The sequence below is a fragment of the Helicobacter sp. T3_23-1059 genome, from assembly GCF_053654515.1.
The window spans coordinates 1-57,671 of sequence record NZ_JBSIUV010000002.1 but is presented as its reverse complement, the minus strand read 5'-3'; the positions used below and the strand labels follow the sequence as shown (position 1 = coordinate 57,671).

General features: G+C 39.6%; 53 protein-coding genes. 25 read left to right on the top strand and 28 right to left on the bottom strand.

Annotation, left to right across the window (positions count from 1 at the left end; all coding sequences use genetic code 11):
* Window positions 1–666: 666 nt before the first annotated feature.
* Window positions 667–1,467 (bottom strand): outer membrane beta-barrel protein, encoded by an 801-nt coding sequence (locus ACWIX0_RS00960; RefSeq protein ID WP_454171151.1) that lies wholly within the window; start codon window positions 1,465–1,467, stop codon window positions 667–669.
* Window positions 1,468–1,678: 211 nt separating this feature from the next.
* Window positions 1,679–2,893 (bottom strand): aspartate aminotransferase family protein, encoded by a 1,215-nt coding sequence (locus ACWIX0_RS00955; RefSeq protein ID WP_454171241.1) that lies wholly within the window; start codon window positions 2,891–2,893, stop codon window positions 1,679–1,681.
* Between the two features lie 725 nt (window positions 2,894–3,618).
* On the opposite strand from ACWIX0_RS00955, the gene ACWIX0_RS00950 reads away from it, so the two are divergent.
* On the top strand, window positions 3,619–4,098 hold the full coding sequence (locus ACWIX0_RS00950) for a hypothetical protein (protein ID WP_454171149.1): 480 nt from the start codon (window positions 3,619–3,621) through the stop codon (window positions 4,096–4,098).
* Window positions 4,049–4,486: a DUF268 domain-containing protein gene (locus ACWIX0_RS00945; RefSeq protein ID WP_454171147.1), complete on the top strand. Its 438-nt coding sequence runs from the start codon at window positions 4,049–4,051 to the stop codon at window positions 4,484–4,486. The genes ACWIX0_RS00950 and ACWIX0_RS00945 overlap by 50 nt, the downstream gene beginning before the upstream one ends.
* Before the next feature lie 326 nt (window positions 4,487–4,812).
* On the opposite strand, the gene rplT is transcribed toward ACWIX0_RS00945, so the two are convergent.
* The 8 genes from rplT to ACWIX0_RS00905 form a co-directional block, all read right to left on the bottom strand.
* A complete protein-coding gene (gene rplT, locus ACWIX0_RS00940; RefSeq protein ID WP_454151599.1) occupies window positions 4,813–5,166 on the bottom strand; it encodes a 50S ribosomal protein L20 in 354 nt (117 codons plus the stop codon).
* A gap of 355 nt (window positions 5,167–5,521) precedes the next feature.
* Complete coding sequence (gene rpmI / locus ACWIX0_RS00935) at window positions 5,522–5,716, bottom strand: 50S ribosomal protein L35 (protein ID WP_023926866.1); 195 nt, start codon at window positions 5,714–5,716, stop codon at window positions 5,522–5,524.
* Window positions 5,717–5,737: 21 nt separating this feature from the next.
* Entirely contained in the window at window positions 5,738–6,112 is a 375-nt protein-coding gene (locus ACWIX0_RS00930; protein WP_454171146.1) for a hypothetical protein, read from the bottom strand.
* Complete coding sequence (locus tag ACWIX0_RS00925) at window positions 6,112–6,273, bottom strand: hypothetical protein (protein WP_454171144.1); 162 nt, start codon at window positions 6,271–6,273, stop codon at window positions 6,112–6,114. Before ACWIX0_RS00925 ends, ACWIX0_RS00930 begins: the two co-directional genes overlap by 1 nt.
* A gap of 54 nt (window positions 6,274–6,327) precedes the next feature.
* Window positions 6,328–6,846 carry a translation initiation factor IF-3 gene (infC, locus tag ACWIX0_RS00920; protein WP_454151602.1) on the bottom strand — a complete coding sequence of 173 codons (519 nt, stop codon included), beginning with the start codon at window positions 6,844–6,846 and terminating at the stop codon, window positions 6,328–6,330.
* Window positions 6,839–8,716 (bottom strand): threonine--tRNA ligase, encoded by a 1,878-nt coding sequence (gene thrS / locus ACWIX0_RS00915; RefSeq protein ID WP_454171143.1) that lies wholly within the window; start codon window positions 8,714–8,716, stop codon window positions 6,839–6,841. The genes infC and thrS overlap by 8 nt, the downstream gene beginning before the upstream one ends.
* Window positions 8,717–8,790: 74 nt before the next feature.
* Window positions 8,791–10,104: a sigma-54-dependent transcriptional regulator gene (locus ACWIX0_RS00910; protein WP_454171239.1), complete on the bottom strand. Its 1,314-nt coding sequence runs from the start codon at window positions 10,102–10,104 to the stop codon at window positions 8,791–8,793.
* Window positions 10,105–10,130: 26 nt separating this feature from the next.
* Window positions 10,131–11,072 carry a hypothetical protein gene (locus ACWIX0_RS00905; protein ID WP_454171141.1) on the bottom strand — a complete coding sequence of 314 codons (942 nt, stop codon included), beginning with the start codon at window positions 11,070–11,072 and terminating at the stop codon, window positions 10,131–10,133.
* Window positions 11,073–11,254: 182 nt separating this feature from the next.
* Here ACWIX0_RS00905 and ACWIX0_RS00900 point away from each other — a divergent pair, with 182 nt between their 5' ends.
* Entirely contained in the window at window positions 11,255–13,003 is a 1,749-nt protein-coding gene (locus tag ACWIX0_RS00900; RefSeq protein ID WP_454171139.1) for an ATPase, T2SS/T4P/T4SS family, read from the top strand.
* Window positions 13,004–13,071: 68 nt separating this feature from the next.
* Here ACWIX0_RS00900 and ACWIX0_RS00895 read toward each other — a convergent pair whose 3' ends face one another.
* Entirely contained in the window at window positions 13,072–14,214 is a 1,143-nt protein-coding gene (locus tag ACWIX0_RS00895; RefSeq protein WP_454171137.1) for a glycosyltransferase family 9 protein, read from the bottom strand.
* A 229-nt stretch (window positions 14,215–14,443) separates the two neighbouring features.
* Between ACWIX0_RS00895 and ACWIX0_RS00890 the strand changes: the two genes are divergently transcribed.
* Both ACWIX0_RS00890 and ACWIX0_RS00885 read left to right on the top strand, forming a co-directional pair.
* Window positions 14,444–15,871 (top strand): hypothetical protein, encoded by a 1,428-nt coding sequence (locus ACWIX0_RS00890; RefSeq protein WP_454171135.1) that lies wholly within the window; start codon window positions 14,444–14,446, stop codon window positions 15,869–15,871.
* Window positions 15,872–16,644: 773 nt separating this feature from the next.
* Window positions 16,645–16,875, top strand: coding sequence for a hypothetical protein (locus ACWIX0_RS00885; protein ID WP_454171133.1), 231 nt, complete (start codon window positions 16,645–16,647; stop codon window positions 16,873–16,875).
* Window positions 16,876–17,042: 167 nt separating this feature from the next.
* Here the strand turns inward: ACWIX0_RS00885 and ACWIX0_RS00880 are convergent, their stop codons facing one another.
* From ACWIX0_RS00880 to ACWIX0_RS00870, 3 genes are all read right to left on the bottom strand, one after another.
* Window positions 17,043–17,729, bottom strand: coding sequence for a 16S rRNA (uracil(1498)-N(3))-methyltransferase (locus ACWIX0_RS00880; RefSeq protein ID WP_454171131.1), 687 nt, complete (start codon window positions 17,727–17,729; stop codon window positions 17,043–17,045).
* Between the two features lie 68 nt (window positions 17,730–17,797).
* Window positions 17,798–18,628: a 3-deoxy-8-phosphooctulonate synthase gene (gene kdsA / locus ACWIX0_RS00875; RefSeq protein WP_454171129.1), complete on the bottom strand. Its 831-nt coding sequence runs from the start codon at window positions 18,626–18,628 to the stop codon at window positions 17,798–17,800.
* A gap of 56 nt (window positions 18,629–18,684) precedes the next feature.
* Complete coding sequence (locus ACWIX0_RS00870; RefSeq protein WP_454171127.1) at window positions 18,685–19,341, bottom strand: carbonic anhydrase; 657 nt, start codon at window positions 19,339–19,341, stop codon at window positions 18,685–18,687.
* 293 nt (window positions 19,342–19,634) lie between these two features.
* Here ACWIX0_RS00870 and ACWIX0_RS00865 point away from each other — a divergent pair, with 293 nt between their 5' ends.
* Window positions 19,635–20,498 (top strand): DUF5718 family protein, encoded by an 864-nt coding sequence (locus ACWIX0_RS00865; RefSeq protein ID WP_454171125.1) that lies wholly within the window; start codon window positions 19,635–19,637, stop codon window positions 20,496–20,498.
* Window positions 20,499–20,650: 152 nt separating this feature from the next.
* Here the strand turns inward: ACWIX0_RS00865 and ACWIX0_RS00860 are convergent, their stop codons facing one another.
* Window positions 20,651–20,986: an NINE protein gene (locus ACWIX0_RS00860; RefSeq protein WP_454171124.1), complete on the bottom strand. Its 336-nt coding sequence runs from the start codon at window positions 20,984–20,986 to the stop codon at window positions 20,651–20,653.
* Between the two features lie 329 nt (window positions 20,987–21,315).
* Here ACWIX0_RS00860 and ACWIX0_RS00855 point away from each other — a divergent pair, with 329 nt between their 5' ends.
* Complete coding sequence (locus ACWIX0_RS00855; RefSeq protein ID WP_454171122.1) at window positions 21,316–21,774, top strand: hypothetical protein; 459 nt, start codon at window positions 21,316–21,318, stop codon at window positions 21,772–21,774.
* Between the two features lie 112 nt (window positions 21,775–21,886).
* On the opposite strand, the gene ACWIX0_RS00850 is transcribed toward ACWIX0_RS00855, so the two are convergent.
* Window positions 21,887–22,171, bottom strand: coding sequence for a metal-sensing transcriptional repressor (locus ACWIX0_RS00850; RefSeq protein WP_454171120.1), 285 nt, complete (start codon window positions 22,169–22,171; stop codon window positions 21,887–21,889).
* A gap of 182 nt (window positions 22,172–22,353) precedes the next feature.
* Here ACWIX0_RS00850 and ACWIX0_RS00845 point away from each other — a divergent pair, with 182 nt between their 5' ends.
* From ACWIX0_RS00845 to ACWIX0_RS00830, 4 genes are all read left to right on the top strand, one after another.
* Window positions 22,354–24,657 (top strand): heavy metal translocating P-type ATPase, encoded by a 2,304-nt coding sequence (locus ACWIX0_RS00845; RefSeq protein ID WP_454171118.1) that lies wholly within the window; start codon window positions 22,354–22,356, stop codon window positions 24,655–24,657.
* A 228-nt stretch (window positions 24,658–24,885) separates the two neighbouring features.
* The gene (locus tag ACWIX0_RS00840) at window positions 24,886–26,046 is read left to right on the top strand and encodes an ankyrin repeat domain-containing protein (RefSeq protein WP_454171116.1); all 1,161 of its coding nucleotides are present in this window, start codon (window positions 24,886–24,888) and stop codon (window positions 26,044–26,046) included.
* A gap of 164 nt (window positions 26,047–26,210) precedes the next feature.
* Entirely contained in the window at window positions 26,211–26,393 is a 183-nt protein-coding gene (locus ACWIX0_RS00835) for a hypothetical protein (RefSeq protein WP_454171115.1), read from the top strand.
* Window positions 26,380–26,910, top strand: coding sequence for an ankyrin repeat domain-containing protein (locus tag ACWIX0_RS00830; protein ID WP_454171114.1), 531 nt, complete (start codon window positions 26,380–26,382; stop codon window positions 26,908–26,910). The genes ACWIX0_RS00835 and ACWIX0_RS00830 overlap by 14 nt, the downstream gene beginning before the upstream one ends.
* 106 nt (window positions 26,911–27,016) lie before the next feature.
* Here ACWIX0_RS00830 and ACWIX0_RS00825 read toward each other — a convergent pair whose 3' ends face one another.
* From ACWIX0_RS00825 to ACWIX0_RS00815, 3 genes are all read right to left on the bottom strand, one after another.
* Window positions 27,017–27,868 (bottom strand): transporter substrate-binding domain-containing protein, encoded by an 852-nt coding sequence (locus ACWIX0_RS00825; RefSeq protein WP_454171112.1) that lies wholly within the window; start codon window positions 27,866–27,868, stop codon window positions 27,017–27,019.
* Window positions 27,869–28,101: 233 nt separating this feature from the next.
* On the bottom strand, window positions 28,102–28,548 hold the full coding sequence (locus ACWIX0_RS00820; RefSeq protein WP_454171110.1) for a copper resistance protein CopD: 447 nt from the start codon (window positions 28,546–28,548) through the stop codon (window positions 28,102–28,104).
* Window positions 28,549–28,609: 61 nt separating this feature from the next.
* Window positions 28,610–28,732, bottom strand: a complete 123-nt coding sequence (locus tag ACWIX0_RS00815; RefSeq protein ID WP_454171108.1) for a hypothetical protein — start codon at window positions 28,730–28,732, stop codon at window positions 28,610–28,612.
* A 94-nt stretch (window positions 28,733–28,826) separates the two neighbouring features.
* Here ACWIX0_RS00815 and hemL point away from each other — a divergent pair, with 94 nt between their 5' ends.
* A complete protein-coding gene (gene hemL / locus ACWIX0_RS00810; protein WP_454171106.1) occupies window positions 28,827–30,242 on the top strand; it encodes a glutamate-1-semialdehyde 2,1-aminomutase in 1,416 nt (471 codons plus the stop codon).
* Between the two features lie 3 nt (window positions 30,243–30,245).
* Window positions 30,246–30,647, top strand: a complete 402-nt coding sequence (locus ACWIX0_RS00805) for an AtpZ/AtpI family protein (RefSeq protein WP_454171105.1) — start codon at window positions 30,246–30,248, stop codon at window positions 30,645–30,647.
* Window positions 30,648–30,796: 149 nt separating this feature from the next.
* Here ACWIX0_RS00805 and ACWIX0_RS00800 read toward each other — a convergent pair whose 3' ends face one another.
* Window positions 30,797–30,934 carry a hypothetical protein gene (locus ACWIX0_RS00800; RefSeq protein WP_454171103.1) on the bottom strand — a complete coding sequence of 46 codons (138 nt, stop codon included), beginning with the start codon at window positions 30,932–30,934 and terminating at the stop codon, window positions 30,797–30,799.
* Window positions 30,935–31,236: 302 nt separating this feature from the next.
* On the opposite strand from ACWIX0_RS00800, the gene ACWIX0_RS00795 reads away from it, so the two are divergent.
* The 5 genes from ACWIX0_RS00795 (at window position 31,237) to ACWIX0_RS00775 (ending at window position 37,860) form a co-directional block, all read left to right on the top strand.
* A complete protein-coding gene (locus ACWIX0_RS00795) occupies window positions 31,237–32,292 on the top strand; it encodes an MraY family glycosyltransferase (protein WP_454171101.1) in 1,056 nt (351 codons plus the stop codon).
* A 283-nt stretch (window positions 32,293–32,575) separates the two neighbouring features.
* Complete coding sequence (locus tag ACWIX0_RS00790) at window positions 32,576–34,060, top strand: TolC family protein (protein WP_454171100.1); 1,485 nt, start codon at window positions 32,576–32,578, stop codon at window positions 34,058–34,060.
* 107 nt (window positions 34,061–34,167) lie between these two features.
* Entirely contained in the window at window positions 34,168–35,157 is a 990-nt protein-coding gene (locus ACWIX0_RS00785) for an HlyD family secretion protein (RefSeq protein ID WP_454171098.1), read from the top strand.
* 37 nt (window positions 35,158–35,194) lie between these two features.
* Window positions 35,195–36,616 carry an ABC transporter permease gene (locus tag ACWIX0_RS00780; RefSeq protein WP_454171096.1) on the top strand — a complete coding sequence of 474 codons (1,422 nt, stop codon included), beginning with the start codon at window positions 35,195–35,197 and terminating at the stop codon, window positions 36,614–36,616.
* Entirely contained in the window at window positions 36,613–37,860 is a 1,248-nt protein-coding gene (locus tag ACWIX0_RS00775; protein ID WP_454171095.1) for an ABC transporter permease, read from the top strand. The genes ACWIX0_RS00780 and ACWIX0_RS00775 overlap by 4 nt, the downstream gene beginning before the upstream one ends.
* Window positions 37,861–37,870: 10 nt before the next feature.
* Here ACWIX0_RS00775 and ACWIX0_RS00770 read toward each other — a convergent pair whose 3' ends face one another.
* The 4 genes from ACWIX0_RS00770 to ACWIX0_RS00755 form a co-directional block, all read right to left on the bottom strand.
* The gene (locus tag ACWIX0_RS00770) at window positions 37,871–39,604 is read right to left on the bottom strand and encodes a hypothetical protein (RefSeq protein WP_454171094.1); all 1,734 of its coding nucleotides are present in this window, start codon (window positions 39,602–39,604) and stop codon (window positions 37,871–37,873) included.
* A 246-nt stretch (window positions 39,605–39,850) separates the two neighbouring features.
* The gene (locus ACWIX0_RS00765; RefSeq protein ID WP_454171092.1) at window positions 39,851–40,087 is read right to left on the bottom strand and encodes a hypothetical protein; all 237 of its coding nucleotides are present in this window, start codon (window positions 40,085–40,087) and stop codon (window positions 39,851–39,853) included.
* Between the two features lie 383 nt (window positions 40,088–40,470).
* A complete protein-coding gene (locus tag ACWIX0_RS00760) occupies window positions 40,471–42,093 on the bottom strand; it encodes a hypothetical protein (protein ID WP_454171090.1) in 1,623 nt (540 codons plus the stop codon).
* A 328-nt stretch (window positions 42,094–42,421) separates the two neighbouring features.
* On the bottom strand, window positions 42,422–42,556 hold the full coding sequence (locus tag ACWIX0_RS00755) for a hypothetical protein (protein WP_454171089.1): 135 nt from the start codon (window positions 42,554–42,556) through the stop codon (window positions 42,422–42,424).
* 11 nt (window positions 42,557–42,567) lie between these two features.
* Here ACWIX0_RS00755 and ACWIX0_RS00750 point away from each other — a divergent pair, with 11 nt between their 5' ends.
* On the top strand, window positions 42,568–42,729 hold the full coding sequence (locus ACWIX0_RS00750) for a hypothetical protein (protein WP_454171087.1): 162 nt from the start codon (window positions 42,568–42,570) through the stop codon (window positions 42,727–42,729).
* 87 nt (window positions 42,730–42,816) lie between these two features.
* Here ACWIX0_RS00750 and ACWIX0_RS00745 read toward each other — a convergent pair whose 3' ends face one another.
* Window positions 42,817–43,089, bottom strand: a complete 273-nt coding sequence (locus ACWIX0_RS00745) for a hypothetical protein (protein WP_454171085.1) — start codon at window positions 43,087–43,089, stop codon at window positions 42,817–42,819.
* 235 nt (window positions 43,090–43,324) lie between these two features.
* Between ACWIX0_RS00745 and ACWIX0_RS00740 the strand changes: the two genes are divergently transcribed.
* On the top strand, window positions 43,325–44,050 hold the full coding sequence (locus tag ACWIX0_RS00740; RefSeq protein WP_454171084.1) for a hypothetical protein: 726 nt from the start codon (window positions 43,325–43,327) through the stop codon (window positions 44,048–44,050).
* A gap of 22 nt (window positions 44,051–44,072) precedes the next feature.
* On the opposite strand, the gene ACWIX0_RS00735 is transcribed toward ACWIX0_RS00740, so the two are convergent.
* Both ACWIX0_RS00735 and ACWIX0_RS00730 read right to left on the bottom strand, forming a co-directional pair.
* On the bottom strand, window positions 44,073–46,796 hold the full coding sequence (locus tag ACWIX0_RS00735) for a heavy metal translocating P-type ATPase (protein WP_454171082.1): 2,724 nt from the start codon (window positions 46,794–46,796) through the stop codon (window positions 44,073–44,075).
* A 43-nt stretch (window positions 46,797–46,839) separates the two neighbouring features.
* The gene (locus ACWIX0_RS00730) at window positions 46,840–47,676 is read right to left on the bottom strand and encodes a phosphatase PAP2 family protein (protein ID WP_454171080.1); all 837 of its coding nucleotides are present in this window, start codon (window positions 47,674–47,676) and stop codon (window positions 46,840–46,842) included.
* Window positions 47,677–47,996: 320 nt separating this feature from the next.
* Here ACWIX0_RS00730 and ACWIX0_RS00725 point away from each other — a divergent pair, with 320 nt between their 5' ends.
* From ACWIX0_RS00725 to ACWIX0_RS00715, 3 genes are all read left to right on the top strand, one after another.
* Window positions 47,997–49,184: an efflux RND transporter periplasmic adaptor subunit gene (locus tag ACWIX0_RS00725; protein ID WP_454171078.1), complete on the top strand. Its 1,188-nt coding sequence runs from the start codon at window positions 47,997–47,999 to the stop codon at window positions 49,182–49,184.
* A gap of 74 nt (window positions 49,185–49,258) precedes the next feature.
* Window positions 49,259–52,450, top strand: a complete 3,192-nt coding sequence (locus tag ACWIX0_RS00720; protein ID WP_454171076.1) for an efflux RND transporter permease subunit — start codon at window positions 49,259–49,261, stop codon at window positions 52,448–52,450.
* Window positions 52,451–52,649: 199 nt separating this feature from the next.
* Window positions 52,650–54,155, top strand: coding sequence for a coproporphyrinogen III oxidase family protein (locus tag ACWIX0_RS00715; protein ID WP_454171075.1), 1,506 nt, complete (start codon window positions 52,650–52,652; stop codon window positions 54,153–54,155).
* 63 nt (window positions 54,156–54,218) lie between these two features.
* On the opposite strand, the gene ACWIX0_RS00710 is transcribed toward ACWIX0_RS00715, so the two are convergent.
* Window positions 54,219–54,443, bottom strand: a complete 225-nt coding sequence (locus ACWIX0_RS00710) for a hypothetical protein (RefSeq protein ID WP_454171073.1) — start codon at window positions 54,441–54,443, stop codon at window positions 54,219–54,221.
* A gap of 171 nt (window positions 54,444–54,614) precedes the next feature.
* Between ACWIX0_RS00710 and thrC the strand changes: the two genes are divergently transcribed.
* Complete coding sequence (gene thrC / locus ACWIX0_RS00705; protein WP_454171071.1) at window positions 54,615–56,156, top strand: threonine synthase; 1,542 nt, start codon at window positions 54,615–54,617, stop codon at window positions 56,154–56,156.
* Between the two features lie 147 nt (window positions 56,157–56,303).
* Window positions 56,304–57,344 (top strand): recombinase RecA, encoded by a 1,041-nt coding sequence (gene recA / locus ACWIX0_RS00700; protein ID WP_454171069.1) that lies wholly within the window; start codon window positions 56,304–56,306, stop codon window positions 57,342–57,344.
* The last annotated feature ends 327 nt before the right edge of the window (window positions 57,345–57,671 follow it).

Genomic DNA, 57,671 nt, shown 5'->3' with positions numbered 1-57,671 from the left:
TTTGTCTTGTTTGGCTGTTTTTTGTCGTGTGATTTTGCGTTGTGATTTGTGTGGATTTTGCTATTTTGGCGGTTTTTTGGAAGTTTGTTTTTGTGTATTTGCAAGAGGTTTTTAAAAAGTTATAAAAAAGTCGCTAAGTGATGTCTAGTCTGCGTGCTAGGAGAGAGCTAGCACCAAACTAGAATCAAACATCTAAAAAGCAAAAACCACACCATTTTTGGTTTATGTTAAAAAATTGCAAAATCCTACAATTTCGTGCTAAGTGGGGAGGTGGGGGCAAGAGGTTTGCAAATCCGCACATGAGAGGGAAATAATGTCATTTAATCCACCTCGTGCTAATTTCTTTGTCATATTTAGCGTAGCAAAATATCTCTATTTGCATTTTTAGATTTTTGAGATACTTCGGCTTCTTGCAAAAACTTAGTATGACAATGTTTTTTTGTTTTTATGGATTACCACGCATTGTATTTAAATCTAAAATACAACGGCTCGCAATGACTTTACCCACTTAAATTTGCCATACTAAAATCTAAAAATCCAAAAGTATCAAAAAATCTACCAAATAAACGCAATTTTGTAAAACGCGATTTTGTAAAATCATCATTTCACAAAGTCTCAAATACCAAAATCTTTTTGTCTAAAAAACCTAACCTAAAAACATAAAATCTAAAACATAAAAGTATATCTGCCAAACACATTATAATCGTGTCTATATTCTATCTTTATGCTTGTGTTTAGCCCTGCTTGAGTGATATTTTCATTTAGCAACACCATAGGCATAAATGGCAATCTAGCCCCTAGCTCGATGCCGTGTCGCCTAGCGATATGGACGCGCAAGCCCGCATTTAGCGCGACATCAAGCCCACTCTGTCTTACTTTAAACCCCATATTATTAGCTTTTATATCTTGCTTTATATTTTCAATCTCTTTGCTAAGCCAAGTGTTTCCACCCACGCCACCACCTACAAAAATCCCAAAATTTACTTTTTCTTTTGCGATAAAATTTACAAGCAAATCCAAATTTGCACCATAAGTTATCAAAGTCGCATATTCTTTTTGCCCATCGCTTAGAAATTCAGGCACATACACATCAATTCCCCCAAATATGCGAAATCCAAAATATGGATTAAAAAAATGCTTATACCCCATCAAAAATCCTACACTAAAACTATCGGTTTTTATCGTTGTGCGCTCGCTTGCATTGATAGTAGCACCCATAAATGAAAGTCCGCCACCGCTAGTAACTTGTCTAAACTCACCATAGCCATAATTAGCCCCGATAAATGCGCCACTACTTTCAGCAAGGCATACAGAGCCACAAGAAGCTAAAAACGCGACACTAAAAGCACAAATTTTTGTAGTAAGATTTTTGATTAAGTTAAATTGAGCCAAGATTTTATAAGCAAAAAGAAAAACAAACTCACTATATTTTAAAAACCAAAACAATGTAATTTTAAGATTATTCATAGTCGTTGCCTCGCTTTTTATTATTTTTTTGTTTGATTTTGTCGTTTAAACATCATCAAACAAAGATAAAAATTTTAGGCATTGTATCGAAAATATTTATCTAATCTACAAATTATGTATAAATATTCGTTAGATTAAAATATCGTGGATTTTGGTTGTGGATTTTACAAAAATCTTTTATCAATACCGACACTGCATTTGCAATAACCGCTTAAGCAAAATCATCAAACACAGATTCTAGGATTTTTTGCATTTGCTTTATATGCTTGGGCTTAATGATTAGCGGTGGGGCAAAGCGCAGAGTATTTTTGCCTGCGGGCAAGATGATAAGCCCTTTTTTGAGAGCGGATTCTATGATTTGGGTTATCTTTAGGCTACTTTCTAGCTCTAGCCCTGCTAGTAGCCCCATAGAGCGCACCTCTTTGATAACGCTATACTTGCTTTTCATTGATTCTAGGGCATTTTTTAGCAATGGAGCATTAGCATTTACTCTCTCTAAAATCTTTTGTTTTTCAAATATGTCAAACACCTTGCTAACCGCCGCACACGCAAATGGATTCCCTCCATAAGTGCTTCCGTGTTCGCCTTTTTCTAGCGAATGTTGGGCTACTTTTTGATTTAGCACAAATGCCCCCACAGGCACGCCACAGCCCAAAGCCTTTGCAGTAGTGAGAATATCTGGCATTATTCCGTATTGTTGATAGGCAAACATACTGCCACTTCGTGCCATACCACATTGGATTTCATCTAGGATAAGTAGTATGTCTTGAGTTTTGCAAATATGGTGCAAATCGCGCAAAAACTTCCTTTTCGCAGGCAAAATCCCGCTCTCTCCTTGCACAGGCTCTAAGATTATCGCACAGATTTTAGAATCTTTTGCGTTGCTTGACTTGGCGTATTTGGCGATAAGATTTTCCACACTTTTTATGTCGTTAAATTCTGCAAATTCTACCCAATCTAGCAAAGGTTTAAATGGCTTTTGGTAAGTTTCATTGCCCGTGATGGATAGCGCGCCTAAAGTGCGTCCGTGAAAAGAGTCCTTAAAAGCGATGATTTTTGGGTGGGTTATGCCTTTGTTGTAGGCGTATTTTTTTGCTACTTTTAGTGCGCCCTCGATAGCTTCTGCCCCGCTATTTGTAAAAAATACTTTTGATAAATGCGATGCTTTTGCTAGCTTGTTTGCGGCTTTTATCGCAAGGGTGTTGTAGTATAAATTTGAGATATGTAGCAGTTTGCTAGCTTGCTTTTTTAGGGCATTTGTGAAGTCTTTGTGTGCGTATCCTAACGCATTTACTGCGATTCCCGCACCAAAATCTAAATATTTTTTGCCTAGCGTATCATATAGATATACGCCCCTCCCGCGCTCAAAGACAACCTCTTGCCTAGCATAAATAGGCAAAATCGCACTTGTTTTTGCAGTTTTGATTGCGCTATTTATATCATTTTGTCGTTTTGATTTTGTCATTTTGATTTCCTTTGGTCTGATGTGGCTAAACCCAACTTAAGCGACTTATTTTTATCATTTTTATACCACGATTGGTATAAATCTTGCCATTTGATTTTGGCATTATATCTAAAATGAAGTTGCTTTTAAGTTTTTAAGTAAGGTAAGATTTTTGGCTTCTTTCAAATTGGTTACTCTATACTTCACATATTGTATTCCTTGCATTTGTTTTAGTTGCAAAACGAATTGATAATTTTAATCTCATTGATATGATTTTTTCGCTTTTTTCAAAAACATCATTTTTAAATATCTTGAATAGTAATGAATCTTATATTGATATTATTTACAAATTGCAAATACAACTAAAGTAAAAAAATACACCGCTTAAGCCACCTCAAAATAATTATTAAAAACCAATCGTAACCCAAATCATAAAAACTGATTGTAAAATCAAGACAATTAAGATGATTTTTGTATATGTTTTATATTTGTGTGGAGAACTTTTTGGGCGAGATTTCGTGTTGTCTAAAAGTAGTTATATTAGATTCAACAAATGCCAGATTAAAAAACTAATAAATCAAACAAGAGAACAAAATCTTGGATATAATTCCAAAATCAAAGCGCAAAAACCCTATCAATTTCCATTAAAATTGATAGAGAAAATCCGCTTAATGTGGATTAAGACTAAGACAATGAGAGGAGAAATAATGACAACTGCACAAAAAATCAAACGCGAGATAAAGCGAATCTTGCGACAAATTGGGATTATAAAAACGCCACACAATGTAAGAATGATGAGTGATAGCGAGATTCAAGCCGATATGGCTGAGTATAAACGCCTGAATAACGATACGCGCTTTGTGATGGAAAAGGAAAATCTCTACATTTGCAAAGGCGACAAATACACGGAAAATGGCGGAGTTATCGATAACTCTTACTTTATCCAAGATATTTGGGGTGCGCGAAAAGTGCTAGAAAATCACCCTGCGGTGCATTATGATGTGGGTTCTAGCGTATGGGGATTTATTGCGCATTTACTAGCGCAAAAGCAAAAAATCGTGCTTATTGACATTCGCAAAATGTCAAATGATTTTAACACCACATTTCTAAACGGGGGGGGGGAATCGTCCCTGTGGCGTGGAATATATCCAAGCAGATGCGACAAATTTAGAATATATCAAAGATGAGAGTGTAGAATCTATCTCCGCGCTTTGTAGCGTGGAGCATTTTGGGCTTGGGCGATTTGGTGATAAAATCCAGCCAGATGCGTGGGAGTGCGCTTTGAAGGCATTTCAGCGCGTTTTGAAAAAGGGCGGGAGGTTATATTTTAGTGTCCCTGTGGGGCAAATTAGCAAGGTTTGTTTTAACGCCCACCGCGTATTTCGCCCAGAGATCATCATCGATACGCTTGATAAGATGGACATCGCGGAGTTTAGCTATATCGATGGTTTTGGGACGATTATGTGTATGGAGCGCAAAAATGGTGCGTTGCAGGTGTATAAAGACAAGTTAGATTCTATCCCTGAATACAAAAATAACGGCGTGGTAGGAATTTTTGAGTTTGTGAAAAGGTAGTGGGTTTTATAAATAAATGTAATAGTTTTCAAAGATATGACAACGAGAAGTATGCGATTTAAGATTTTTACATAATAACGCTACATCTTCTAACTCGTAATCTTTACTATGAATGATTTCTAAGTATATTTTGATTTGTTCGGTTATGTTGTTTGTATTGTATAGATTATAGAAGTCAAGCAAGTTAATCAGCTTCACTCTTGCCCTTTTGTATTGAATAGTCAATACTATTTATTGCTGTGATGATAAAGCTAACCATAATTTCGTTAGCTTTATCACCGTTATGCGCAATACACGATAAACAATGCTGTCCTATTGCTATCGCGCTATTTCATTGCGCCTTTTGCGCTTTGCACGAGTTTATTAAAGCTCTCAATGTCATTTAACGCCATATCGGCGAGAATCTTCCTATCCATCTCGATATTTGCGAGCTTTAGCCCGTGCATAAACTTAGAATAGCTTATATCCTGCATTCTGCACGCGGCATTGATACGGATAATCCAAAGACTTCTAAAATCGCGCTTTTTTTGCTTCCTGTCGCGAAACGCATAGCACAAACTTCGCTCTAGTTGCTCTTTTGCCTTGCGGAAATGCTTCCTACGCCCGCTATAAAAGCCTTTTGCCTGTTTTAGGACTTTTTTGTGTCGCCTACGGCGCACTATGCCTGTTTTTACTCTCATTGTTTCTCCTTTACCTTTTTTAGGTGCAACTCTTATTTCACGCTTGTGCTTTTGGGCGTATTTGTGAGATTATTTCGGTTATTTCGCCTGCGATGAATGACATATTCTATCTTGGCTCATAGCCTCATAAAGCCCATAAACACGCCTCAAAATCCCTGCGCTTATTTTTATTGTTTTAGAGTTAATCTTTCCCTTTTTGCGTATTTGTAAAAATCTATTTTACGCATTTTTAAGGGGGACTTTGACTGAAACTTCTCTTTTTTACTCGCATTTTTTGTGCATTTTAAAATGTGCAAGCCTTATAAACGCTCCACATTAAGCGATTTATCCACATTGTGAAATCTATGCCACAACGCTACGCTTGGCAAAGTAGATTTTTCACAGAATCAATATTCGCGCTATGCACAAAATGGGGCGATTTTAGTCGCGCTTTGCGCTTGGGCGATTTTTTTGTCAATATATGACTGCGAAACGCACTGCCGCGTTTGATAAGATTTTTTTTGCATTTAAATCTTTTTGCCGCCCCGCGATTTGTTTTCATCTTTGGCATTTGCTACCTCCTTTCATAAGATTAGATATTGCTATGTTGCACAGCGTATTTATGTATGTTGTTATTTTGTGTGATAATATCCATATTTTCGTCAATAATCCCTTGATATATTGCATTATTTTCATCGACTACTTTTTTATTTAAATAGCCCTGCATATAGTATTTGTAATACAAATCAAGGGCAGTTAAAATTTTAAATTTAGCGAGCGTTATGCCATTTTCGTCCAAATTTTTATCAGCATTAGAATCTAAATAGTTTTCTATTTTTTGCGTCATAGAAAATTCTATCTCCACAGTGGCACTTTGGATAAAAATCTTTTTAGCAATCCAAAATGACGCCAAAATCGTAACAATAGGCAACAATATATTTGCAAATTTTAGTGTAATCTCTAGCATTATTTTTTTACTTCTTTAGCTTGTTTTGTGGTTTGTTTTGTGTTAGTTTTTGCTTGCTCTGCTATTCCTTGTGCGCGGATTTTTTTTGCTAACTCTAATGCTAGGCCATAACCACTTAAATGTTTAGAATTTACTTGTGTTGTTGTTTGATTCTCGCTCATTTTTGCTCCTAATTTTTGTAAGTTTGGCATTATACCACAAACTCACTTCGTCTTTCACTTGACTTTTTTAGGCACATACAGCACGGAGAGATACCGCCCCTCTAGCTTTGGCTCTTTTTCTGCTATCGCGATTTCCTCTATCATTGCTGCGACTTTTTTTAGCGTATCAGCCCCAGCTTCAGGGATATTTACCTCGCGCTGTTTTAAAAATACTTTGAATCGCACATGTTTTCCAGAATTTAAAAACTCGATTGCGTGTTTTACTTTGTAGTTGATGTCGTTTTGGGCGATTTGGGTGGAGAGTTTGATTTCTTTGATGTCGATTTGTTTTTGCTTTTTGCGCGCTTCTTTTTGTCGCTTTTCTTGATGATAGCGGAATTTCCCATAGTCCATTACTTTACAGACAGGTGGTTTGGCATTTGGCGAGATAAGCACCAAATCCAAATCCTCCCTCACCGCGATTTCTAACGCCTCCCTAGAGCTCATCACCCCATACACTTCGCCACTATCGCTGATACAGCGCACTTCGCTAAGGTTTATTTCCTCATTTATTAGCACTTCTTCTTTACTCAAAGCTCACCCTTTGCAATTTAGATTTTACCATTTCCAAAAATTCTCCTTCGCTTAGATTATATTGTGAATCCTCTTTTTTCACGCGTCTATCGCGCAATGCTAGCATTTTGGATTCCACTTCGTTTGCACCGATGACGGCGATTAAAGGCACGCGGGCTTTTTCTGCGTTGCGCACGCGCTTTGATAGGGTTTCATTTTTATCACTCACTTCGCTATATGCGCCGATTTCGCGCAGTTTTAGCTGGATTTCTTTCGCATACGCGTTTTGCTCTTGCCCGATAGGGATAAGCACCACTTGGGTGGGCGCAAGGGCGAAAGGAAACTCCCCGCTAAAATGCTCTGTCAAAATCGCTACAAACCGCTCAAAACTCCCCAAAATCGCGCGGTGTAGCATCACAGGCCGTTTGGCTTCGTTATTTTCATCGATATATTCTAGCTCAAATCTTTCAGGCAGATTCATATCCACCTGCACCGTGCCACATTGCCATTTTCGCCCTATCGCATCGGTTATCTTTATGTCAATCTTAGGTCCATAAAACGCCCCACCACCCTCATCTATGCCGTATTTTATGCCGTTTTTTTCTAGCGCGTTTTGTAGCGCAAGCGTAGCGGATTCCCATATTTCATCTTCGCCTATGGACTTGCTTGGGCGCGTGCTTAGCTCCATCTCATAGCTAAAATCAAAGGCTTTCATTATCTTGTGCGTAAATTCTAGAATCTGATTGACTTCGCTTTCAATCTGACTAGGCAGGCAAAAAATATGCGCATCATCTTGGGTAAATTCTCTCACCCTCAAAAGCCCGTGAAGCACGCCACTTTTTTCGTGGCGATGCACGATTCCGTATTCATAAAATCTTAACGGCAATTCGCGGTAGCTTCGCTTAGCACTTTGATAGACTTTGATATGCCCGACACAATTCATAGGCTTTATGCCGTATTCTTGCTCATCGATGGTGGTGAAATACATATTTTCTTTGTAGTTGGCATAATGCCCGCTTTTGCGCCACACATCGCTTTTTAGGATTTCAGGGGCGCGCACAGGCTCATATTCGCGCATTATCAGCGCGCGGGTGAGTAGCTCTTCTATTTTACGGCGCAATCTCGCACCCGCAGGTAGCCATATCGGCAGTCCCGCGCCGATTTCTTCATCAAATGTGAAAAGCCCCATTTCTTGCCCAAGTTTTCTATGGTCGCGCTTTTTTGCCTCCTCCATTTGCGTGATATAGGAATCTAGCGACTCTTTATCCGCAAAGGCAATGCCATAGATTCTTGTCAGCATTTGCGCACTCTCATCGCCCCCTAGATACGCTCCTGCGATTTTGGTAAGCTTAAAATGCGCTAAAAGTTTGGTATTTGGCAAATGCGGTCCCCGACACAAATCAAAAAAATCGCCCTGCGTGTAAATCCCAAAGCTATCCCCTGTAATCTTGCTCATCACCGCGAGTTTGAGCTCATCATCGGCAAATCTCTCTTGCGCGTCTTTGCGAGTCATTGTGGATTTGGTGATTTCATAGCCTTTTTGGGCGATTTCTTTCATTTTCTTTTGGATTTTGGGCAAATCCTCCTCGCTGATTTTAGAATCTACCTTAAAATCATAATAAAACCCCTCATCTACCACAGGACCTACAAAGAACTTCGCCTCAGGGTAAAGGCTCTTTATCGCTTGGGCTAGCAAATGCGCACAAGAATGACGGATAATCTCTAGGGCTTCAGGGGAATTGTCAAAATAGATTTTATCCCCGCTAATCCCATCTAAATCCTCTAATCTATCAAAATCTTTGTTAGCATTTTCATTGCTAGATTCTAGCGCGGTTTGTAAATCAAAAATTTTATTATCCTGCTTAAAGCCTATAAGTTGTTTGCTACTCATTTTGTTCCTATTTTTTTATATTTTGGCTAATAAAGCCCACAAATTCCAAAAAAGCGATATTACCATAATCGGCATTATTTTATGCTTATATCATATTTTGCGAGCTTGTGAAAGAGGATTTCCTCACTCATTCCTAGCAATTTGCTTGCCTTTTTGGTATCGTTTGCACACTCGCTTAGCACTTCTACTAAAAGCTGTTTTTCTAGCTCCTGTATTTTGTCTTTTGGCTTTGATTGCCTAGATTCTAAGAATAAATCTTTTGGGACGATTTGTTTTTCACTAAGTATGGCAGCCCTCTCTACCACAGAGAGTAGCTCTCTAATATTTCCGTGCCACTCATAGCCCAAAAGCGCGTCTTTTGCCTCTTGACTAAAGGTTTTGGATTCTAAGCTGTATTGAGCGATGACAAGCTCTAGCTTCCATTGTGCGATTGGCAAAATCTCCTCTTTTCTCTCTCGCAATGGCGGGATTTTTACAGGGATAGTTTGCAAACGATAATACAAATCCTCTCTAAATTTTTTTTGCGCAATTTGCTCCTCTAGATTTGCATTTGTCGCAGAGATGATGCGCACATCAAAGCTAGTAGGCTTGCTCCCCCCTAGCCTTGTGGCTTCTTTTTCTTGGATAGCGCGGAGCAATTTTGCTTGCAATAACAATGGCATTTCGCCTATCTCATCTAAAAACAATGTCCCGCCATCTGCTAGCTCAAAAAGCCCTTGTTTGGTGGTAAGCGCGTCTGTGAAAGCCCCTTTTTCATAGCCAAAAAGTTCGCTCTCTAGCAGATGTTCAGGGATTGCAGCCATATTGATTGCGATAAAAGCCTCTTTTGCCCTCGTAGAATGTTCGTGGATAAACCTCGCAAAAACCTCCTTGCCAACGCCACTCTCCCCCATAAGAAGCACGCTAGAATCCGTTTTTGCCACTTTTAGCACTTGAGATTTTAGTGATTCTAGTGTAGGGCTTGTGGCGACAAATGGGCTTTGCTCGTTGATTTGAGGGGTTTTGGGGCTTGTGGTTTTTGCGTGAGTGCGCTGAAATTCTAAGATTTTTTTACTTCGATAAATCGCTTCTAGCAATAATTCAGGCTCAAAAGGCTTTTGAAAAAAATCTTTGACACCCAAGCGGATAGAATCTATCGCCGCATTTAGCGTGGCATTGCCTGTGATTACGATCATTTCATACTTGCCACCTAGCTCTTTTAAAAAATCAAGCCCATTCATATATGGCATATTTAAATCCGTAATCACTAAATCAAAGCTAGAATCTAGCGCACCAAGCGCGTCTTTTGGGCTTCTAAATGTGATGACTTCTAAATCTTTTTGTTCAGCAAAAAATAGCTCAAGGCTTTTTCGCATATTTATATCATCTTCTACGATTGCGATTTTCATCTGTTTGTCTTTGTGTGGATTTTCTTTCATTTTAGCTCTTTTAGGATTTCTAGGATTAAGTAGCGATTATCAAAATATGCCAAAACCCGCCTAGCAGGCACAGATAGTAGCGTATCATCGCTTATGTGCGTGAGATTTGCGCTATTTGTGTAAGATAGCACAGACGCCCCGCCTTTTTCCAAACAATCCAAAATCAAATCTTTATAAAAATACAGCACATATTTTATCGCGTAAGATTCATCATCGGTTACTAAATCATTTATCGGTGTATCAATCGAGCAAGTATATGCGATGGGCAAGCTAGATTTTGAGATAATGGGGGTAGAAATATTGTATTTTTCTCCTGTGATGATTCCATTTTGACTTAACGCCTTGTAAGAAATGATAAATTCTCTTTTTTCTAGTGGCTCGCTAATGTCTGTATGCGGGGTTAGGGCTGGCGGAGGCATTAGCGGGGAGGGGATTTTAGCGCGTGGCAAATATTGCGGAATCACGCTAGAATCTAGCAACTCTGCGTTTGCGCTGTTTTGATTATGCAAGGATTTTTTGGGGTTTAAAATCTCACTTGCAGGGTTTTGTGCAGGTGGTTTTATAGACTTTATCCTAGAATCAGGCGCGACTACAAGCGAGTCTGATTCTAAGTGAAAAGATTTTGGCTCTTTGTTGGTTGGTTTGTTTGTGGATTTTAGGCTAGTTAGGCTAGATTGTTTGGTAGATTTTGCATTGCTAAAATCAAATCTAGCAAAATCTAGCGACATAGCAAACGAGCAAAAAATACACACAGCAAACACAAATATACAAATGCGGACAAACATATCGTGTGAAAAATGCAAAATGCGTAAAAAATGCGTAAAAAATCTTTGCGAAACGATACTTTTTGCCATATTTTTGTTTGCAATATGTTTTTTTATAGGAAGTTTGGTTGTGGAGTTTTGTTGTGTTAGCACTTGTGGTGCGTATAGTAGCATTTGTAGATTCCCTTTATTTTTGAGTTGCTAGATTTGTGATTTGCTAGATACAAGCTAGCATTATAGCATATTGCGACTTAAAAGGGATTGTAAATGATAAGATAATGCCAATTTTTATCCCTATTGTGTTATAATCGCGCTTTTTTATTTTTTGGTATTTTGTATTTTTAAGGCTTTATTTTATGGATTTAGATTCTTTTATTGATTTATCACTTTATGCGCCACAAAAGCTAAGCATAGATATGTTGCCCTATGAGATGAGTAAGCGATTAGGAGCGTTTGTCTATGGGATAGAGCCTCGCCCTATCGCACTTCCAAATCACCAAAACCACCAAAATATACAAAATCCCCAAAATCCCCCAAACGCACAAACTAGCCAAAACCCCTCACAGCAAACACAAAATCCATTTCAAAATCCACCTCATAATCCCACAGATTCTACAAACGCAACAAATCCCACAAATAAAGCCCTACAAATCCACCAAACAAACCCCGCAGATTCTAGCCTTGTTGAGCATATTATCGTTGTTATGCAAGATTTTGATGATGAGACTAGCGAGGAAAATCCACAAAAATCCAAGCAACAAGAATCCACACAAAAAAGCCAAACACAAGCCCTAGCCAAACAAACCATCTCTCATCATCTTAGCGCGTATCATAAGCCCATACTTTTTGTGCGCGAATCTAGCCATTATTTTTCGTGGATTTTGCAAGGGTTGTCATTTTTGGAGAAATATTACGGTTTGAGGGATATTAGCGCGCAGTTAGATTTTGTCTTGCAAGAGGCGATAGCACACCGCGCTAGCGATGTGCATTTAGAAGATAAGGGGGATTTTGGGAGTATTAGATTTCGCATAGATGGGCGATTGCGCGAGATAGCGAGGCTTACCAAAGATAGCACCGCTAAACTCTCTAGCAAAATCAAACTAGAATCCAAACTAGACATCACAGAGACTAGAATGCCTCAAGATGGGCGATATGCGCGAAATTTTGGCGAGATGGAGTATGATTTTCGTATATCGTGCGTGCCTTTGCTTAGCGGAGAATCCCTCGTGCTTAGGATTTTATACAAGCACAAAGAGCAAATCAGCTTAGAAAATCTAGGGCTAAGCAGGGATATTGTAGAGATTTTAGCCAAAGCCCTAAATCGCAAAAACGGACTAATCCTAATCACAGGACCCACAGGCTCAGGCAAATCAACCACCCTTTATGCCGCGCTTGATTCGCTAAAAACTTCCCAAAAAAAGCTAATCACACTTGAAGACCCTATCGAATACCAAATCCCTCTAGCCACCCAAATCCAAATCAACCCAGAGATTGGATTTTCGTTTTTTGAGGCATTGTCTTTTGTCCTGCGTCAAGATCCAGACATCATAATGATAGGCGAAATCCGCGACAAACAAACCCTAGAGCTAGCCCTAAACGCCTCTCTTACAGGGCATTTAGTCCTTGCTAGCCTCCATAGCAATGATTGCATTTCGACTTTAGAGAGACTATTTGAGATGGGTGCGCCTAGAAGCGTGGTAGAATCTAGCCTTATTTGTATTATCGCTCAAAGGCTTTTAGGCAGGCTTTGTCCGCATTGCAAAGCCCAAATGCCACAATCACAAAAAGAGGCAGGTGATGAGGCGAGATTTTATGCGGTGGGCTGTGAGAAATGTCAGGGGCTAGGGATAAAAGGCAGGGAAGTCATCGCTCAAGGAATCTATTTTGACAAAGAACTAAAAGAAGCGTTTTATGAAATGCCACTTTTTGCAGGAAGCAGCGCAAACAAAAACGATAACGCAAAATCTAATCAAAGGCTAGATTCTAGCGATTGGCGTGGGAATCTAAAAATGGCATTGCTAGCCAAAAATCTCCCCACCCTAAAAGATGATGCCCTGCGCAAAAAGCAATGGCTAGACTACAAAGAAATAACCCAACTTGACTAAACAATACTAAGCTAAAATCCCAAAATCTACCCAAAATCTAGCGTGTCATTTGTAGCGTTAATGCGTTTTTAAGCCTGCGATATTTCTAGCACTTTTTGGATTATGGATTGTATGATTGCATTTTCTGTATGCGTTTTTAGCTTGTTTGTGTGGATTTTTGGCACTATCATCATTGATTTGTCCATATTTTTGCCTAGCCATAGGGACATATCCTTTTTGCTATATATGCCTATGATTTTTTTGCATAGATTATCAGCGATGTGTATCACGCTTGTGCTAGGGGAGATGACTATATCTGCGCTACGCACTAGCTCGATTAGATTTAGCAAATCGCTATTATTGACAAAAGTATAAATATTTGGGAGATTCTCTAGCTGTGGCAGTGGCGGGGCATATGCAAAGCTAGAAATGATGATTTTAGAGTTTGGTAGATTTGTGGCTAGGGCGTTTGCTAGCCTTGCATAGCCCTCTTTTGTAAGGCTTACAGGGCAGGAGTTTGAATAAGGATTTATCAAAATGTTGATTTTTTTGTCTAAATCATTGCGTAAATCCTTATTTAATCCATTGTCTATGTTATCGCTTACATTTTGCCTAGAATCTAAAATCCCCCCCCCTAATTTAGATTTTAAGCCTTTTTTATCTAATTTATCCAACGCTAAAAACGCAAGATTTTGCTCTACAAACTCTCTATGTGTGGGGCTAAATGGGAATCTTGCCTCTCTAAAATCTACTTTAGAAATGCACTCATCATAATGCGCTGTATCTATCGCTCTTACAAGGCTTAAAAGTCGCTTATAATTTGGAGTGTGCGAAAAAGAGCGCGAGAAAAACACGCGTCTAAAATGTTTTTTCCCAAACACCCTCCTAAAAATATTATGCCACATCATAAAGCTAATGACTACTTTTGCATTGCTATTGCTTGCGATACTTGTGTGTTTGCGGTTTGGCTGCGTCAAAATAAGATAATCAAACTCCCTAAAATCTAGCTCTTTTAGCACTTCTTTTTTGCTTAGATTTTGGATATTTACTACTTCATCAATAAAACTAAATGGGGCAAAAATCTGTGCGCCTATATCGCCACAAAATACGCATAAATGCGCGTTTGGATACAGGGATTTTATCGCATAGATAGAATCTAGGGCGATGATACTATCGCCGATAAATAGATTTCGATAATATGCGATTTTTGGGGCTTTTTGTAAGGATTGCATTTTGTTTCTTTAGGGTAGATTTTGGGTTAGATTTTGGTGTATCAAAGCGGTGCTTAATGGGGCTTTTAAGCGCGTATAAAATGCTTAGATTTTATCAAAAAATCGCTATGTAGATTTAAATAGCACACTAAAAGCCACAAAACACAATAAATACAACAAAACTTAATGCAAATTTTATATAATAGCGCAAAACAAAACGCAACTAAGCGCAAAAACTAGGAGTTTAAAAATGCTTACAGGCAAGCTAATAAGCATAGATACAGCCACCAAACAGGGCAAAATCGAGCAGGATTTAAATAAACGGATTTTTGATTTTAGCCTTGATGTGTGGCTAGATGATAATGGCGCACCACAAGAGGGCGAAGATGTGGAGTTTGAAGTAGAAATGCGCGTGGTTACAAGGGCTAGGATAAAGCCAAAGCCCATAGATCCTGATACCATTCCTATGACAAAAATGCCAAATGTTTGCATAGAGGAGTTTTTCGCCCAAGAAAACGAGATTTTGCGCAATTATAGTGATTTTGTAGATGGACATAGCGCGTTAGATTTTTTGCGTATGAGGAGGTTTTTGCTTACGGCGTATAATGATTTGTGCGAAATGGACAATCTAATCGAAAATGAGGATTTGCGCAATGTAAAGCACGAGATAAACTCGCTTTTTGGGGATTTTGAAAACTATGTCAAAAAAGCGCAATACACGCCCGCGTATGCGTTTGAGAAAATCTTTTTGTCTAAGCAACTAGAGTTTATCAAAGTAGAAAAAGAAATCGAAGCTAGACAAGCAGCCCTAGCAAATGCCAAAGCCCAATGTCAGGCAATGGGGACAAATCTTGAGGCAGGCGAGCGCAAACTACAACGAATGGATAAAAAATCCCAAGAATTTAGCCATATCGAAAAAGAAGTCAAAGCTATGCGCAGGGCGTATGTGGATTTGATTCAGTTTATCGCTACAAGTCAGGAGTTTTTAGAAAAAGCGCATTTTCGGCTAAAAAAGTTTAAAGAAGAGCATTTTAGTGAGTTTGTAAGCGTGTATGCACCAATGCTACGAGACATAAAAGATAGATTTATTTCTTTGCTAAATTCTAAGGCGTATGATTTGGATTCTACATTGTGGGGGAGGGCAAAGCTAAGTGAGAGCGTGCGGAGGTTTTTTCGCGATGCGCGCATAGAGGGGGGATTTAGCTCCAAGACATTTTTGCGATATTTTTTGCGCGGTATCGATAGGACAAAGGCTTCACCAAAATCTAAAGAACTTTTTGACTTGCTAAAATACTTAGAAGATGTCAGCAAAAAATCCGTCCTAGTGCTACGAAACTCCCAAGTCGATGGACTAAAATACAAAGAAGTAATCCAAAAAATCGACTCCACACTTAGCATAATCGTAGAAAAAGCCGCTATGAACGCGCTAAAAACGCTTGTGGCAAATCCTTGCGACATAGTCGTGCTAGAGGAAAAGATAGGCGAAATGAGTGCGCTAGATTTTATCAAAAACACTAGACAGCTCCCAAACCAAAAAAAGCAAATCACATTTTGCCTAGTGGTGGATACTATGCCAAAATTTGAGCAAGCACAGGAAGCAAAAAGTGCGGGCGTGCAATACATTATCCCAAAGCAAAATATGGACGCGCTATTTGATAGCGTGCGAATGGCGATATAACGCCTCTATAAAAAGATTGATAATTTTATCTTAGAAGTTTTTTTGCTATTTTTGTTGCTTATTTGTGGCGTTTTTTGTCGCCTTAAAACTGCATAAAGATTTTGTTTGCAGTAATGTAGCCATTTGAGTAGGCAACATTTGGTAGCTAAAAAATCATAAAAGTAGTAAAAAATCTTGCAAAAAAAAGAATCTATCTAGTTTGGATTAGATTTTAGAAGTTTTGCGTGATGATTTTTGGATTTGTATAAAAAGTGTGAAAAAGTCTTTTTTGAGGTTTTTTGTGGAATCTAGGAGTAAAAAGAAAGGCTAGATTCCCCTAAAATTGAGAGAGAGATAAGGGGAATCTAGTTTCTTCGGAGTTTGAAAAAGTCTGCTTTGTCCCCATCGGGGTAATGGGGACAGGTGAAATACTACATAAAAATAGTTAATGAAAAAAAATTATCAATAAAAAATTTTAATTTTTTTAGAATTTATTTTGAAACAATGTGAAAAAATGCGCAAAATTACGCGATAAACCCATATAAAAGCTAAAATATAAAACTACAAAAAAGCTACAAATCCATACAAAATATCTAAATTTTACCTAAAATCCTTGCTAGCACTTCGCAAATACATTAAAAATATCTTTGCTAAAAAACTTCACATAACCCCCTATAAACACCTCCGTTTAAAAATCGTTTTTTTTTTTTGTAGCATTTCTTTGCACCATAAATCCCTTGATAAACGCATTTGAGCGGATTTTGGTAGCAAATTCACTTTTAAGGTGGTGTGAAATGCGAGAATTTAGTAGCTTATGGCAAATGGGTTTGGTGTTAGCATTATGTGTTATTAGTCTTAATGCGTGTAAGGATAATCCATTGACAGATAAACACGGCGATAAAAATTGCGCCTTAAAGTGTGAAAATACCTTTAAGGGAGAGCCATTAAATAATGTGGCTGTGCAGGGCTGTATAAATGGCTGTGGTTGCACTTACACAAGCACGACTACATATAGTTGCGATTAAGGGGCTTATGCCACTTGACTTAAGCCTTATGTGCGTTTTTAAGCGCGTATAAGGCTTATTAGCTTAAGGCACAAATTCGTAACAACATTACAAAAAAACTCAAAAACTATTGTCATACTTCTAAACAATGTATTTTATGATTACCAATGATTACCAAGTTTTTTGATTTACAATCCCTTAGCAAGCACTGCCATAGTCGCGGTTGTGGAGCGCAAGATTAGCCCACTTTCCACACCATAGATTTTGCGATTTTGCGATTTTAAAACCTCTCTTTCTTCATTGCTAAACCCCCCTTCAGCACCAATAATAATCCCATTTTGCAAAATCCCCCTTGTTTGCACGCTAGAATGCAATTTTTCCCCGCCAAAATCTAGCACGCTAGCCTCTTTATATCGCTCCAATGCCAAATCCAAATCGCCTAAAATCTCTACTTCGCATAGATTGCTTCGCCCGCATTGCTCGCAGGATTCTACCAAAATCCGTTTTATCCGCTCCGTGTCGATTTTTGCCCCGCCTTGTGAAAAGCACGAAAAAAATAGACTTAGCTTGCTAAGCCCTAGCTCATTTAGGCTAGGCAGGGTTTTATAAATGCTTTGAGGCGAGATAATCGCCCAAATGATATGCGAAAAATATGGCGGAATCTTTGGGAGGATTTGGCTAGATTCTAGCGTTAGGGTGGCGTTTTTGCGTGTGATGGATTCTATTGCGTAGGTATATAGCCTATCATCGCGCAGATTTCGCACGCTTTGAGTTTGCCCGACTTTTGCCCTGCGAGCATAGCAAATATGGGCAAATGCCTCCCCATCCAATGTCAAAATCTTTTCCCCGCAAGATTCTACAAATACAAACTGCATTAAGCCACTCTTTGCATAAATTTACATAAAATCTTTAGCATCTAGCAAAATCTTATGAGAAAATCTAGTTAGATTTTGCTAGCTAGCGTTTCGCGGATTGATAAAATCTCATCGATTAGCCCCTCTAGCTTATGTAAAGGAATCATATTTGCCCCATCGCTTAGCGCGTTTGCAGGATCATAGTGCGTCTCCATAAAAAACCCATCTACTCCCACCGCTGCTGCTGCCCGCGCAAGATATGGGACAAATGAGCTATCACCACCGCTTTTTCCTCCCGCAGCACCGGGCATTTGCACGCTATGAGTCGCATCAAATATCACAGGTGCAAACTCGCGCATTATCACAAGAGAGCGCATATCTACCACGAGATTTCCATAGCCAAATGTAGCACCCCTCTCCGTAAGCCACACTTTGTGTTTAAAAGAATCTCTAAAATTAGCTTCATTTATGTCATTATCGCGGGTTTTTAGGGCTTTTAGCGTGGAGTAGCGCATATCTTTTGGGTTCATAAACTGCCCTTTTTTTATGTTGATTATGCGCTTTGTCTTTGCCACTTCGACTACCAAATCTGTCTGACGACAAAGAAAAGCTGGGATTTGGATAATGTCTGCTACTTCTGCGATGGGCTTTGCTTGGTTGGATTCGTGTATGTCAGTTATGATTTTGTAACCAAAATCTTTTTTGATAGATTCTAGCATTTTTAGCCCTCTCTCTAGTCCCGGTCCTCGGTAAGCCTCTAGGCTTGTGCGGTTTGCTTTATCAAAACTCGCTTTAAAATAAAAATCTATGCGCGGATTTTGCGCGATAGGTGCTATGCCCTCTGCTATGCGAGATAGTTGCTCCTCACTCTCTATCACGCAAGGTCCGCTCATTAGGATAAGTTTTTGATTTTGGTTCATTTTGTTTTCCTTTGTTTTGGTTTGTTTTGATTTGTGTTAGATTTTCGCCATTTTGGTTATTTAGATTTTGCGTTTGATTTATTGGCTATGGCTTTAAACTCCCTTGTAATCATATTATAATTTAGTATTTCTCCTGTCTCAATTATATAATACCACCCAAAAATCCTAAGCTCCCCTCTATCAAATCGCTCCTCTACAAATGGATAACTCATAAGATTTTCTAGCTGTTGCTCGATATTGATTTGTTCAGTTAGCCATATTTTTTTTGCCCTTGAAGTTGGATTTTGGGATAAAACCTTTTGCTTGACAGGCTCTAGGAGAGTAAGCCATTTTTTGACATAGGGCGTTTGCTCTAGCTTTGCAGGTGGCTCATATATCGCGCTACACGCACCACAATTACTATGCCCACAGATGATGACATTTTTGATTTCTAAAATCGTTAGGGCGTATTCTATCGCTGCGGTAGTGGCTAGATAGCCCTCGCGCAAATTTGCAGATTCTTTATAAGGGGGGATAATATTGCCAATATTGCGAATGACAAATAAATCCCCTGGGTCAGAATTTGTGATGAGGTTTGGCACGACACGAGAATCCACACAGGAAATAAATAGCGTGTGGGGTTCTTGGTGTTTTTTTAGGCTTTCATATAGCTCTTTATGCTCGATAAAATCCTCTTCTTGAAATTTTATCGCGCCTTCAAATAGTTCTTTCATCGATTCTCTTTTAGTGGCGTTATATTGTGTGAATTTTGAAGTTTTTTAAAAATTTTGTGTATTTTTGTGTTTATTTTACACTTTTTACTTAAATTATCGTTGCATAAAGCAAGTTTTTACAAAATGTTTTGGTAAAATTCCGCTTTAACTTTTTGGTGGCAATTTGAGTAGGAATTTTTGAATAATTTTTACGCATTTTGTAGAATCAGTAGAATCAAATGAATACTACTAAACGCCATTATCGCGCGTGTTTAACACAAAATCTAAGCAAAGCAAAATCTTAAGGAGGCTTTATGCAGGATTTAGACAAAGTTTTAGGGCTAGGGCTAGCGGGCAATTTTGCAAATCATTTGGAGCAAGCTGGCGAAGCGGGGGATTTTGCCTGCATAATAGGCGATGAGGAGTGTGCACCAAAAGGGATTTTTCCATTTTTTGTGCCTGATTCTAGCGGGATTTTGGGTAGATTTTGCTTTGATGACAAAGCAGTGGTTTTGCCAAATGATACAAATCTAGTAATCCAAGCCGAAGCAGAAGTCGGGCTAGAATGCGACATAATCTATGAAGAAAAAAATGGCAAAAAATGCGTCCAAAGCGTAGTCCCAAAGTATTTTATGGCGTTTGATGACGCATCTGTGCGCAATGACAAAGACGCACAAAAACTATCCCTAAAGAAAAATTTTTCCATAGCCTCAAAAGGCTTTAGCCCACAAAAAATCGCCATAGATGAGTTTAGCCCAAGCGGAATCTGCAACGATTACTCCATCGTATCGTTTGTAAAATCTAATGGTAAATTACACCAATATGGCGAGCTAAGAGAACTTAGCACATATAGCTATTTTTATGAAAAACTGATTTTGTGGATAGTAAAAAAGCTAAACACGCAAGAGGATTTTGGCGTGCTAGAAAACTTGCCTAGTGTGCTAGCGGAGGCAAAATATCCAAAAAAGGCGATTATTGCCATCGGTGCGACACGATATACGCACGAGTGCGAGCATCGCTTTTTGAGCGAGGGGGATTTGGTGAGTGTTATTGTTTTTAACCACCACAAATATAGCTTTGATGAGATTAGCAAAATCGCAAGTAGTGAGGATATTTACGCCACAGCACGAGGGCTAAGCGATATTTCAGTGCTAGCACAAAGGGTAGTGAGACAATAGACAGCGGGCAAAATCCATAAACTAGCCACAGCGCAAAATCCAACACAAGCTATGTTTATTGTGATTATGGATTTTGCTTGATTAGTTATCGCAAGCGTCTTTTGCCTCATATTATTGTTTGGTTGTAGCGTAAATAAGCATTAAAAAACAATCTATGGCAATGCCATCAGTATTTTTTCTAAATTATCTCTTTTTATCCCTTTCCATACAAGAAACAAATCTATGATTGCCCATATCCCAAGAGTCAGCCAGCAAAACAAAAGTTTTACCACACCTAGCCCTATATCACCTTTATAAAATCTATCCGCTCCAAGACCGCCCAAAAATAATCCAAGTAAAAGCCCCACTACACAGCTTTTGAGCGTTATCATACTTAATGGCAAAACATCGTCTTCTTTAATATTTTTTAGCTTTTCTTTTATCATTAGGTAGCTTTCAGAAGGGATTTTGTCTTTCCACTCTGTTAGCAAAATATTTGCGTTTGTCATTTTTTCTCCTTATTTACAAACTTTGATAGCACCAAAAGTGCAAAAAAAGTATGCTACAAAAAAAAAAAAAACGCTTTGTGAATGGTTGGAAAGATTTTTTAAAGTTTTTTTGGAAGTGGATTTTGTGGGATTTTGACAAAATTTTTAGTAAATATTCGCATTTAGGAACGATAAACGCTTTGTAAATACTAAAATTGTGTTTGTGCTGCCGATGCTATGACTTGCAACATATTGCAATTTATGCAAGAGAGGTGCAAGATACTCTGCGTGCGACTATGAAAGTCACGGTAGCAAAATCACAATGCAAAGGCGTTTAAGGATATAAAAAAATGCAAAAAAAGATTCAGCACAAAGCTAATCATACGCACATAGGACTACAAAACAGAAAGCCAAATATGATAAAGGGCATTGTCATAAGTGTTTTGTGTGCATTTGGTATGGTATTTGTCGTGTGCTTTTTTATGTGGGATAGCTATGTAGATACGCTAAATAAGCAGGGCAACCTAGAAATACAGCTAAAGCAAGCCCAAGCCGTCCTAGACTACCAAAGAGAGCAAAGCGAGGAGCTACTAGAGAGTAGAAATCAGCGCATAGAGTATTTAGAAAATGAGCTAAAAACTTACCGAAAGAAAAATGTCAATATGCAGATTTTGGTGATTGACAATAATAAAGAAAATCCGCATTTGCCACAGATAAAAGAGCTAAATCCACAAAATCAACCCACCCCCCAACCCCCGCGACAAAATCCACAACCCCCACCAAATCAAACAAACAATACAAACCCCTAAACCCCCTAGAATCTAGCAAATACGCAAAATCGATTTGTCTAAAATCTATTTTTCAAAATCTATTTCTAATGTAGATTGCTATGTCTTGCTAGTCAATTCTGATTTAAACTTTTTAATTAAGCGAGGTTTTTAGATAGCTTTTTAGCAAGCTAGCGATTGCTTGGGCTTCTTTTTGTCTCTCTTTTTCATTTGTCGCACCCAAAAAATACTCATCAAGATGCGCTTCTATCATTTCTCTAAATATTCCATACGCACCGCCTTTGACAGAGCCTACCTGCTGAAGTAGTTTGAAAAAATCCTCATCTTTTTCTATGCCTCTCTCAAGCCCTTGAAGTTGCCCGATTAGCTTGTGTATGCGCCCGATGATTTTGCGCTTGTTTGGGATAGTCTGTGCCATTTTTGCTCCTTTTTGCTAATGTGTGGTATTTTCAAATCATTAACCTAGAATTAACCTACGCGGGTATATTATCCAAAAATTTTTAATAGCCATTTTATGAATGCCAAACATAGCAAAAAGCGTATCTAGGCTAAAATCCTAGCCCGCAAAATCTAACCAAAATCTAAACAAAAAGGACAAAAATGACAGCTTATAAAATCCAAAACTTAGATTGCTCAAATTGTGCTAACAAGCTAGAAAAAGCCCTAAATGCCCTCCCAAGCGTTAGGCAAGCAAAGATTGCTTTTGCAAGTGATATGCTTTATATTGATTGTGATGATTTAAGCGAAGTCAAAGAGTGTATCAACCAAATCGAGCCACAAGTAGAAATCCTAGATTCTATAAATACCAAATATTCGTGGATAAATGCCGAGCTAGTCAAACTTTTTGGGCTAATTTTTGTGTTTTTATCTAGCCTTGTTTTTGAGCATTTGTATTTGGATTATTTTGATGAGAGTGGCGCAAATGAGGGCGAGCCAAGCATTTTGGAGATTTTTGCCACTATGGCAAGCAATGCTACAAATGGGGATTTTTGGCTTATAGGGCTATATGTGCTATGGGTGGCTATCTATGTGCTAGCGGGGAAATCCGTGCTAAAAGGTGCTTACTCTAGCTTTAAGAAAAAAGAATTTTTTGATGAAAATGTGCTAATGCTAAGCGCGTCTGTGGCGGCTTTTTGCATAGGTGCGAGTGAAGAGGCGGTAAGCATAATGCTATTTTTCTCCGCAGGGGAATACCTCCAAAATCTAAGCGTAAAAAAATCCAAAGAATCCATAAACGCACTATCTAGCTTTGATTTGCCAAAAGCACATAGGCTAGAATCTAGCGCAAATCCCAATGCAAAATCTAGCCTAAAATCTAAGCTAGATTCTAGCTTGCAATCCATAAGAGAATCTACCAACACTTGCGACATAGAAGCAAAAGATTTGCGCAAGGGCGATGAGATTTTGCTCTATGTGGGGGAGATGCTCCCTGCAGATTGTGTGCTACTAAGTAAAGAGGCTAGCTTTGACATTAGCGCGATTAGCGGGGAGTCCCTGCCCTCTAGCGCAAAAAATGGCGATGAAATCCTCTCTGGCTCTATCGCGCTACACAAAGTCGCTCATCTAAAAGTCCTACGCCCTTTTGCACAAAGTCAAATCGCCAAAATCACCGAGCTTATCGCCTCTGCTTCTAGTCAAAAATCCCCCACAGAAAATTTCATCACAACTTTTGCGAGATATTACACGCCTATTGTGTTTTTTATCGCGCTTTTGGTGGCGTTTGTCCCGCCGTTTTTATATGGCATTGGGATTTTAGGTGGTGGCTCTTTTGGTGTAGAGTTTAGAGAGTGGGCATATCGTGCGCTAGTAGTGCTAATGGTAAGCTGTCCTTGCGCATTAGTCGTATCTGTGCCGATAGGGTATTTTGGGGGGATTGCCGCTAGCTCTAGGCTAGGCGTGCTTATCAAAGGCTCAAATTATTTGGAAGCCCTAAGCAGACTGATTTTGCTAGGGTTTGACAAAACAGGGACGATTACCAAAGGTGTGTTTAAGGTTACAGATATTGTCCCTCAAGATGGGGTTTCGCAAATGGAATTGCTAGGATACGCGCTTTGTGCGCAGGATCTATCCTCCCACCCCATAGCCCAATCTATCAAAAAAGAATACCACCGCCTAGCAAAAGAATCTAAGCATTCTCATCATATCAGCGAGTATGAGGAGATATCAGGGCTAGGCGTGCGTGCGCGGTGTGATAATATCGAAATCATCGCGGGCAATGACAAAATATTGCATAAATTTGAAATCCCGCACAATACTTGCGACATAAAAGGTAGCGTAGTGCATATCGCCGTGCAAAAACGCTATCTAGGCTACCTAATCATCTCTGATGAGCTAAAAGATGAGGCAAAAGAGGTGGTAGAAAATCTAAAAAATTTAGGCATAAAGCCTGTGCTTCTTAGTGGCGATAGCTTTACACCTTGCAAGGCGGTAGGCGAGATGCTAGGCATAGAGTATTTTGCCTCGCTACTGCCCCAAGACAAAGCCACAACTTTTGCCAAACTAAAATCTATGGCATTAGAAAAAACACAAAATAAACAAAATCAAACAAATCACGCAAGACACCAAGCCCAAAAAGTGGGCTTTGTAGGCGATGGGATAAATGACGCGCCCACGCTTGCGCTAGCTGATGTGGGCATCTCTATGGGAAGTGGGAGTGATATAAGCCAGCAAAACGCAAATGTCATTATCCTAAACAACTCGCTAACCTCCCTGCTAAAATCCATAAAAATCGCTAAAAAAACAAAAACTATCATTTATGAAAATATCGCTTTTGCGCTAGGGGTAAAGGGCGTATTTGTGATTTTAGGGCTTTTTGGGTGGGCTAGTATTTGGGAAGCGGTGTTTTGCGATGTGGGCGTGGCATTGCTAGCATTGGCAAATGCTATGCGGACAATGAGGTTATAAAAACTTGTGATAAAATTTTTAAAAGAAAAGGTGCGAAAGAGTAAGGGTTTTTTGCGTTGGGATTGCAAAATCTAGGTGCAAGGATTTTGCTAGATTTTGACTTTTGAAAATATTTTTAGAATCAAAAAAATTTTATCTATAAATTTGGTTTGATTCTAAGATAAAATCTAAAATCCAAACAACTCAAAAAACAAAAATCTAAAAATCCCAAAAATAAGGATAAAACAAATGAAAACACTTAAAAACTTGCTTTTAGTTTTTGTGCTAGGGCTAATCTCAACTCAAGGGTTTTGCAAAAGCGCCATCAGGTTTATTAACGACTCTGAGCTCATACGAGCTTCAGGCAATGGGGATTTGGAAAAAGTAAAATCTCTGATACGAAAAGGTGCAAAAGTGAATAAAAAAAATGAGGATGGCAAAACTGCGCTAATGGAGGCTTCAAAGTATGGACATTTAGAAGTAGTAAAATTTTTGGTAGAAAAAGGTGCGGATATAAATGCAAAAGACAAATATGACAACAGCGCGTTCTCGTATTCTTATATGTTTGGGAGTCGAGATGTTAGAGAATATCTAAAAAGCAAAGGTGCAAAAGTCCAAGCAAAAGATGAATACGACTTCTTCGAGCTAATGATTGCAGTAATGCAAGGGGATTTAAAAATGGTAAAAACCTTAGTAGAAAAAGGCACAAATATACATATAAGGGATATTTATGGAAAAACTCCGCTAACGGATGCTTCAAGGTATGGACATTTAGAAATTGTGAAATACTTAGTAGAACAAGGTGCAGATGTAAATGCAAAAAAGAGAAATGGATACGCTGCGCTAACGGATGCTTCAATGTATGGACATTTAGAAGTGGTAAAATTTTTGGTAGAAAAAGGTGCAGATGTGAATGCAAAAGGCAACAATGGCGGCACTGCACTAATATGGGCTTCAGATAAAGGACATTTAGAAGTGGTAAAATTTTTGGTAGAAAAAGGTGCAGATGTGAATGCAAAAGATGAAGGTGACATAAATGCACTAATGGCGTCTTCATATAACGGACATTTAGAAATTGTAAAATATCTAATCAAAAATGGCGCAAGTATCAATGAAAAAAATAAAAATGGCAACACTATGCTAATATTTACTTCAAGTTGGGGGTATTTAGAAATGGTAAAATTTCTAGTCGCAAACGGCGCAGATGTGAATGCAAAAGATAACGATGGCAACACTGCACTAATGTGGGCTTCAAGGTATAGACATTTAGAAGTAGTGAAATATTTGGTAGAAAATGGCGCAGATGTGAATGCAAAAAACAACGATGGCGACACTGCGCTAACGGAATCTTCAAAAAATGGATATGTAGAAATAGTGAAATACCTAAAAAGCAAAGGTGCGAAAGAGTAGGGTTTTTTGCGTTGGGATTGCAAAATCTAGGTGCAAGGATTTTGCTAGATTTTGACTTTTAATGATTTCTTAGAATCAAAAAAATTATCTCTAAAATTGATTTGATTTTAAGCCAAAATCTAAAAAAGCAAAAGTCTAAAATCCCAAAAATAAGGATAAAACAAATGAAAACGCTTAAAAACTTGCTTTTAGTTTTTGTGCTAGGGCTAATCCCAACTCAAGGGCTTTGCAAAATACTCATCGTGCCTATTAAAAACACTGAACTAATAACGGCTTCAAGCAATGGGGATTTGGAAAAAGTAAAATCCCTGATACAAAACGGCGCAGATGTGAATGAAAAAAAATAATATTGGCTCAACCGCACTAATGGAGGCTTCATATAAAGGACATTTAGAAATTGTGAAATACCTCGTAGAAAATGGTGCAAAAGTGAATAAAAAAGATAAAAAAAGCAAAACTGCGCTAATAAAAACTTCAGGCTATGGACATTTAGAAGTAGTGAAATATTTAGTAGAAAAAGGCGCAAATGTAAATGCAAAAGGTAGTTTTAACATAACCGCACTAATGGAGGCTTCAAAGTGGGGGCGTTTGGAAGTGGTAAAATACCTCGTAGCAAAAGGTGCAGATGTGAATGCAAAAAGCAAAAATGGATACACTGCACTAATGTGGGCTTCAGGCTATGGACATTTAGAAGTTGTGAAATACCTAATCGCAAAAGGTGCGGATATAAATGCAAAAGATAACTATGGCAACACTGCACTAATGGATGCAACAAGTAATGGGTATTTAGAAGTGGTAGATTTTTTGGTAAAAAACGGCGCGGATACCACGACAAAAAACGATGATATGACTGCTATGAAGTAGTGAAATATGATAAAGTAGCAAGTGTTTTTGTGTGGATTTTCGTGCTAGATTTGCTGTGATTTGGTAGATATGTGCCAAATCACAATGCGTTTATGCGTATTTTGACTTATTTTAGATTCCATTTTTTGCTTAGCGATTCTAGTAACGAGCTATTTTTTGCCACAAACTCATCGACAAACTTTGCTAAAGCCGTGTTTGATTTTTTGGATACGATTCCGTATTCTTGTGGCTCTAGATTGTCAGGCAAAATCTCGCTATTTGCATCGACATAGCCTAGCAATATCGATTTATCCACGCAAAAGGCATCGATTTTTTTGGTGTTAAGCGCGGTTTTGATACTTGGATAGTCAGGGAATTCGCTAAATTTGACTTCTATGCCTAGTGCGTGGGCAGATTTTGAGAGTATCTCACGCGTGGTAGAAGTCTGTGCTACGCCCACTTTTGCGCCATTCATATCCGCTAGGCTTTTATATCCTTTTTCTTTTAGCACCAAAAGCCCCACAGAATCCTTGTAATAAGGCTTTGAGAAGTTGTATATTTTTTGTCTCTCCTGTGTGATAGTAAATGTAGCGATGATTAAATCCACGCTATGATTATCAAGCAAAGGTCCCCTAGTTTTCGCATTTACCGCTACTAATTTTAGCTTATTTTCATCACCCAAAATCTCTTTTGCCAACGCCTTTGCCACATCGATTTCAAATCCCTCTATTTCGCCATTTTGTTGGTTTAGTAACCCAAATCGTGGGACATCGTTTTTGACACCTACGATTAGCTCGCCTCTATCTTTTATGGCTTGGATTTCATTTGTGTGGCTATGATTTTGAGCTGTGTCGTTGCAAGCATTTAGCCAAAAAAGGCTTAATAACGCAAATATGGCAATCAAAGGCGTTTTTGCTAAGGTGGTTAGCTGTGCGTTTGGGATTTTGCTAAGTAGCGTTTGTTTGTGGTGCTTAGACATTTTCATTCCTTGTTTTTTGGGGTTGTTTTTGGGCTGTATCTGTGGTGCTTTAGGTTTTGTGTGTGAAGTTTGATATGTTTAAGATTTTGTATGAGGTTTATGGATTGTAGCCAAAATTTGTGATTAACGAAGCAGATTTTGCAAAATATTGTTGGTTAAAGACAATTTAATGCGTTCTTGTTTGGAGGATTAAAATGTCTTTAACGATTAAAAAAAAATGAGAATTTTATAAACTACACCATAAACATAATCTTTGCTAGTAGCGTTACACACACGCCGATGGCAAATACCAAAGTGTGCATACTGATATATTTGCCGATAGGATTTGGCTTTTTTAGCACAAAATGAAATGTCAAAGACATAACTACTAGCAAAAATATACAGCTAGCCAAAATAATCTTTGCCATAAATAGCTTTTGAAATGTCGTGGTAAAAAATCCAGCCTCAAATCCAATATAGCTACTTGCCATCATTCCACCGCTAAGAAATAGCACAAGCACGACTAATGGCATAAAGCGCGTGATTTTTGATTCTATCGTATTTGCCACACGAGAAAACTCCTCTCTCTCAATGCTCTTTGCTACAAACCTCATCACCACCACATCAAAAAACAAGTAGCCGATAAATATAATCGCACAAAATAAATGCACAATTTGTGCGTAAGGGTAGATTGCCTGCATAGATTCTCCTTTTGTTGTAATGTTGTTGCAATGTAGTTATATTTGCGTTATCTTGCCTTTTTTAAGCCCATTTTTCATATCGCTGCATATAGTTGTATTGTATGGCGTTGATTTTATGTTTTTGGTATTGGCTTTCAAAAAGTGCGCGGATTTTATCACTTATTTTTACGAAATAGTAAATCAAACAGATTTTTATACAAAATTTGCTACAATAAGCCCAAAAAATGCCTAAATCTAGGCATACTCATATACACACCACACAAATAAAAGGAGCAATAATGGAGCTAACAAATAGCATAAATAGTTTTAATGAAGCAAAACAAGTGATTGTAGGGGGGGTAAATTCTCCTGTGAGGGCATTTAAAAGCGTAGGTGGGACGCCACCTTTTATCACCAAAGCAAAGGGTTATGAGCTTTATGATATTGATGGAAATTCTTATGTGGATTTTGTGCAAAGCTGGGGACCGCTGATACTAGGGCACGCAAATGAAGCTGTGCAAGAAGCCGTCATAGAAGCAGTGAAAAATGGGCTAAGCTATGGTGCACCAACCATTTTAGAGACAATGCTTGTCAAAGAGATTTTGCCCTGCTATGAGGGATTAGAAAAAATGCGCCTTGTAAGCTCTGGCACAGAAGCTACGATGAGCGCGATTCGGCTAGCTAGGGCGTATAGTGGCAAAGAAGACATTATCAAATTTGATGGCTGCTATCACGGACATAGCGATAGTTTGCTAGTGAGTGCGGGAAGTGGGTGTGCTACTTTTGGGCATCCTAGCTCGCCGGGAGTTATCGAGGATTTGGGCAAACATACGCTTGTAGCAAGGTATAATGATATAGATTCTGTGATTTCTTGCATAAGAGAGAGCGAGACAAAGGGCAAAGGCGTAGCCTGCATAATCATAGAACCTATTGCGGGAAATATGGGGCTTGTGCCTGCAGAAAAAGACTTTTTGCTAGAGATTCGTAAATTATGCGATAAATATGAGATTGTGCTAATCGTTGATGAAGTGATGAGTGGGTTTCGCGCTAGTATAAATGGCGCACAAGGTTTTGTAAATATCAAGCCAGATTTAGCGACATTTGGCAAAGTCATTGGCGGGGGTATGCCTTTGGCAGCGTTTGGTGGGAGCGATGAGATAATGCGATTATTATCTCCACAAGGCGCAGTCTATCAAGCAGGCACGCTAAGTGGCAATCCTATCGCTACGAGCGCAGGACTAGCCACGCTAAAGCAAATCAAAGCGCAAAATGGCACAAACAACGCGCTCTATGCGCGATTAGAATCCTTAGCTACTCGCTTAGTAAATGGGCTAAAAGAGCAGGCTAAAAAATATAACATTGTGCTAGAAACTTGCGTGCGGGGGAGTATGTTTGGATTTTTCTTTATGGGGCGAGATGTCAAGGGCGAAAAAGGGCAGGAGTGGCTAAAATATCTCGAAAACAGGCAACACGCCACAAAAAATAGCAAAAAAGGTGGAATCTACAATTTTGATGAAGCAAAAATGGCAGATACGGCGTTGTTTGCAGAGTTTCATAAAGAAATGCTAAAAAGAGGGGTGTATTTTGCTTGCTCGCAGTTTGAGAGCGGGTTTGTCTGCGAACCGATGAATGAAAAAGTCATAGATTTTGTGCTAGAAAAAGCAGGCGATAGCCTGCAAGCTATTGATTCTTATGGATTTTCTACAAAAGGCTAGCAAATGCAAGAGTATCAAAAGAAAGAATATCAAAGCGACATAGATTCTAGCAAATCAAAATCAACTGCAAAATCTAGCGCAAAATCTGCTACGAAATCCACAAACAACGCAGAATCTACCAACATAGATTCTACAAAATCTACAAAAGAGGATTCTCCTAAGGCACAAAAAATCATCGATGGCGCGTATGACTTAAGTCTAGGGATTTCTATCGTAGTGGCGGTTTTGCTAGGGCTTGGGATTGGCTATGTTATGTGGCGTGTTAGCGGGATTTTGTGGCTTTTGTGGCTTGGGATTTTTTGGGGAGTAGCTGCAGCAGGGCTAAATATCTACAAAGCCTACAAACGCACCAAATCCGAGCTAGACGCCCTAGCAAATGACCCACGATATAGCTATGATAAGTAGCAAAAAATCTTGTTGTAAAAATTGCTACCAAAATCTTAAGTTTTTAAAGCCATTAGATTTTGCGCACGCAAAGCGTAGATAAAATGCCAAAATCACGCTCATTGCTAAAATCCTTACTTAGCGTTATGGCTTCATTGTCGCAAAAATCCTTAGCGCGCATTCTCTAACGATAAATCACCATAAACACATTCCCCCAAAATCCACCCACTTCTTAATCCACCATATAAATCTATTTCTACCCCGCCATACAAAATAAACAATCCCCAAACGACACTCAAACAAAACATAAACCAAAATCCACAAAAACCAAAAATTTTGCAAAAAATCGTTTTTTATTCATTTACTTAAGGCTAATTACAACTAAATTTTGTTACAATCCATTTACCAAAACAAGAATCTATGCACACCAAAATCCCTAAATAAGCCTAAATCAACCCAAAATCTAAAACAAATCAAAAACCAAAATGGCACAACAATTTATTTTATTTTGCTTAAGGTTTGGGCTAAAAATATGTAAAACAGGGGAAAATCTAACAAAAAAACAACGCCTTAAATCTACAAATATTTCAAATCATTAGGAGCATTTTACTTGGAAAACGCCATCTCACACCATCTTTTCTCGCCAAATCTTTGGAGTCAATCAACGCTAATAGCACTAGGCTTTTGTGTGCTAGCATTTTGCGTGTCGTTTTTGGTGGCGTTTTTGCTTATGCGCTTTATCAAACAAAATGTGGTTTTAGCGGATTCTAGCAAGACGGATTTAGTAAATGTGGATTATGCGCCAAAAGCTGGTGGTTTGGGCGTCATACTTGGTGTTTGCGTAGTGTTTGTGAGTGATTTGGCACAGGGCAATTTAGGATATTTTTTGTTTTATATGTTAGGGGGTGCTGTGGTGTTTTTGAGCGGATTTGTAAGAGATATGGGATTTTCACTGCCCTCAAAGATATGCTGGGTGCTAAAAGCACTTGGCGTGTGTCTAGCTATCGTGGGATTAGATATTTGGCTAAAATCATTAGGGCTAGGATTTGAGATACCTTATACTTGGGGTGTGGTATTTAGCATTTTAGTCATCGTAGGATTTTGCAATGCTATGAGCGTGATTGATAGATTTAATGGCTTAAGCGGTGGATTTGCCCTATGTGTATGCTTATCGATGATAAGCGTGGCTATAAGCGTAGATATGTTTTCTGTGGTAAATATTTCAGCGATTTTAGGTAGCGCAGTGCTTGGATTTTTGGCTCTTAATTTCCCAAATGGCAAGGTGCTTTTAGGCAGTGGCGGGGCGTATTTTTTGGGCTTTGGGCTATCGATGATTTTAGTGATACTAACGCAAACTAGCTATTCGATTGTAAGCCCTTTTTATGGATTATGCGTGATGATATATCCTTTGTGGGAGATGGTTTTTTTGTTTTTTAGAGAGAAAATCCTCGATAAAAAAGATAGCGTATATTTTCACACATTGCTTTTTAAGCGTCTAGGCAACAATCCTCTAACCTCACTTATCATTCTTTGTGCGCAGATTCCTTTTATCGCGCTTGGGACACTTTTTTATGCAGATACTTTGGCATTGGCGATGACTTGCGTGGTGTTTATCATCGCTTATACAATCGTTTATAATCGCTTAATCGCCACACAAGATAACTAGATTTTGGCTATTTTTCTTGCAAATTTTATTCTTGCTTTCTTTTGTTTTGCTCTTTTTTGCTTTTGCAAACTTACCACAAATTTTTTTCCAAAACCCACCCAAAATCTAAAGAAAGTTAAATCTTTTTTAACAAATTTTAACAAATTATGACATTTTGTGTATAATTAGCGAAGTTGTAGTTTGTTATGTATTTTGTGGTTTTATTTGTCTTTGCAGGTAAAACAAAAACTAAAAAGAGAGAGTCTATCAAAATCTATGAGGCAAAAATCTATGAGGTAGATATATGAAAAACGGGGACAAAATCATATCTTTTGTATTGACTAGATTTTGCAATGTTTTTGTCGTATTTGTGCTTATTTTGCCATATCTTGCAAACGCACTAGAACAAACTACAAGCCCCATACCCCCCACAAATAATGCACAACAAAATCTTACCCCCACACAAGAGAATCAACCTAGCACAAAGCTAGATTTTGCCTCCGCTTATTCAATGCTTTTGGAGCAAAGCGATGCTATAAAAGCCCAAGACTACAACCTACAAAAAGCAAAAAAGCTATCCTTAGGAGCAAAGCTTAGCTTTTTGCCTGAAATAAATGCTGGCATTATCTACGCGCATTTAGATGCACCTATCCAAGAAAAGCTCCCTATAAACACCGCACATATCTCACCTACTATCGCCCAACAACAACCAATGCAACACATTCTAGGGCTACTATCCCAGCCCATAACTTTCCTAAAACAAGATGTAGTAATCGGCGCAATAAATATCATTTACCCGCTTTATGCAGGCGGTGTGCGCATACACGGAATCAAACTCGCCAAAATTGCAAAGCAAGATGCCAAAGAAGCATTGCGACTAAAAAAGCTCGCATCTTTTGAGGAATTAGCAAGCATTTATTATGGTGCATTGCTAGCAAAAGAAGTCCTAGAAGTGCTAAACCAAACCACAGATGGTGCAAGACTGCATTATCAAAATGCGCTAAATCTCGAAAAAAGCGGACAAGTAGCCCATCTTGAAGTATTGATAGCGCAAGTAGCCCTAGACAAAGCCACAAATAAACAAAAAGAAGCGAGCAATGCTAGCCATATCGCTTTTCTTGCGCTTGATAGTGCGCTATCCACTCCAAATGTCGCTCCCACTTCAGCTCTTAGCCTACTAGATAAACCGCTAAAAGATGAGTCTTATTTCATAGAAAAAACCCTAGCAAGCTATCCTATCATCTCTTCGCTAGATTTAAAAATCGATGCGGCAACGCAGGCAAAAAAGCTCGCATTTGGTGCGTTTATGCCTCAAGTCGTAGCCTTTTCAAACTACATTTTCCACGACAATCAAAAATCCATCCTTATCCAAGCTATGCCGACTTTTAGCGTGGGTGTGGGGGCTAGGATTTCGCTACTTAGCCCTACTGCTAGGGTGCAAAAATATCAAGTAGCAAAACTAAGCGAGCTAGAAGCACAAAGCCTAAAATCCCAAGCCATAAAGGAGCTAACCCTGCTTACCCAAAAAACTTACGCCCAAGCCAACTATCTAAAAGAGGAGTATAAAAGCCTAAAATCCTCCGTAGAGCTAGCTAGCGAAAATCTAAAACTCCAACAAAATGCTTTCAAGCAGGGAATGGCTACAAGCACGCAAGTAATCGATGCGCAAAACTCCCTCCAAGCAGCACTTATCGAGCAAAAAACTTCCGCTTACAAGGCGATTTTATCATTAGCAAAGCTGTTTGCCCTAAGCGATGAGGTGGAGGAATTTTATGCGTATCTACCATAAATCAAAACCACAAATCAAAAACAATGCTTTTTGCAACAAAAACTAGATTCTAGGCAAAATAGATTCTAGCAAAATCAAATACCAAAATCTAACACAAAGGAGCAGTAATGAAAAAACGCTTTGAAGTGGGGTTTGTCATACTCATCGCTACGATTTTAATCCTTTGGCTTGTGATTAGCTTTTATAAAGCATATATGCCAAAACCTCAAGTATTGCAAGGACAAATCCAAGCCAAACAATACTCTGTAAGCTCAAAACTAGCAGGGCGCGTAGGCTCTGTGCTCGTCAAAAGGGGCGATAAAGTGCAAAAAGGCGATTTGATTTTCACCATACTATCCCCCGAAGTAGAGGCAAAGCTAACCCAAGCAAAAGCAGGCTATGAAGCCGCAAAGGCATTAGCAGAAGAAACGCACAAAGGCGCACGCGTAGAGACTATCATATCAGCTAGAGATATTTATAATAGTGCCAAAGCTATGCGGGAGCTAACAGAAAAAACTTATAAACGAATCGAAGAGCTATATCAAAATGGCGTAGCAAGCCTGCAGAGAAAAGATGAGGCTTTCACTGCTTATCAAAATGCAAAATTTAGCGAAAACACCGCATATCAGCAGTATAAAATCGCCCTAGAAGGCGCAAGCCAAGAGACAAAGCAAGCCGCCACTCAAAAAGAAATCGCAGCCGCTGGACAGCTAAGCGAAGTAGAAGCATATATCGAGGATATGCAGGCATTTTCCCCAGCTGAAGGCGAAGTGGCAAATATTTTACTAAGCGAGGGAGAGCTAAGCCCTAGCGGATTTCCTGTGGTAATGGTGGTGGATAATAAAGATGCGTGGCTAAAACTAAGCGTAAGCGAGGAGTATTTGCCAAATTTTAGCGTGGGAAGCGAGTTTAGCGCGTATTTACCCGCCCTAAATAAAGAAGTGTCTTTTAGGGTGCGATATGTCTCTGTTATGGGGGATTTTGCGACTTGGAGGGCGACTTCTACATCAAAGGGCTATGATTTAAAAAGTTTTGAAATCGAAGCTGTGCCAATCCAAAATAATGGCGAATTTCGCGTGGGAATGAGCGCGGTTGTTACCCTAAAAAAGCCCAAATAAACGCCAAAAATCAAAAAAGCCATAAAAAGTCTAGCAAATGCGAAACAAAAACAATAATGCCTTAGCAAAGATTTTGTGCTTTGTAAAAAGCGTGAATGAAAATCTAATCGCATTGTTGCGTAAATTTCCACTGCGAAATGTCCGCTTTTTACAATTTTTGCAAAAATTTACACGCAAGCCTAGCAAGCAAACATCTTTTTTGCAACTATCACAAAAAACCCAAAATCTCATATCTAAAGTAAAATCTAGCAAAATCTACTTAAATGATTCTACGATAGCGCAAAGACAAAAGAAAAAAATCAGTGTTTTTAGACGCCTTGCTTTGAGAGAGGCATTGCGATTGCTATCTAGGCATAAAGTCTTGTTTTTGATTTATGTGGTGTTGCCCCTGCTTGTTGGGTGGTTTATCTACTCGGTGTTTATGGCAAGCCTCCCTAGAGATTTACCTATCGGCGTGGTGGATTTTGATAGAAGTGTGGCAAGCGATGAAGCGTTGTTTATGATAGATTCTAGTGCCACTACCAAAATTACAAAATCTTATCAAAACATCGCGCAGGCAAAAGAGGATTTAAGCACAAATAAAATCTATGCCCTTGTGGTGATTCCGCTACACTATGAGCGCGACATAAAGCAGGGCAATGGCACGACAATAGCCCTTTATTTTAACGCCCAATTTGTCCTAATCGGCAAGTCCATAAGCTCCGCGCTAGAAGGCGTCATAGGCACGCTAAACGCAAAGCAATGGAGTGGCAAAAATCTACTCAAAAGCCAAAATCTAACTTTATCGATTGCTAGCTCTATGCCGATTTTTTCTCAAATCATTCCGCTGTATAACTCAAGTAGCAACTACTCGCAATTTATGCTAACCCTGCTTTTGCCCTGTATGCTTCAAATCCTAAGTGCGCTAGGTATGCTTCACTTGCTTTACCGCCCTCCAAGTAGCCTAAAAAGCCTTATCACACGCTATGTTTTTAATTCCCTTGTATTTGTTTTTTGGTCGTTGTTTCAAATCGTGCTATTAAAACAGCTAGGTTTTGAAAATCGAGGGGATTTGGGGATTTTAATGTGTGGGAGTGCATTGCTTGTGTTTGGCGTAAATGGCGTAGTGGTATGTATCCAATCAGTGATAAATGACTTTAAAAAAGCGGTGGGTTTTGTGGCGATTTATACCGCGCCATCTTTGGCGTTTGCAGGCGTTACTTACCCACAAAATGCGATGAATGCGTTTGCGCTTTTTTGGAGTAAATTTCTGCCTATTTCGCATTTTATGGAGCTTTTTATACAGCAGGCAAATTATGGAGGGGAAGCAGATTTGGGATTTAAGATTTTGGGAGGAATGCTATGGTTTTTGCTATTTTTTGCGCTTGGAGTGGGGATTTATGCCATAAGATTTAGTTGGGATATTTTTCCTAAAATCCCAACTCTTGCAAAAAAGTTTGCCAAAAAGAACGCACAATGAAACAAAATCTATCATTTTTGCAAATCATCATTAGCGAGTATAAAGCGATTTTTAGCAACAAACTTGTCATAATGGTTGTCATCATAGGCTCTCTTGTGTATGGTTTGCTTTACCCTATGCCATATTTAAACGACATTGTTACTAAGCAGAGGTTAGTAGTGATTGATGAGGATAAAAGCGAGTTAAGCAAAAGGCTTATTTTTCTCACTTCTGTCACGCCACAAATCTCGCTCTTAGACGAGGTGGATTCCCTGCAAACAGCACAAAATCTAATCGAGCGATTTGAAGCTGATGGCGTGCTACTTATCCCAAAAGGCTTTGAATCAAATGCCAAAAAAGGTGTAGGTAGCGTAGTATCATATATGGGCAATGCCTCGTATTTCTTAATCTATGGAGCGATAGTGGAGGGCGTGCATAATGCCATAAATGCTTTAAGCGAGGAATTGCGAAAAAAAAGAGAGCCAACTTTGCGCTCTAGCGAAATCATAAAGCTAGAATCTATCCCGCTATATAATGTCAATCTTGGCTATGCAAACTACGCGCTTGCAGCGGTGCTTGTTTTTGTCCTGCATCAAACCTCTATCGCAGGGAGTGGGATTTTGAGCGCGTATCAAAATCGCATAAGAAAAGAAAAATGGCAAAAAAGCCACAATTCTAAAGATTCTAAAGACTCTAGCGCAAAATCAAATACAGATTTTACGATTGATTTTTATGAAAAATCTAGCATAAATCCTAGCCTAGAGTTCAAAGAATATTTTGAAATAGCACCTATTTGGAAGCTACTTTTGGGGCGGATTTTAGCATTTATGGGGATTTATAGTGTGTTGTTTTTGATATATTTTGGCGTGCTTTTTCCCACACTTGGTATCAATATTCATTCAAGCCCTAGTGATTTTTGGTGCTTTTCTCTGCCTTTTATGGCGTGTTGTGTAGCGTGTGGTGTGGCTTTGGGGAGCTTTTTTAGCGATGAGAGTATCCCTACACAAGTGATTTTTGTTTCTTCAATGCCTCTAGTGTTTATTATGGGGTTTATTTGGCCTAGCGAGCTTTTACCTTCTTTTTTGCGTGAATTGTCATATTTGATTCCCGCTTTTCACGGTATTCGTGGGCTTATGAGTCTAAATCAGATGGGCGCAGAGTTTGCTAGTGTTATGTGGCATTTGTATGCGTTTTTTGCTATCGGTGGATTTTGCTTTTTGCTAGCGTTTGTTGTGCTATCTTATCGCAGGAGACGATATATTTAGACTCATTTTGCTATTTTTTTGTGCTTTTGGGGGTAGGTTTTGCATTGGATTTTGTCGCAGGTTTTGTGGCGGGTTTTTTGATAGATTTTGATTGTGAGCTAGATTTTGGGTTCGTTTGTTTGACTTTTGGGAGATTTACTTTTGGGGATTTGGCGTTTATTTTAGCAGGTTTGGGAGGCTCTTTAGATTTTGTATCTTTTGGTGTCTTGCTAGCTTTGTCCGCACCCTTAGCTTTAGCATCTGTTTTTATGGTTGGGCTAGATTTTGTTTTAGTTGCGTTATTGGTAGAGTTTGCAGGAGTTATATTTGCATTTCTTGCTCTGCTAGCAGTGGTGTTAGCAGAAGCAGTGTTAGATTGTAGCGTTTTCCTCTCATTTTTACCCTTTAGCTTTTGATACCTACTAGATTGTCTTGTAGAAGTTGCAATGTTTTGATTGTCAAATCCTTTTCCAAGCTCATAGCCTAGTAACACTCCTGCTTTTATGAGGTAGGATTTATCTAGCAAGGTTTTATCGACAAATACCGCTCCTATATCAGCATTTATGTAAAATCTACTTCCTATGCCCTGCTTAAACACAAAGCTAGCAGAATACATTTGATTATTAAAAAATGTCTTATTTGTCCAGCTTACATTATCGCCTAGATTGACATTGATAGATGTTAGGGAGTTAAATGCACCTCCTGCACTTCCTCGAAGCAAAAGGCTTGTTTTTTTGATTTTTAGTCCTGTATCTAGGGCGATATTGCCAAATACTAGATGATTTGTAGGGATATACTTTCCTTTTAGTGTAGCTGCATAGTAGGCATTTACACTAGGATTTAGCACAAAAAATACATTGCCACTACCACCTAGCGCAAAGTCAAACTCTTTTAATAATCCTATACCTGCGATGATAGAATGTGTAGCAAACTTTGTATCTAATGCCTTGCCAAAATCAACATAACTATAATAAAGCGCACTTCGCATATAAAATCTATTTGCAACTCTTAGTTTAGATTTTGCTCCTATATCAAAGCCATTATTTGAGTTTTGATTATAGTAGCGGAAAAATCCTCCGTTGTTAAACGCACCCATTGAAAACTGATGAGATAAACCATAATCATAGTTCATATATGTCCCATCATAATTATTTAGTATGTTGTAAAGAATCATTGTGTTTGTGGATTCTCTAACGATTTGTTCTTTTTGAGCTAGTGGGGATTGTGGCGCGGCTTTTTGGATTTGCTCTTGCGTAGCTTCTGGACGGATATTTAGATTGCCTCCTGTGTTGCCATTATTTGAGCCACCAGATGGGTTTGTAGGGGAGATTGTTGTTCCATTAGGCTGAGTTACTTTGACGCCACCTGTGGCTGGATAGGTAAGTGTCATTCCGTTAGCACCAAATACGACTTTCATAGGATTATTGCCACTGCCTGTTATATTATCGATGACTAATGTAGTGCTAGAAGTCCCTGTACGATCAAAATCTAGTCGAAAAGGCACTTCACTCCCGTAAAAATCTTTTATGTCATTTTGTCTTTGAATGATAAGATGTTTTATAGAATTGCTACCTCTTTCAGGGAGCATTAGGACAACTACTTTTTGTGGTAACGCGCCATTTGCGCTAAGAATCAAAGTATCTACATTCAAAGGTTTATCTAAGTAACCTATGCCAGAGCCTGTTATGGTGCAAGTCCCCGTATAAGAGCTACCACTTGTATTACAACCATTTCCACCGATTTGGAGATTGTCTGTGGTAGTCATAGCGACGCTTAGATTTGCCACAAACACAACAAAAAAAGCAACAATCCAATACAAATACATATCAGTAAATTATCCTCTAAATTATTTTTGATTTACTATGCTTTTTGCATAGATTGCATTTGATATTTCAAATGATAAACTAGATTCTCCACTACCTTAGTTTATTGGATTTTAGACATATTTCGGTTTCTTGCGAAACCTAAATATGACAATGTTGGTTTGTCATTGCGAGATTTTGCGACTTTGTTAAAAGTTGCAAAATCGTGGCAATCTATGGATTCCCCTCCTCCTCATTTTGCGGAGGGGCTTTGGCGTGGATGTCATTGCGAGCGGATTTTGACAAAAACTGCTCGCAATGACGGCAAAGATTCCCCATTCTTTGCGGAGTCGCGACTCTCTTGTCCCCCCTCCCTTTGCGGAGGGGGTTAGGGGGGTGGGTTTGTCATTGCGAGCGTGGCTTATGCCACGCGTGGCAATCCACAATTAAAATTGCAAAATAACGCTTTTTGTAATTTTTGGTTATGGATTGCCACGCTTGCGCTTACGCGCTCACTCGCAATGACAAAGTAAGTTGTCATACTAAGCTTTCGCAAGAAAGCGAAATATCTCTATTTTTTTGTTTAGATACTTCGCTTTCTACGCACTCATTCAGTATGACAATGTTTTTTTTGTTTTTATAGATTGCTACACAATGACGGCAAAGATTCCCCATTCTTTGCGGAGTCGCGACTCTCTTGTTCCCCCTCCCTTTGCGGAGGGGGTTAGGGGGTGGGTTTGTCATTGTGAGAATTTGTGCAATCTTTAGTCAAACAAGGATTTTTGTCATTGCGAGCGATTTTTGACAAAATCCGCTCACAAAGCCCATCTTATCCCCTACTGCTTACTTTTGATTTTCTAATTTTTCTTCCGTATTTGTCCTTTTTGCTAGATTTTACATACCGCCCCTCATCATCATAATAGCCCATTATATTATCAAACCTATTGCTTCTAAAGCGATAGATTAGCATCGCATTTGCGCGAAATACCCCCGATTTTAGCTGTCCTTTTTCCCAAAACTGCTTATCTAAATACACATAGCCAGCCTCTGCTGCGATTTCTAGCCCGCCAAAAAGTCTTTGGGATACTCCCACGCCTAGTGAATATACATTTTTGATAAAACTTGGCTCATAGATAAACGCACCTTCATCAAGCGAAATGCTTTTTAGCGAGTTTTTGGCTATGCCAGCACTTGCTTTTGCTAGCAAAGTGGTGCGCCATAGTCGCACTCCTGTTTCTAGCGAAGCGTTGAAAAATCCTAGATGATTTTGCGGGATATAATCTTTTTGGAAAGTATAAGCGTAGTTTGCCTCTATGGAGGGGGTAAGTAGCAGGGCAAAATTATCTCCTAGCCCAAAGCTAAAATCTTTTTTTAGCCCAAATGATGCCACAACGGAGCGTTGAAAATAATCGCTGTAATATAGATTTGCTTTTGTCCATTTGCTACGAAACTTTAGCCCTATGTCATAGCCGTATTCCTGCCCAGATTCATTTAGCTTTGCTTTGGTGTAGTATCTCGCAAAAAATCCGTTTTGAAACGCCCCTACGCTAATGGTATTTGCTAGTCCATAATCATAGGCTAAATATGTCCCCTCGTAATTATGTAGCATATTATAGATTAGCATCGTGTTGGTATCAGCGATTCTGGCTAGATTGGTATAGGATTTTCTCTGTGCAAGTAAGCTATTTAGGGTTATGGTTTGGGAGTTTAGCGCGTTTGCATTACTTGGATTTGTGGAGTTTGTGCTATTTGTGGGGGAGTTGCTTTTGTTTGAAGTTTGCTTTTGTGCTAGCCATTGTGTATAAGGTGTGCAGGTGTTTCCCGTGCATACGCGGACAAATTCCGCACCTTTTTCAATTTGAATGTTAGGATTTGTTGTGCTGTCTATGTTTATATCAAAAAATGTTTTTTCTTGATTTTGGTTGGGTAACTCGCCTATCACTTCTCTGATTGTTAGGTTCTCAACTTTCATAGGAAATTTGCCCGCCCCTGCATACGCTTTTGAGATAATATCTTGGTCTTGGGCTCTGATACTAGATGTGATATTGCTAGAAGGTTGCCCATTGATAGTGATTTTGTTATGAATATTTCCCGCTATCAATATTTTATCAGGCATTGTAGTGATGATATTTACCCTGCCTTTGCTATTTTCATCAAAATCATCTATGATAAGTTCATTGCCATTTAGCCCTACTAGCATAATGTCTATGGTGTTGTTAGTATCTACGCTGATATATCGTATGCGACTTTTCCCGCCAAAAGAAGCGGCGAGCGGCACACCATTTGTGAAATTTAGCCAGCCTATATCTACGCCATTTGCCACTAGCTTGCCTCCGCCTGCTACGCCCACGCCACCGATAAATTTATACTCACTAGCAAAACCTAGCCCGCTTAGTAGGCAAAAAAATGCGAATGCTAATGTGGATTTTGTATAGTTTAATGTAGATTTCAATGTCAATCCTTTTGGTTTAGGTTTTGTTGGTTTAGATTTTGGGTTTTTTAGCTTTGTTTGGTTTTTGATTAGATTTTGCGCTTTTAATGATAAAAGATTTTGGTTTGCAATAAATTTGATTGATTTGACTCGCAAAAAATATGCCAAATCTATAAATTTCGCTAAAAATGTTGAATTTTACCAAAAAAAAAAAAAAACGCGAACCAAAAACACAAAAATATGACAAGTAGTGTTGTCATTGCTAGATTTTGACTTGTCAAAATCTAGCAATGTATGGATTCTTTTTTTCATTGTGTTTTATTGCGTTGCCTGTGTTTTTATTGCGCTTTTATTGCAAATGCGGATTTTGCATTTTCTCATTCCCTTGCGGAGTCGTGGCTCTCTTGTCCCCCCTCATTTGCGGAGTTTTGATTCTCTTGTCCCCCTCCCTTAGCACGAGGGGGTTAGGGGGTGGGTTTGTCATTGTGAGAATTTGTGCAATCTTTAGTCAAACAAGGATTTTTGTCATTGCGAGCGGATTTTGACAAAATCCGCGTGGCAATCTACAATGAAAATTGCCAAATAACGCTTTTTTGTAATTTTTGGTTATGGATTGCCACGCTTGCGCTTACGCGCTCGCTCGCAATGACAAAGTAAGTTGTCATATTGAGGCTTTGAAAAAGCCGAAATATCTCTCTTACTTATTGTCATAGTGAGCGATAGCGAAATATCTCTGTTTTTTGTTTAGATACTTCGCTTTCTACGCACTACTTCAGTATGACAATGTTTTTTTGTTTTTATAGATTTCCACGATTTTGCTAGCCCAAAATCTAGCAATGACGATTTTTTGGGATTTACCCACCCCCTAACCCCCTCCGCAAAGGGAGGGGGGATACTCGTCATTGCGAGCGGATTTGAAAAATCCGCGTGGCAATCTACAATATAAAATAAACAACATAGATTGCCACGCAAGTCTTGCGACTTGCTCGCAATGACGGCGTGAATTGTGATATGCAAGACTTAGCACAAACCAAAATAACTCAACATTATTTTTGTGTTTTTTTTGCTTACCTCTTGACAAGCCGTTTTTTTTTTTTTTGTATTATTGTGGCTTAGTAGATTTTGGCTGATTTTGGTTAATGCAAAACATAGCTAAAAAGTCTCACAAACGCGAATCTAGCGCAAAATGCGTAAAAAGTCTGCGACTAAAACATACAAAAATAGCGCAAACATAACGCAAAAAGGAGTAACAATGAAAAAGTCATCACAAAACACATTAGCAAAAAGTAGCTTTGCAAAAAAAGCCCTATTTTTAAATGCAGTGGCAAACATAAACGCAAAGATAAAAGCAAAATCCACATACCAAATCATCGCAAAATCTTACAAGATTTTCGCGCTTTTTGCCCTGTGTATCGCCTCTGTGGCAAATCTATCGCTAGCCAAACCCATAACCAAAGAACAATCTAGCAAAATCAACACCCAAATACAAGAAATCCAAAACAACTTCAAAACCAAAATCAACAACCTAGAATCTAGGCTAAATATCACCATAGAAGCCGAACGCAGAAACAAAGACAAAACCAAAAATCTAAGCGGGACAGACTATGAGATTTTGTATCGGCGGTTTGAGGATAAAAAAGAGCATATCAAAGAAATGGGCGCATACCACACCAAAAACACACAAGACAACGCAAAAAAGGCAAAAGATAAGGCGGGGCAATGGGGGCTTGAGAGGGAGTTTGGCGAGATGGAAAAATCTCTAGCTAAGGATTCTAGCTCGTTTGTAGCGCAAATGAATGAGTATAAAAAACGGCTAGATTCTCTAGCAAAAACCCAAAATCATTCCAATCAAAAATCTGCCTACAAGGAAAAAATGGAGTGGATAGTCCAAGAATTTGACAATGAATATGAGGATATTTTGTTTGATGTGTATAGTGTGTTTGTAGAAAAAATCAGCGCGATTTTGGGGGAAAAATAAATTACAACTTTTTATAACCTGCTTACTTTCTCATCGAGTTTGCGACTACTATGAGGGAGGATAGGCTCATACTTAGTGCTGCGATAAGGGGGATAATAAATCCACAAAGTGCTAGCGGAATCAAAAGCGCGTTATACACAAGGCTTATGATTAGATTTTGCTTTATGCGTGAGTAGGTGCTTTTAGCGATTTCAAACGCCCTGCCTACCCCCTCCAAACTACTATCTAGCACCACTACATCGCTTTGGGCGATAGCTACGCAGTAGCCCCCTCCCATAGCGATGCCAACCTCCGCACTTTGCAATGCTAAAATGTCATTTAGCCCATCGCCTATCATCACGGCATTTTTCTTAGCGCGGATTATCTCTAGTTTGTCATTTGGGAGTAGCTCGCTATGATAGTCTTTTATGCCTAGTGTGGTGGCGATAGATTTTACCACGCATTGCCTATCGCCGCTTATAAGGAGGATTTTTTTGCCTGCTTGTTTTAGGCTTGTGATTAGCTCTTTTGCGCTAGGTTTTAGGCTATCTTGGAGGAAAAATAGCAGATGGACTTTTGGAGAATCTAGAGTGATTTTTTGCGTGGCGTTTGTTGGTGTGTTTGGCGTTTTTTGCGTGGTGGATTTTATCGCGCAGGCAAATACGCTCATTTGTGGAAAATCTAGCGCGATTTTTTGTGCTTCATCAGTGTTTATGCCTTGTTGTTGCAAGTATTCTAGGCTACCTCCTAGTATGGTTAAAATCTCGCCATTTGCGCATTCATAGATTCCATAGATTCCGCGCTCTTTGGTTTGTTTGGCTTCTTTTAGGGTTAGATTTTGTGGCAAAATATGCTTGTTTATTGCGGGGCTTTTTTTGATAAAATCTTTTATCGCTACGGAAATAGGATGCGTAAAATGGCTTAGAAAATCTGCTAATAAGATTTTGGCAAAATCGCTTTTTTCTAGCCCGCTAAAATCTTTTTTACGATGTTTATCAAAAAGCCTGAAAAAATCTAACGCCAACTCTTTTTTCACTTCTAGTTTGCCCTTTGTTAGCGTGCCTGTTTTGTCAAATAGCACCACTTCACACCTTGCAAGCGTTTCTAAAAATTTTGCCTTTTTAAATAGCACGCCCTGCCTAAACCCCCGCGAAATCCCCACCACACTAGCAATAGGCGTGGCTAATGCTAACGCACAAGGGCAAGAAATCACTACCACAGAAATAGCGATAATCAACGCCTCTTGCGCCCCTGCATAATGCCACCAAAACAAAAATCCACATAGCGCGATAAAAAGCACCACGCGAGAAAAATGCTTTGATAGCGTGTTTGCTAGATTTTGTATTTGTGGCTTTGACTCTAGGCTTTCTTCTAAGAGTTTTATGATATTGCTCATCGTAGAATCCGCATAAGTCTTTGCCACTTCATAGCGGAAACTATCTAGCGCGATAGAGCCAGATAGCACCTCATCGCCGATATTTTTTGCCACAGGCTCACTCTCCCCGCTTAAAGAGCGCGTATCGATATTGCCCTGCATTAGCATTATCCCATCACAAGGGAGCATCTCCCCCTCTCGTATATGGATAATATCGCCCTTTGCTAGCTCTTTGCTATCTTTTAATATGGTTTTTGCAGAATCTAGCAAGTTTGCAGAATCTTTAGATTCTACTAAGACGGCGTTTGGGAGTATGTGTTGGAGTTTGTCTAGGCTATCGCCTGCTAGTGCTTTTGCCCGCATTTCTAAAAATTTACCACTAAAGACAAAAAGCACAATCATCGCCACGCTTTCAAAATACGGCTCGCCAATCCCTACAAAGCTCGCATACACAGAGTATGCAAAAGTAAGGCTAGCCCCAAATGCTACCAAAAAATCCATTCCTATAAAGCCCTGTTTTAGTCCATAATACGCCCCTGTGAAAAACACCCTGCCCGTATAAAAAAGCACAGGCGTAGCAAGCAGGCAGGATATTAGATTTAGAATGGATTTCATATCCGCGCTCATTCCTTTAAAATACCCTGTGTATTGGGCTATCGCCACCATCATAATACTCATCGTGCAAAAAACGCCCACCACAAAGCTAGTGAAATATGTTTTATTTTGGGCTAAAAGCAGATTTTCTTGCGCGCTTGGGTCATAGATATGCGCTTCATAGCCCATAGAAGCGATGATGGCAAATATGGAGGATAGCTTTATCACACTTGGATTAAAAAGGATTTTTGCTTTGTTGTTTGTGTAGTTTATGCTGATTTTTTCTATGCCTATTTGTTTGGATAGCATCGCCTCATTTAGCCACACGCACGCAGCGCAATGAATGCCATCAATGATTAGATTTACCTCTAAAAGATTATGGGATTTTTTGCTTGTGTGTTTGTCTAAGAAATGGGCTTCATCAAGGTAGCTAAATCGTTGATTTTTAGCTTTTGGACTAGAGTCTAGGCTAGATTTTATGCGTTTTGATTTTGTAGATTCTGCGGATTTTGTGCCTTGCTTTGTGAGTTGGGATTTTGTAGATTTTATGGGGGTAGATTTTGTGATATTAGATTTTGTCAAATCCACAGGATTTAGCGTATTATCCCCTAGTCTATCATAAAACCCGCTAAGCCCATTTTGTGCCAAAAGCATATACACACCCTCGCAACCATTGCAACAAAAATATAACTCTTTATGGTTGTTATCTATGTCATTTAGTATGACTTTTTTTAGGGCTTTTTTGTCGTATTCTAGTTGGCAGTGGGAGCATTTAGTTTTTGCATTTTGGGCTTGCATTTTGGATTCTTAGATTTTATGATTTGGTTTTTAAAAACAAAATCTACACAAAAAACAACGCTAGCAAAAAAGCACTATAAAGCGTTTGATTGTTTTGCTGATTTTGTGGCAAATGGTTTTGTGGTGCGTGCTTGTTGTGCTTATTTGGCAAGTTTGGCAATATGCTTGAAGTGTGGATTTTCACAAATGGCGAAGCACAAAAAAAGCTAAGCAAAAATCCTAAAATCCCCCCGCATACCACTTGCAAAAGCGTGTGTTTTTCTAGCAGGAGTCGCGACTCTCCCACTGCTAGAGCCACGATAAACGCAGGAATCCCAAGCCTGCTACCATATCGCTTTTGCAAAAACCCTACCGCTGCAAACGCGCTAGAAGTATGCCCGCTTGGAAATGCCTCATAAGATTGCCATCTAGGGCGTTTGGCAAAACTTAGGGCATTTGGAGCATAAGGAGCAGCAAAATATATCAAATATTTCACCGCATAAGTAGCCCCCACCACCGCTACCCAGCCGATAGCTTGCTGTCTAAAGCCCAAAAAATCCTTGATGATAAGTGCGTAGCTTAAACCTGCTGCTGGAAGAAATTGCATAGAATTTGAAAAAAACTTCATATATGAGGGAGAAATATAGCCAAAAAAATGCGTGTCTTTGTCTTTTTTTGTAGTGCTAGGTTTAGATTCTTGTGTGTCGTGCCCTGCTTGTGGTGTTGTTTGGTGTAGTGTGGCGTTTGTGGTGTGATATGGACTTAGTTGTGTATCTATGTTTGGAGCTGATTTTGTGGGTGCTTGTGGATTTGTTTTCGCGTTTATATCTGCTTTTGCTAGAGAAAAAGCTAAGCATACTGCCAAGATTTTAATAACCATTTGTTGTAGTATTTGTTTCATTGTTAAGCCCCTTAAATTTTGCGTAAAAACACTAAAATTTGATATTGCAAAAACGCATAATTATACACAATCAAAATCTAAAGCACATAAACAATCCACACAAATCATACACATAGCTAAAATCACACAAAAAAAGCCCGCCATAACAATCAAATAAAAATAGTTGTATATGCAACTATTTAGAATCTAATTTATATATTTTTGCTATAATCCCACATTTTTACTTCACAAATGCGCGTTAATATTCGCGCTAGATTTTGCAAAGATTTTGCAAAATTGTTAAGAATTGTCTTTTTTAAAAAATAATAAAAGGAGAATGTATGTTTAAATTTAGAAATGTTGTTTTTATGTCGTATTTATCGCTAGTAGCGGTATTTTTAATAGCTTGTGGAGGAGATGATAAAAGCGGGCAAAAAGGCGCATTGCCTGTCAATACCATAGAAATCACACAAAGCAATATCCCCCTAGAATTTGAATACGCCGCAAGGCTAAAAAGCGTGCAAAGTGCCGATGTGTATGCGCGAGTAGAGGGGATTTTGCTTAGTCAAAATTTTAAAGAAGGCGATATTGTCCTAGAGGGACAGCCACTTTTTCAAATCGACTCTAAACGCTATCAAGCTCGCGTAACTATGGCTAGAGCGCAGTATGATTCTGCTAAAGCAAATTTGGATAAAGCAAAGCGCGATTGGGAGCGCACAGAAGCCCTATATAAGCAAGGTGCGCTTACCGTTGATACTTATGATAACGCGCTATATAACTACCAATCCGCAAAAGCAAATGTCGATAACACAAAAGCAAGCCTAGATGACGCGCTTATTGATTTGGGCTATACAAAAGTCGTGGCTAGCTTTACGGGTAGAATCGGTATGCGGAGATATGACATAGGCGCGCTTGTGGGAGCGCAAGGGAGCAATGTGCTATCCACTCTTACGCAATTAACGCCCATTTATGCAGAATTTGCAATCCCTAGCAATGATTTTTACTACATAAGGGATTTAGAAAAAACAAATGTCATAGCTCAAGTGATTTTAGGAAACGACAAAGTCTATGATACGCTAGGAGTGCTAAATTTCGTAGATTCTGTCATTGATCAAAATACCTCTTCAGTCAAAGCCCGCGCGATTTTTGATAATGAAAAATATACACTTGTGCCAAATGAATTTGTGCGCGTGAAATTAGAGGGGTTTGAGGCAAAAAATGCCATAGCGATTCCACAAAATGCGCTTTTGCAGGATTCTCAAGGTAGCTATGTGTATGTAGTAAAAGATGGCAAAGCACATATCGCGCGCATAACGCTTGGCAAAATGCTAAAAAATGGCTTGGTGCTTGTCATAAGCGGACTAAAGCAAAAAGACATACTTGTAACGAGTGATTTAACCAAAATCTCTCAAGGCTTGCCCCTCACCTCAAAAGCTAGCACCACGCAAGCTATGCCACAAAATCAAACACAAAATCCACAGCAAAATACTGCGCAAAATACGCAAAATCCACCAAAAGAGCAAAAATAAACGCTATTTACCAAAAGTTGTAAAGCAACAATTAAAAACAAGGCATTCCTAAAAAGAGATTCTAAGGATTTCAAATGTTCTCCAAATTTTTCATCAATCGCCCTGTGCTTGCTATGGTGATTTCTATCATTATCACGCTTACAGGGCTTATTAGCATTTTTAAGCTAGGTGTGGAGGAGTATCCCCAAATCACGCCCGTAGAAGTCGTAGTCTCTGCCACTTATAGCGGGGCGAGTGCGGAGGTAATCGCAAACACAGTGGCCAGCGTGCTAGAAAATTCCATTAACGGTGTGGAGGGAATGCTCTATATGCGCTCCACCTCGACTTCTAGCGGGAGTTTTTCTATCAATGTGTCTTTTTCTAACGACACTGACCCCGATATGGCGACTATCAATGTCAATAACCGCGTCCAAGCCGTCCTTAGCCAGCTCCCAGAAGAAGTCCAGCGACTAGGCGTAAATGTCCGCAAGCGAAGCTCTACCATACTCGCAGTTTATACGATGTATTCGGATAATCCCGCGCACGACCAACTTTTTATTTATAATTACTCCGCGATAAACATTGTCGATGAGATTAAGCGCGTGCAGGGCGTGGGCGATGCGAGCACCTTTGGGGAGTCAGCGTATTCGATGCGGATTTGGCTAGATTTAGACAAGCTCTCCCAAAACAACCTCACTCCCGCCGAAGTCGCCCAAGTCATCAAAGAGCAAAACGCGCAATTTGCCGTAGGGCAGTTTGGGCAAGAGCCTATGAAAAACAAAGTCGCTTTCACTTACTCCATAAGCACGCAGGGGCGATTTCTAAATCCAAATGAATTTGGCAATATCATTATCCGCTCAAATTCTGATGGGAGCGCGTTGCGCGTGCGAGATGTCGCCACTATCGAGCTAGGAGCGAAGTATTATGATGTCGATGCTAAAATCAATGGCAAAGCAGGGGAATCTTTTGGCGTCTTTTTACAGCCCGGGGCAAACGCGCTTGCCACCGCAAAAGCCGTAGAGGAAAAGCTCCAAGAGTTATCTAAAAATTTCCCTGATGGCTTGCACTACACCACAAGCTATGATACGACTAAGTTTGTCTCAATTTCGATTAAAGAAGTGGCAAAAACTTTCATCGAAGCGATAATCTTAGTCGTGGTGATAATGTATTTTTTCTTGCAAAATTTCCGCGCTACGATTATCCCTGTGATTGCTATCCCTGTGTCGATTATCGGGGCATTTGGCGGGCTATACGCGCTAGGATTTTCAATCAACTTGCTAACTTTGTTTGGGCTTATCTTAGCCATCGGAATCGTGGTAGATGACGCCATCATCGTGATAGAAAATGTGGAGAGAATCTTGCACGATAAAGCTGAAAATCTAACCGTAAAAGAAGCCACCATTAAAGCGATGGGCGAAATGCAAAGCCCTGTGATTGCTATCGTGCTAGTGCTGTGCGCGGTGTTTATCCCTGTGGCGTTTATCGGGGGCTTTAGTGGCGAAATCTACAAACAATTTGCCATTACCATTGCCGTTTCAGTGGTGATTTCTGGCTTTGTCGCGCTCACACTCACGCCCGCGCTTTGCGTGTCGATTCTAAAGAAAAAAGAGCCAACGCCATTTCTAGCCGTGCGCAAATTTAACGAAGTCTTTGATAGACTAACGCATAGATTTGGGGAAACGATTGCTTTTACGATGCGCAGGGCGGTTATGATGATAGCTATCTTTGTGGCGATTTTGGTGGCGACTTTTGGGCTATTTCAGTCTCTATCCACAGGACTTGTGCCAAATGAGGACAAAGGCGATGTGATAGCCTCTGTGCGCTTGCCTCCTGCGAGCGCGCTATGGCGGACAAATATCGTAGCAGACAAAGAGCTAGAGATTTTACAAAACAACCCAAATGTCAATTCTGTGATGATGATTATCGGCTATGATATGCTCTCTTCATCAGTGCGTAGCAATGTGATTACTTCGTTTATACAGCTAAAGCCTTGGAGTGAGCGCAAAGGTGCGGGGCAGGATTCTTTTAGTGTGGCTGGAATGCTTACAGGGGAGTTTAACGCCAAGCTAGAAGCAAGTGGCTTTGTGCTAAATCCCCCTGCGATAATGGGTATGGGGCTAGCAGGGGGCTTTGAAGTCTATCTGCAAAATCGTGGAAACGGCGATATAAAAGAGCTCCAAAAAAATGCGGATATGCTTGTCGCTGAAGCACGCAAACGCCCAGAGCTAAATCCAATGACGGTAAGAAGCTATTTGGACGCTACGATTCCCCAATACTTTATCACGCTAGATAGAGAGAAAGCAAAAGCGTTTAATGTCAATATCAACGATGTTTTTACCACTTTGCAAAGCACTTTTGGGAGCTATTATGTCAATGATTTTAACCTCTATGGGCGCACTTATCAAGTCAAACTCCAAGCCCAAAGCGAATTTCGCGAAAGCCCAGAGGATTTTAACCGCGTCTTTGTCAAATCAAACGATGGCAACCTTATCCCCATAAGCGCGCTTGTGGATTTTGAGCGAATCGTAAATACAGATATTATCGAGCGGTTTAACCTTTTCCCCGCAGCCAAACTCACAGGAAGCCCAAATGAGGGCTACTCTAGCGGAGACGCGCTAAGGGCAATCGAGGAAGTCGCCCGCGAAATCCTGCCAAGCGAATATACCATTGCACATTCTGGAATGAGCTACCAAGAAAAGGCAAGTAGCGGGAGTGCGTTTGTGGCATTTGGGCTAGGGCTCGTGTTTGTGTTTTTGATTTTATGTGCGCAATATGAGCGGTGGCTTATGCCATTAGCCGTGCTTACTGCTGTGCCTTTTGCGGTGTTTGGTGCGAGTGCGGCGGTGTTTGTGCGGGGGCTAGAAAACGACATTTATTTCCAAGTGGGCTTAGTTACACTTATCGCGCTTAGTGCGAAAAATGCCATTTTGATTGTGGAGTTTGCCCAGCATTTGCGCGAAGAGGGCGGGCTTAGCATACTGCAAGCCGCCATACAAGCCGCCAAACTACGATTTCGCCCCATTGTGATGACTTCGCTTGCCTTTAGTATAGGCGTGCTTCCCCTTGCGCTATCAAGCGGGGCAGGGGCGGCAGCACGCCACGCTATCGGCACGGGTATCATCGGCGGAATGCTCGCTGCGACATTTATCGCTATCTTTTTTATCCCGCTATTTTGGAGCTTCATCGCCCAGCTTGGCGAAATCATCAAAGCAAAATTTAGTGAAAATCTACCAACACCCACAAAAACAGCCCACAAAACAACGCCCACAAATGCTAACAAGCATTAGATTCTACATTGTTGTGGTTTTTTATAAAATCGCAACAATGCTTATCTCACATAAATCAAATATTTCATCGCATTTTGTCATTATTAGCGTATAATGCGAAGTTTATTTGCTAACTACTAAAATCTTAAAACATAACTTCTACTTATAAATTCTGCCTTTATTTATCGCTACACAATGCTAAGCAATACAAGGAGTTGCAATGCCATTTCGCACAATAAAATCTTGTATAGGATTTTTGGATAAAAATCCTATACAATCCCTTGCTACGCGCTATGCGAGCCACTCTATGCAAAGAGTGCTAAAGCGTAGTTTTAAAGTGCGCTTGCACGCGAGCGAGATTCTCCCAAATGGCAAGCCCACAATGCTTTATATCCACATTCCCTTTTGCCACACGCTTTGCCCCTATTGTAGTTTCCACAAATACATTTATGATGAGAACTTAGCGCGGGCGTATTTTGAGGCATTGAGAGAAGAGCTAAAACTCATTAAGGCAAAGGGCTTTGATTTCCACACGCTTGTGGTGGGTGGCGGGACTACGCTTATCAATGAGGACGAGCTATTAAAGACTTTGGAGCTGTGTAAAAATCTCTTTGGCATACAAGAGATTTCGTGTGAGAGCGACCCGACACATATCGCACCTGCGCAATTAGAGCGATTTAAGGGGCTTATCACGCGTCTAAGCTGTGGGGTGCAGAGCTTTGATGATGAGATTTTACGCAAAATTGGGCGATATGAGAAATTTGGCTCAAGTGCGCAGTTGCAAGAAAAACTCGCAAAAGCGCAAGGAATCTTGCCAACTTTAAGCATTGATTTAATTTTTAACTTCCCAAACCAAACAAAAGAGCAACTTTTGCGTGATTTAGCTATCGCTAAATCGCTAGGCGCAGAGCAAATCACCACTTACCCGCTTATGCGCTCCGCACTCACGCGCTCCAAAATCCAATCCGCGCTAGGCGTAGCTCTAAGCGACAATGAACGCGAATTTTATGAGCTCATTTGCGCGGAATTTAGCGGGTGGAAGCGCAACAATGCGTGGGGGTTTGGCAAAATAAATCCTAATGCAAAAATCAATGACGACACCCCACAAAGCAATCTTAGCGATGAATATGTAAGCTCCAATCATCAATATTTGGGCGCGGGTAGTGGGGCGTTTAGCTTTATCAATGGCAAACTGTATATCAATACATTTAACCTCAAAGACTACTGCTCGGCTATCGCGCACAAGCGCAATGCAAATATGGCAAACGCAGAATTTAGCAGGCGCGATATTTTGCGCTATGTGTTTTTGTGTGAGCTGTTTGAAGGCAGGCTCAATATAGCGGAGTTTAACGCAAATATGCAGTGTAATTTGGAGTGGGATTTGGCATTAGAGATAGCGGGCTTGCGCCTAAGCGGGGCGATAACAAATGCGACAAATAGCGCGGGGGAGAAGATATTGCAATGCACGGATTTTGGGCATTATGTCTGTGTGGTGCTGATGAAAGAATTTTACGCGGGAATGGACTTGGTGCGTGCGACATTTCGCGATGAAGCCAGACTAGAAAATGCGCAAAAAGAGGAGCTCCAAAGCCAAAGCAGGATTAGTGTCATTGATATTATGCGCGAGGCAAAAGAGCTTGCCAACAATGCGCAAGAATCAAAGCAAGAAGCAAAGAAAAAGTCAAAGCAAGAGTCAAAGATTATTTCAACGCTACAAACAATATGAAAAAAGGCAAAATCTTAGCCATTACAAAATCAACGATACGCCAAATCCCCCTCTAGCCTTGCTTTAAGCCTGTCTTTGCCCGCTATTATCTATGTCGATAAAATACCCCTTTTCATCGCAGAGGATTTTAGATTTTTTTGCAGTTTTTAGCTCGATTAGGTAGCATTGCTCTAGCGTCTCTGCTTTTGCTCTCTCTATTGGTATTTGCTTCATTCGCAGTGATACCTCCTCCATATCCTCGCACAATGCAGGGAATCCAAACATTACTAATTTATATTGAAAATCCATTTTTGTCCTTTTTTCATTGTAGATTTTGCACAAATTTTTAGCAAGATTTCGCACTATATACTAATAAAACTAACATAAACTTTTTTACAACATTTTTGCGATACAATACGGCTAGATTTCCCCTTAAAATAGCCATATATACGCAAATGCTTCAAAACATAAAGGACATCAATGCCAAACTTTACCCAATCTTTTGTTTCCACGCGTGATTTTTCTAGCGCGAAATCCTGTGATTTTGCAAGCGCGATTCTTAGCCCAAGCGCGCCAAATAATGGGCTTTGGAGTCTAAGCAAAATCCCTAGTATGGATTTTAGAGCGCTTTTTTCTAAGGTAGAATCTAGCGATTCTAAATACGCCACACTTTGCAAAGAGGTTTTTAGCCAATTTGGCTTTACGCTAGATTCTACCACGCTAGAAAAAGCCCTTAGCACATATTCTAGCTTTGATAATCCGCTAAATCCAGCCCCCATCACAAGCGTTGGCAACGCGCATTTTTTAGAGCTTTATCACGGATCTACAAGGGCTTTTAAAGATATGGCATTAGCTCCTTTTGGTGTAGTATTTAGCGATCTTGCAAAGGGGGAGAAAATCAAAGATTTTAATGCGACAAATTATCTTATATTGACCGCTACAAGTGGCGATACAGGACCTGCTACGCTTCATAGCTTTGCAAACAAAAATCATATCAAAGTCGTATGCCTATACCCAAATGGTGGCACTAGTCAAGTCCAAGCCCTACAAATGCAAACCCAAGACGCGCAAAATCTAAATGTGCTAGGTATCAATGGGGATTTTGACACCGCACAAAGCCTGCTAAAAAGCCTGCTAAATGATAGTGAATTTCTCTCCACCCTAAAATCCAAAAACTACGCGCTATCTGCGGCAAATTCGGTAAATTTTGGCAGAATCGCTTTTCAAATCATTTATCATATTTGGGGATATTTTTGCCTAGCTAAAGAGGGCAAAATCACTTTTGGCGAGCAAATATATAGCATTATCCCAAGTGGTAATTTTGGCAATGCGCTAGGGGCGTTTTTTGCTAAACTATCGGGCTTGCCATTAGCAAAAATCATCATCGCTAGCAACCCAAACAATATCCTAAGCGAGCTTATAAAAAGCGGAATCTATGATATATCAGGCAAGATTTTACACAAAAGCATTTCACCTGCGATGGATATACTAAATAGCTCAAATGTCGAGCGCGTGCTTTTTGCGCTATTTGGAGCAAGACGGACAAATGAGCTAATGCAAAGCCTGCAGATGACTTCTAAATATGAATTAAACAACGATGAGTTAGAAGCATTAAGAGGGCATTTTGACTGCTATTATGGCAGTGATGATGAGACTTTGGAGCTAATAAATAAGGCATATAAAAAGGACTATATTTTAGATCCGCATACCGCACTAGGCTATGGCGCGTATCTAGAGCTATGCAAGAGAGAAAATAACCCAAATGCCCTCATTTGCTCCACAGCACAGTGGAGTAAATTTGCCCCGAGTGTGTGCCACGCGATAGAATCTAAAACCACAAAATCTAGTGTGGATTTAGGCAATCATTACGAAGTCTTAAGCGATTTAGAAGCGATAAAAAAAATGCGACAAAAAGGGGCAAGCATAGGAGAGGAAATCTTAGGGCTATTTGATAAAAAAATCGTGCATAAAAAAGTCCTAGAACCAAATGAAGTAAAAAAAGAGATTTTAGAGTGGCTATGAGTTAGATTTTGTATATTTTTGGGTAATTTTGCGTATTTTTGCGTGGAGGGGGATTTTGGTTTGCATTTTAGTAAAAATTTTGGCTAGATTTTAAGTATAATGCACGATTTGAATATTTCCTTACATACTTCACTACAAAGGACAAAAATGGCACAACAAGATGAGCATAAACAAAAAGCTATTGAGTTAGCATTAAAGCAGATTGACAAGCAGTTTGGCAAAGGCGCGCTTGTCCGTCTAGGCGATAAGCAAGTCGAAAAAATCGACTCTATTTCCACAGGCTCTTTAGGGCTTGATATGGCATTAGGCATAGGCGGGATACCAAAGGGACGCATCATCGAAATCTATGGACCAGAATCAAGTGGCAAAACCACCCTCTCACTTCAAGTCGTGGCACAATGCCAGCAAAATGGCGGAATCGCAGCATTTATCGATGCAGAACACGCCCTTGATGTGTATTATGCAAAAAAACTTGGCGTAGATACGGAAAATCTACTCGTATCCCAGCCAGATAATGGTGAGCAGGCATTAGAAATATTAGAGACTTTGACTAGAAGCGGGGCGGTGGATTTGGTAGTCATCGACTCTGTGGCGGCTTTGACGCCAAAAGCAGAAATTGATGGGGATATGGGCGATCAGCATGTGGGGTTGCAAGCAAGGCTTATGAGCCACGCTTTGCGCAAAATTACAGGTGCTTTGCACAAAATGAATACCACGCTAATTTTTATCAACCAAATTCGTATGAAAATCGGCACTATGGGCTATGGTAGCCCAGAAACGACTACGGGCGGGAATGCGCTAAAATTTTACGCAAGTGTGAGAATAGACATAAGGCGAATCGCTAGCCTCAAACAAAATGAGCAGCACATCGGCAATCGCGCCAAAGCAAAAGTGGTAAAAAACAAAGTCGCCCCGCCTTTTAGAGAAGCAGAATTTGACATTATGTTTGGCGAGGGGATAAGCAAAGAGGGCGAAATCATCGACTATGGAATCAAACTAGACATCATCGATAAAAGTGGCGCGTGGCTAAGCTACAAAGACCAAAAACTAGGGCAAGGCAGGGAAAATGCAAAACTTGCCCTAAAAGAAAACAAAGCCCTAGCGACTGAAATCATCAACAAAATCAAAGAGCAAATCGGCACAAGCGAAGAGATAATGCCATTGCCAGATGAGCCACAAGAGGGCTAAGACACGCTAAAAACGCATAAATTTTTGTAAGCAGTGTTTTTGGATTTTAGGCTTTTTTATCAAAGCCTAAATCGTGGCAATCTATACCAAACAACAAAAAGCGTTGTTTGGCAATTTATGTTTTGTAGATTGCCACTTGGATTTGACAAATCAGCTCACAATGACGGGACACTTGGGAGATTAAAAACCACCTCCCTTGTAAAGTTGCCACTTTTTCTTTCCCCCTCCCTTAGCACGAGGGGGTTAGGGGGTGGGTAGATTCCAAAAATCGTCATTGCGAGTGAGTGAAAATAGCGTGGCAATCTGTTTTTGTCATATTGAGCGTTA

Coding starts and splice junctions, on each gene's coding strand:
- ACWIX0_RS00865 (WP_454171125.1), top strand. CDS start 19,635: ATGCAGGATTTAGACAAAGTTTTAGGGCTAGGGCTAGCGGGCAATTTT.
- ACWIX0_RS00735 (WP_454171082.1), bottom strand. CDS start 46,796: ATGCAAGCCCAAAATGCAAAAACTAAATGCTCCCACTGCCAACTAGAA.
- ACWIX0_RS00880 (WP_454171131.1), bottom strand. CDS start 17,729: ATGCAGTTTGTATTTGTAGAATCTTGCGGGGAAAAGATTTTGACATTG.
- ACWIX0_RS00835 (WP_454171115.1), top strand. CDS start 26,211: ATGAAAACGCTTAAAAACTTGCTTTTAGTTTTTGTGCTAGGGCTAATC.
- ACWIX0_RS00900 (WP_454171139.1), top strand. CDS start 11,255: ATGGATTTAGATTCTTTTATTGATTTATCACTTTATGCGCCACAAAAG.
- thrC (WP_454171071.1), top strand. CDS start 54,615: ATGCCAAACTTTACCCAATCTTTTGTTTCCACGCGTGATTTTTCTAGC.
- ACWIX0_RS00740 (WP_454171084.1), top strand. CDS start 43,325: ATGAAAAAGTCATCACAAAACACATTAGCAAAAAGTAGCTTTGCAAAA.
- rplT (WP_454151599.1), bottom strand. CDS start 5,166: ATGAGAGTAAAAACAGGCATAGTGCGCCGTAGGCGACACAAAAAAGTC.
- ACWIX0_RS00885 (WP_454171133.1), top strand. CDS start 16,645: ATGCGAGAATTTAGTAGCTTATGGCAAATGGGTTTGGTGTTAGCATTA.
- recA (WP_454171069.1), top strand. CDS start 56,304: ATGGCACAACAAGATGAGCATAAACAAAAAGCTATTGAGTTAGCATTA.
- ACWIX0_RS00805 (WP_454171105.1), top strand. CDS start 30,246: ATGCAAGAGTATCAAAAGAAAGAATATCAAAGCGACATAGATTCTAGC.
- ACWIX0_RS00785 (WP_454171098.1), top strand. CDS start 34,168: ATGAAAAAACGCTTTGAAGTGGGGTTTGTCATACTCATCGCTACGATT.
- ACWIX0_RS00820 (WP_454171110.1), bottom strand. CDS start 28,548: ATGCAGGCAATCTACCCTTACGCACAAATTGTGCATTTATTTTGTGCG.
- rpmI (WP_023926866.1), bottom strand. CDS start 5,716: ATGCCAAAGATGAAAACAAATCGCGGGGCGGCAAAAAGATTTAAATGC.
- ACWIX0_RS00725 (WP_454171078.1), top strand. CDS start 47,997: ATGTTTAAATTTAGAAATGTTGTTTTTATGTCGTATTTATCGCTAGTA.
- ACWIX0_RS00860 (WP_454171124.1), bottom strand. CDS start 20,986: ATGACAAACGCAAATATTTTGCTAACAGAGTGGAAAGACAAAATCCCT.
- ACWIX0_RS00730 (WP_454171080.1), bottom strand. CDS start 47,676: ATGAAACAAATACTACAACAAATGGTTATTAAAATCTTGGCAGTATGC.
- ACWIX0_RS00905 (WP_454171141.1), bottom strand. CDS start 11,072: ATGCTACTATACGCACCACAAGTGCTAACACAACAAAACTCCACAACC.
- thrS (WP_454171143.1), bottom strand. CDS start 8,716: ATGAGTAGCAAACAACTTATAGGCTTTAAGCAGGATAATAAAATTTTT.
- ACWIX0_RS00925 (WP_454171144.1), bottom strand. CDS start 6,273: ATGAGCGAGAATCAAACAACAACACAAGTAAATTCTAAACATTTAAGT.
- ACWIX0_RS00710 (WP_454171073.1), bottom strand. CDS start 54,443: ATGGATTTTCAATATAAATTAGTAATGTTTGGATTCCCTGCATTGTGC.
- ACWIX0_RS00950 (WP_454171149.1), top strand. CDS start 3,619: ATGACAACTGCACAAAAAATCAAACGCGAGATAAAGCGAATCTTGCGA.
- ACWIX0_RS00895 (WP_454171137.1), bottom strand. CDS start 14,214: ATGCAATCCTTACAAAAAGCCCCAAAAATCGCATATTATCGAAATCTA.
- ACWIX0_RS00780 (WP_454171096.1), top strand. CDS start 35,195: ATGCGAAACAAAAACAATAATGCCTTAGCAAAGATTTTGTGCTTTGTA.
- ACWIX0_RS00910 (WP_454171239.1), bottom strand. CDS start 10,104: ATGAAAATCGCAATCGTAGAAGATGATATAAATATGCGAAAAAGCCTT.
- ACWIX0_RS00845 (WP_454171118.1), top strand. CDS start 22,354: ATGACAGCTTATAAAATCCAAAACTTAGATTGCTCAAATTGTGCTAAC.
- ACWIX0_RS00930 (WP_454171146.1), bottom strand. CDS start 6,112: ATGCTAGAGATTACACTAAAATTTGCAAATATATTGTTGCCTATTGTT.
- ACWIX0_RS00855 (WP_454171122.1), top strand. CDS start 21,316: ATGCAAAAAAAGATTCAGCACAAAGCTAATCATACGCACATAGGACTA.
- ACWIX0_RS00890 (WP_454171135.1), top strand. CDS start 14,444: ATGCTTACAGGCAAGCTAATAAGCATAGATACAGCCACCAAACAGGGC.
- ACWIX0_RS00755 (WP_454171089.1), bottom strand. CDS start 42,556: ATGACAAACCCACCCCCTAACCCCCTCGTGCTAAGGGAGGGGGACAAG.
- ACWIX0_RS00770 (WP_454171094.1), bottom strand. CDS start 39,604: ATGACTACCACAGACAATCTCCAAATCGGTGGAAATGGTTGTAATACA.
- ACWIX0_RS00830 (WP_454171114.1), top strand. CDS start 26,380: ATGAAAAAAAATAATATTGGCTCAACCGCACTAATGGAGGCTTCATAT.
- ACWIX0_RS00720 (WP_454171076.1), top strand. CDS start 49,259: ATGTTCTCCAAATTTTTCATCAATCGCCCTGTGCTTGCTATGGTGATT.
- ACWIX0_RS00825 (WP_454171112.1), bottom strand. CDS start 27,868: ATGTCTAAGCACCACAAACAAACGCTACTTAGCAAAATCCCAAACGCA.
- ACWIX0_RS00840 (WP_454171116.1), top strand. CDS start 24,886: ATGAAAACACTTAAAAACTTGCTTTTAGTTTTTGTGCTAGGGCTAATC.
- ACWIX0_RS00790 (WP_454171100.1), top strand. CDS start 32,576: ATGAAAAACGGGGACAAAATCATATCTTTTGTATTGACTAGATTTTGC.
- ACWIX0_RS00715 (WP_454171075.1), top strand. CDS start 52,650: ATGCCATTTCGCACAATAAAATCTTGTATAGGATTTTTGGATAAAAAT.
- ACWIX0_RS00870 (WP_454171127.1), bottom strand. CDS start 19,341: ATGAAAGAACTATTTGAAGGCGCGATAAAATTTCAAGAAGAGGATTTT.
- ACWIX0_RS00850 (WP_454171120.1), bottom strand. CDS start 22,171: ATGGCACAGACTATCCCAAACAAGCGCAAAATCATCGGGCGCATACAC.
- ACWIX0_RS00775 (WP_454171095.1), top strand. CDS start 36,613: ATGAAACAAAATCTATCATTTTTGCAAATCATCATTAGCGAGTATAAA.
- ACWIX0_RS00960 (WP_454171151.1), bottom strand. CDS start 1,467: ATGAATAATCTTAAAATTACATTGTTTTGGTTTTTAAAATATAGTGAG.
- kdsA (WP_454171129.1), bottom strand. CDS start 18,628: ATGAACCAAAATCAAAAACTTATCCTAATGAGCGGACCTTGCGTGATA.
- hemL (WP_454171106.1), top strand. CDS start 28,827: ATGGAGCTAACAAATAGCATAAATAGTTTTAATGAAGCAAAACAAGTG.
- ACWIX0_RS00800 (WP_454171103.1), bottom strand. CDS start 30,934: ATGTTTTGTTTGAGTGTCGTTTGGGGATTGTTTATTTTGTATGGCGGG.